Genomic DNA, 57,374 nt, shown 5'->3' with positions numbered 1-57,374 from the left:
CGGACCCGCGCCGCGGCGGAACTCGCCGCCTGGCCCTCGCAACGGGACCGACTCGCCGCTCTCCTGGTCCGCCACCGTGCACGCCGGCACGGGGTCGCCGTCGAAGCTCCACAGCATCTGCTCGCCGTCGGAGGCCAGCTCGACCGCGTGCGGTGCGCCGTCGCGGGGCACCTCGACGTCGGTGTGCACGAACGCCGACAGCGTCCACACGAAGATGCCGACGGCGGCGCCCGCCGCCGCCACGAGCAGCCCGATCCCGAGCCCGAACCACCAGGCGCTGGGCCGCGGCTTCGCCGGCGGCGGTGGTCCGTAGGATGGCGACGGCCAGGTCATGGGAGGACTCTGCCCGATTTCCGCCCCGAGGACGCCGTCTGGCAGACTTGGCCGCTGAGTCCTGCGCGCCCGGACCCTCTCATCCGGTCGCTGCAGAGCCCATCGAAGGTCCCGGCCGGTGCTTTCCCCACCTGGTCACGGTGCCCTTCACCCACACACAACTTCCGAGGAGACACCACAGTCGTGGCCGTCAAGATCCGTTTGAAGCGCCTGGGCAAGGTCCGGGTGCCGCAGTACCGCATCGTCGTCGTCGACTCCCGCCGCAAGCGCGACGGCCGGGTGATCGAGGAGATCGGCAAGTACCACCCCAAGGAGGACCCGTCGTACATCGACGTCGTCTCCGACCGGGCGCAGTACTGGCTCGGTGTCGGCGCCCAGCCGACCGAGGCGGTCGCGAAGATCCTCAAGATCACCGGCGACCTGCAGAAGTTCAAGGGCACGTCGGGCCAGGAGGGCACCCTCAAGGTCGCCGAGCCCAAGCGCGACAAGCTGGAGATCTTCAACGAGGCCCTCAAGGAGGCCGCGAGCGAGCCCAAGGGCGACGCCGTGACCAAGAAGGCCGCGCCGAAGAAGAAGGCCGAGACCAAGGCGGAGGAGGCCAAGCCGGAGCAGGCCAAGCCCGAGGAGGCCAAGCCCGAGGAGGCCGCTGCTCCCGCCGAGGCACCGGCTGAGGCCGAGGCCCCCACCGAGGCCCCGGCCCCGGTGCCCGCCGACGAGACCCCCGAGGTCGCGGCCGAGACGGCCGAGGCCGCCGAGGGCACCGGCGACCCGGGCAAGGCGGAGTCCTGAGCGGCATGCTCGCCGAGGCGCTCGAGCACCTGGTGCGCGGCGTCGTCGACCACCCCGACGACGTCAGCGTGCGGGACAAGCAGCTGCGCCGCGGCTCCATCCTCGAGGTCCGGGTGCACCCCGACGACCTCGGGAAGGTGATCGGCCGCAGTGGCCGCACCGCCACGGCCTTCCGCACGGTGATCTCCGCGCTGGCCGGTCGCGGCGGTGCCCGCATCGACTTCGTCGACGTGGACCGTCGTCGGTAGCGACACCCTGAACGAAGCGCGCGCGGGCGCCGTCCCCACCGGGGGCGGCGCCCGCTCCGCGTCCCGGGCCGCGCGATCCCGGTTGCGCCCGGTCCGCAGGGTCGGTTGGGTCGGGGCATGACCCTCACGCTCGCCGACCTGCACCCGGTGCTCGGCCTCCGCATCACCGCCGGGCCGCTGGAGCTGCGCGGGATCGCCGACGAGGACCTGCTCGGCCTGTGCGAGCTGGCCCAGGGCGGCGTCCACCCGCCGACGCAGATGCCGTTCTACGTGCCGTGGACCGACGCCCCGCCCGGCGTCCTCGCCCGCGGCACGGCCAGCTACCACTGGCGCAACCGGGCCGACTACTCGGTCTCGTCCTGGGCCCTCGAGCTCGGCGTGCGGTACGACGGGGTCCTCGTCGGCTGCCAGGGCTTCCGAACCAGGGACTTCCTCGTCACGCGCACCGGCGAGACCGGGTCCTGGCTCGGCCGCGAGCACCAGGGCCGGGGGATCGGCACCCGGATGCGCCAGGCGGTCTGCACGTTCGTGTTCGACCACCTCGGCGCCACCGAGGTGACCTCGGGCGCGTTCCTCGACAACCCGGCCTCCCTCGCCGTCTCCCGCAAGCTCGGCTACCGCGAGAACGGTCGCCGGCGGCTCGAGCGGCGACCCGGCGAGCTCGCGGTCAACCAGCAGCTGGTGCTCTCGCCCGCCGACCTGGTCCGCGGCGCCCCGCTCGAGGTCGAGGGACTGCCCGCGTTCCGACGCCTGGTCGGGTTGGACGGGGCGTACCCCCTACCCTGACCGCGTGGAGACCATCGAGGTCCTGGTGGGACGGATCGGCAAGCCGCACGGCCTCCGGGGCGAGCTGACGATCGACGTGCGCACCGACGAGCCCGAGCGGCGGTTCGCGCCGGGCGCCGCCCTGCGCGCCGAGCCGCCCACGGGATCCGCGTCCCGGCTGCGCGTCGTCACCGTCGGGTCCGCCCGCTGGCACCAGTCGACGCTGCTGGTCGCGTTCGAGGAGATCGGCGACCGTACCGCCGCCGAGGCGGCGCGGGGCATCCTCCTGCACGCCACGGTGCCCGCGGACGCCTCCCCGGAGGACCCCGACGAGTTCTACGACCACCAGCTGGTCGGCCTCACGGCGTACGACGTCTCCGGCGCCGCGCTCGGCGAGGTCACCGGGCTGGTCCACGGTGCCCAGGACCTGCTCACGGTGCGCACCCCCGACGGTCGGGACGCGCTCGTGCCGTTCGTCAAGGCGCTCGTCCCCGAGGTCGACCTCGCCGGCCGGCGGGTCGTCATCGCCGACCGCCCCGGCCTGGTCGCGCCGCTGCCCGAGGACAGCGACGGTGACGACTGATGCGGGTCGACTGATGCGGATCGACATCGTCTCGATCTTCCCGGAGTACCTCGCGCCCCTGGAGCTCTCGCTGGCCGGCAAGGCGCGGGAGCGGGGGCTGATCGACATCCGGGTCCACGACCTGCGCACGTGGGCGCACGACCGGCACCGCACCGTCGACGACACCCCCTACGGCGGCGGCGCCGGCATGGTGATGAAGCCCGAGCCGTGGGGCGAGGCGCTCGACGCGCTCGACGTGGACGGCGCGACGGTGGTGGTCACGACCCCGTCGGGTCAGCCGTTCACCCAGGCGGTCGCGCGCGAGCTCGCGACCCGGGAGCGGGTGGTCTTCGCCTGCGGTCGCTACGAGGGGATCGACCAGCGGGTGCTGGACGAGCTCGCCGAGCGCGCCGAGCTGCGTGAGATCTCGCTGGGCGACTACGTGCTCAACGGGGGAGAGGTGGCCGCGCTGGCGATCACCGAGGCCGTCGTCCGGCTGGTGCCGGGGTTCATGGGCAACGCCGACTCGCTGGTGGAGGAGTCCCACGAGGGGGGCCTGCTGGAGTACCCGGTCTACACGAAGCCCGCGTCGTGGCGCGGACGCGCCGTACCGCCGGTGCTGCTGTCGGGCGACCACGCCGCGATCGCGGCCTGGCGGCACGAGCAGTCGGTACGCCGGACCGCCGAGCGCCGTCCCGACCTCCTGCACGCCTCGGTGCTGCTGGAGGACGTCGAGGTGCGGGTGGCCGAGCCGGCCGACGCGGGGGAGCTCTACGTGCTCCAGCTGGCCTGCTGGGTGCAGGAGCTGCACGCCAACCCGGGCGTGCGGATCCCGGCGCTGCACGAGTCGCTCGACGACCTGCGGGCCTGGCTGGCCCGCGACGCCGTGCTGGTGGCGCGGGCGGGCGGACGGCTGGTCGGCGCGGTGCGGGCGTCGCTGGACGAGCAGACCTGGGAGGTGGGCCGGCTGATGGTCGCGCCCGACGTCGCCGGCCGCGGGCTCGGCCGCACGCTGCTGTCCCGCATCGAGGGGCTGGCGCCGCCCGAGGCCACGACGTACGCGCTGTTCACCGGCGCCGGCAGCGCCCGCAACCAGCGGATGTACAAGAAGGCGGGCTACCGCCTCCACGGCGAGGTCGAGCCCGGTGTGGTCCGGATGACCAAGCGGATTTCCCGGCACTGACGCCGCTGTGGCAGACTGACTCCTCGGCCCAGTCGGCCAAACAAGGACCGCCCGGAGGACTCGTCCACCCGGGGGTCCGCACCGGTTCCTGCCACAGGGGGAACATGGCGCCGCCGGCCAGCACTGGCTGGGTCCACAAGAGAACGCTTCCAATACCGCGGCTGACCTGTGGCACTCGTGAGGAGAGACATGAGCAACGTCATCGTCGAGCTCGGCAACGCCGCCAAGCGCACCGACCTCCCCGACTTCCGTGCCGGCGACACCGTCAAGGTGCACGTGAAGGTCGTCGAGGGCACCCGGTCCCGCGTCCAGGTCTTCCAGGGCGTCGTCATCCGCGTCCAGGGCTCCGGCGTCGGCCGCAGCTTCACCGTCCGCAAGGTCTCCTTCGGCGTCGGCGTCGAGCGGACCTTCCCGCTGCACTCCCCGATCTTCGAGCAGATCGAGATCGTGACCCGCGGTGACGTCCGCCGCGCGAAGCTGTACTACCTGCGCAACCTTCGCGGCAAGAAGGCGAAGATCAAGGAGCGCCGCGAGGGCTGAGGGATTTCTCAGGCAGCCTGACTACGCTCACCGCGTGACCACCGAAGACCGCGACTTCCAGTCCGTCGCCGAACCCGACGAGACAGGAGCGCGGTCTTCGCACGCTCCGGCGCCCGCGTCGAAGCCCGCGAAGAAGAAGCACCTGCCGGTCTGGCAGGAGACGATCCTGCTGCTCGGCATCGCCGTTGTGCTCGCGATCGTCATCAAGGCGCTGTTCGTCCAGGCGTTCTACATCCCGTCGCAGTCGATGGAGCCGGGACTGGTGAAGAACGACCGGATCCTGGTGCAGAAGGTGTCCTACTGGCTCGGCGGCACCCCCGAGCGCGGCGACGTCGTGGTGTTCGAGGACCCGGGCGACTGGCTGACCGCCGAGGAGTCCGCAGGACCCACCAACGGGGTGGCGAAGCTGCTGTCCAAGGTCGGGCTCTACCCCTCCGGCGGGCACCTCGTGAAGCGGGTCGTCGGCGTCGCCGGCGACACCGTCTCCTGCTGCGACGCGCGGGGCCGGATCGAGGTCAACGGCCAGCCGCTGGACGAGAAGGAGTACGCCCGGCTCGACGGGGCGGACTGCTACGGCCCGATGGTCGACGGCTGCGGCAAGGACTGGGAGATCGGCCCGATCCCGGACGGCCACATCTTCGTGATGGGCGACAACCGCAACAACTCCGCCGACTCCTCGTTCCACATGTGCAAACCGAACGAGACCGACTGCACGAAGAACCCGTACGTCGATGTCGGGGGCGTGGTCGGGAAGGTGTTCGTGCTGCTGTGGCCCAGCGACCACTTCAAGTTCCTGCACCGTCCCGGCACCTTCGCGGACGTGCCCGACCCCTCCTAGCGCCATGAGCGACCTGCCGCGTGGATCCACGATCCGGAAGGACGCCGGCCTCTACGGCTACGAGCGCGCACTGCGCCGGCACGGCATCGAGCCGATCGCCGGCGTCGATGAGGCTGGCCGCGGCGCCTGCGCGGGACCGCTGGTCGCGGGTGCCGCGATCCTGCCGCCCGGCAAGGCCGGGATCGTCCCGGGCCTCGCGGACTCCAAGCTGCTCACCGAGCGGGCCCGGGAGCGCTGCTACGAGCAGATCGTGCGGCGCGCCGTCTCCTGGTCGGTGGTCGTGGTCTCGCACGAGGAGTGCGACCGGCTCGGCATGCACGTGGCCAACGTCGAGGCGCTGCGCCGGGCGGTGGCGCTGCTCGACCTGCCGCCGTCGTACGTCCTGACCGACGGGTTCCCCGTCGACGGGCTCGGGGTGCCCGGCCTGGCCGTGTGGAAGGGCGATCGGGTCGCCGCCTGCATCGCGGCCGCCTCGGTGCTCGCCAAGGTCACCCGCGACCGGATCATGACCGAGCTGGACGAGCGCTGGCCGGCGTACGACTTCAAGACCCACAAGGGATACATCACCGACGTCCACGCCGCCGCGCTCACCGCGCACGGGCCGTCGCCGATCCACCGGATGCGCTTCGTCAACGTCCGGCGGGCCGCGGGGCTGGAGCCGCTGGATCCCGTGCAGAATGGTGAGCAAGCGGTCGAGCTGGTCGAGGTCACGGAGGGAACGAGATGAGCGCCGAGGATCTCGAGAAGTACGAGACCGAGATGGAGCTGACGCTCTACCGCGAGTACCGCGACGTGGTCGGCATCTTCAAGTACGTCGTCGAGACCGACCGCCGCTTCTACCTCTGCAACCAGGTCGACGTGAAGGCCCGCACCGAGGCCGGGGACGTGTTCTTCGAGGTGTCGATGAGCGACGCGTGGGTCTGGGACATGTACCGCCCGGCGCGCTTCGCGAAGAACGTCAAGGTGCTCACGTTCAAGGACGTCAACGTCGAGGAGCTCAGCCCCTCCGAGATCGACCCGCCGAAGGCCTGACCGGCTCCGACCGGACCAGACCAGTCGGGCCGAATCGGCCGCCGGCGTGGTCTGCGCCACATAGCCTGTGGGTCGGCGGCCGTGGGGACCGCCGTCTGACACCGAGGTGAGCGATGGCCGGTGGGGTGGCACGCCGACGGCGGGGCCGGGAGCGCGACCGCGGCGCCGCCGCGGTCGAGTTCGCCCTGGTCGCCCCGATCCTGCTGCTGCTCGTGTTCGGGATCATCAGCTACGGCTACATGCTCAGCTTCCGCCAGGCCCTGAGCCAGGGCGCCGCCGAGGGAGCGCGGGCCGCGGCGGTCTCGCCGCTGCCCGCGGCTGCCGACAAGCAGCAGGCCGCCCTCGACGCCGTCAACGATGCGCTCGACTCCTATGGCGTCACGTGCCAGGGCACGGCCGTGGGCTCGAACCTGCTGAAGGGCACCACCGACGTCGGCTCCTGCTCGGTCGCCACGGCGGCGTGCGCCAACGACGGCACCAAGGAATGCGTGACGGCGTCCCTGGACTACGAGTACGCCGACCACCCGCTGCTGCCCAGCGTTCCCGGCCTCGGCGCCGTGCTGCCCGACCACCTGCGCTACGACGCGGTGGCCCAGGTCAGCGAATGAGGCGCCGGCGCGACGAGCGGGGGGCGGTCGTCCCGTTCGTCGCGGTCACGCTCACCCTCCTGATCGCGATGGCGGCCTTCGCCGTCGACCTGGGGATGCAGCGTGTCGTGCGCCGGGACATGCAGGCTCTCGCCGACGTCGTCGCCCTCGACCTGTCCCGCCTGGTGAACGGCCGCACCGCCGCCCAGATCGAGGCCGGCTACAACGGCTTCCCCACGATCGCGACCGAGCTGGCGCGCAGCGTCGCGCGCAACGGGGACACCCTCGGCGACCCGCCGGTCGTCACCTACAAGCTGGTCCACCTCGACGCCGCCACCGGCCTCCTCGAGACGGCGGCCGGCACGATCAAGGCCTACAGCGGGGCCGAGACGCCCGACGCCGTGTGGGTCCAGGCCGAGGGCTCGGTCGACTTCGCGTTCGCCACCGGCTCCGGCGGCGCCGTGCGGGCCGCGGTCGCCCAGCCGAGCCCGTCGGCCTGCTTCCGGCTCGGCTCGTACGCCGCCGGGGTGAGCACCGAGGACGCGACCCTGCTCAACACGCTGCTCACGGGGCTGCTCGGGACCTCGGTCGACCTCAGCCTGGCGTCGTACCAGGCACTCGCCGCCGCCGGGGTAGGCGTCCTGGACCTGGTCGGCGTCGACTCGCTGGCCGTCGGGACCTTCGACGAGCTGATGGCGCTGGACGGGCTGACGGTGGCGAACCTGCTCACCGCGACCGCGACCGCCCTGCAGAACCACGGGGGCGACGCGGTCGCCGTCTCGGCGCTGCAGGCGGTCGCCGTCAACGCCGTCGGGCCGACGACGATCGGGTTCGCCGACCTGCTGAGCATCGCGACCGGCGACTCCGCCGCCCTGGGCGCGTCGCTCAACGTGCTCGACCTCCTCACGGCCGCCGCGTTCGCCGCCAACGGCAGCCACGTGCTGACCATGCCGGGACTCGGGCTGCTGCTGCCCAGCCTCGGGACGGTCTCGAGCAGCACGCTGACCGTCGGCAACCAGCCCACCCTCGCGTGCGGAGCCGAGGGGGTGGCCGAGGCCCAGAGCGCGCAGGCCTCGGCGGCGGTGAGCGGGACCCTCGCGGACATCCCGGTCGAGCTGCTGCTCGCCCAGTTCACCGCCAGGACCACCGTGACCTCCAGCCTGGTCCTCGCCGGCGCCGACGGCCTGCTGACCGACGTCGTCTGCGGCGACGCGACCGCGGTCACGAACGCCGAGGGCATCGACGTCCAGGTCAGCTCCGCGCTCGCCTCGAGCGTCTCGCTGACCGCCAGCGTGCGGGTCACCGCGACCGTGGACGTCGGTCTGGCGACGGTGAAGGTGGACGTGACCACCCCGACGACCACGTCCCGCGGTCCGAGCGCGGTCCCGGCGACCACGGTCCCGTTCCGGCACCCGCCCGACGACTACGACACCGCCAAGTCGTTCGCGTCCGGCGTGGTCCTCGCGAGCCTGGCGACTCCGACCGCGGACCCGGACGCCGACGTCGAGGTCACGCTCGCGGGCGTCACCACGACCGCGAAGCTCTCGGCCTACCCGACGGTCCAGGCCGCGGTGAACTCGGTGCTCGCGACGGCGACGGTCGCCGCCAACGTGACGGTCGGACAGTTCAACACCGCGCTCGCCGGCCCGCTGGCGAAGCTCGCCGGCGCCCGCATCGCCGGCGCCGACCTGTTCGCCGTGCCGCGCCCGTCCTGTGGGGACGTCGCCCTGCGCGGCTGACCGCCTGCTGCCTGGGGGCCTGAGCGACGCCGGTCGGGCCGCCCGGCGTCCACAGCGCGCCTCCGGCCACGGTGGTCCACAGGGCCGGTGCTCGCGTCGCCGTGCCGTCCGTGCGGCCGGGGAGGCTCCTGCGCAGGAGGTCGAGAACATGACGAGTTCGGCTGCAGCCGCGATCAAGCAGGCTCTGGGCGCGTACGGCGAGACCCTCGCCGCGCGGCACCTGGTCGGGCAGGGCATGGTCCTGCTCGACCGCAACTGGCGGTGCGAAGCGGGCGAGATCGACCTGGTCCTGCGCGACGGCGACGTCCTGGTCGTCTGCGAGGTGAAGACCCGCAGCAGCCTGCGCTACGGCACCCCGCACGAGGCGGTCACCGACATCAAGGTCGCCCGGCTGCGCCGGCTGGCCACGCGCTGGGTCCAGGACCGCGGCGTCGCGGTGCGGGACATCCGGATCGACCTGGTCGGCATCGTCCGGCCACGGCGCGGGTCATCGATCGTCGACCACGTCCGGGGGATCGGCTGATGCCCTTCGCGACCGCCCACACCGTCTCCCTGCACGGCGCCGTCGGCCATCTCGTCGACGTCCAGTCCGACGTCTCCCCGGGCCAGGTCGGCGTGACGATGGTGGGCCGGGCGGACACGATGATCAACGAGTCCCGCGACCGGTGCCGGATGGCGATCATCAACAGCGACCTGGACTGGCCCGCCACCCGACGGATCACGATCCTGCTCTCGCCGGCCGACCTGGCCAAGAGCGGGACCCACTTCGACCTGGCCATCGCGATCTCCGTCCTCGCGGCCGCCGGCAGCGTGCCGGCGCCGTCGCTGGCCGGCACGGCGTTCATCGGGGAGCTCACCCTGGACGGCAACCTGCGCTCCGCGGCGGGGGTGCTGCCGATGGCCCTGGCGGCCGCCGCGCGCGGCATCCGGGCCGTGTTCGTGCCCGAGCCGCAGGTCGCCGAGGCCGCCATGGTGCCCGACCTGAGCGTGATCGGCGTGCGCTCGCTGGGCCAGGTGGTCGCGGTGCTGCGCGACGAGGAGGTGCCCGACGCACCGCCGGTGGCCCCGATGTCCGGCGCCCAGCTGCTCGCCTGGCGCGGCCAGGAGCGGCTCGACGAGCTCGACCTGGCCGACCTGATCGGCGTCGACGACGCCCGCTACGCGGTCGAGGTGGCGGCCGCCGGCGGGCACCACCTGCTGATGTCCGGCCCGAAGGGGTGCGGCAAGACCAGCCTCGCCGAGCGGATCCCCGGCATCCTGCCCGACCTGACCCATGCCGAGTCGGTCGAGCTGAGCGCCATCCACTCGCTGGCCGGCATCCTCGACCCGGCCCTCGGCTTCCCGACCAGGCCGCCGTTCTCGGCGCCGCACCACGACGCCAGCAAGGCCAGCCTGATCGGCGGCGGGCTCGGCGTGGTCCGCCCCGGCGAGGTCAGCAAGGCCCACTCCGGGGTGCTGTTCCTGGACGAGTTCCCGCTCTTCCACTCCGACGTGATCGAGGCGCTCCGCCAGCCGCTCGAGAACGGCGACGTCACAGTCGCGCGGCGCGACGAGTCGGTGACGCTGCCGGCGCGCGGCATGGTCGTCCTCGCGGCCAACCCGTGCCCCTGCGGTGACTTCAGCGGGGACGTCCGGATCAACCGCTGCACCTGCCGGGAGGTGCAGCGCCGCACCTACCGCAGCAAGGTCACCGGGCCGGTGACGGACCGGGTCGACATCGTCCGGCACCTGCCGCCGTTGCGGAGGCGCGACGCCCTCGCCGATGTCGTGCCTCCGGAGTCGACCGCCCAGGTGCGCCGGCGGGTGGAGGCGGCCCGCGCCCGCCAGGCCGAGCGGTACGCCGAGGAGAGCTGGCGCCTCAACGGCCACGCACCGGGCCCCGTGCTGCGGGACCGCTGGCCGCTGACCAAGGGCGGCCAGCGGCTGGTCGACGACCAGCTCTACAGCGGTCGGCTGAGCCGCCGCGGCGCCACCCGGGTGCATCGGCTCGCGTGGACGGTCGCCGACCTGCGGCACCTCGATCGGCCGGGGCTCGACGAGGTCGACACCGCGCTGCGCCTGCGCACCGGCGATCCCCTGCTGCTCTCGATGCTGGAGCGGGTCGGATGACCGGGCCCGACGACGACCGGCTGCACCGGGTGGCGTTGTCGGCGCTCGGCGAGCCCGGGGACCCGCGGCTGCTCGACTCCGTCACCCGGCTCGGGGCGGCCGTGGTCCACGAGCTGCTGCTCAGCGGGCACACGATCGAGGAGCTCCAGACCGACCCCGACGCGCGACGGTCCGCAGCGGACCCGGAGCAGACCCTGGCCCGGGCCGCGGACCGGGGGCTGCGCTTCGTGGTCCCGGGCGACCCCGAGTGGCCGGTCCAGCTCGACGACCTGGCCACGGCGGCCCCGCTGCAGAGGCGCGGCGGCGTCCCCATCGGCCTGTGGGTGCGCGGTCCCGCCCGGCTCGACCAGCTCGTGGGCTCGGTCGCGGTCGTGGGCTCCCGGTCCGCAACGACCTACGGCGCCGACGTGGCCGCCGACCTCGCGTCGGCGATCGCCGCAACGGGCCGCCCGATCGTCTCCGGCGCGGCCTTCGGTATCGACCAGGCCGGACACCGCGGGGCCCTCGCCGGCGGCGGCTCGACGGTGGCGGTGCTCGCGTGCGGCGCCGACCGGTTCTACCCGACCGCGCACCGCGAGCTGATCGAGTACATCGCGGCCCACGGTGCGGTCGTGTCCGAGGCGCTGCCGGGGTGGTCGCCGACCCAGCTCCGCTTCCTGGCGCGCAACCGGGTCATCGCCGCCCTGACCGTGGGCACCGTCGTCGTGGAGGCCGCCGCCCGCAGCGGTGCGCTCAACACGGCCAACTGGGCGACGCGGCTCAACCGGCACGTGCTCGGCGTGCCCGGACCCGTGACCAGCGCGCCGTCGGAGGGTGTGCACCACCTGATCCGCTCCCAGGCCGCCGTCCTGGTCACCTCGGGCGCCGACGTGCTCGAGGTCGTCGGCGCCGCGGGCGAGCACCTCGTCGCCGAGCCACGCGGCCCGGTCCGTTCCCGGGACCAGCTCACCACCCGCCAGCGGCAGGTGCTCGACGCGGTCCCGGTGGTCCAGGCCGCGCCCGAGGCCTCGATCGCCCGCACAGCCGGCCTGGGCCTCGCCGAGGCCCGCACGGTGCTGGCCGCGCTCGCCGAGCGGCACCTGGCCGAGCGTGCCCCCGGTGGTGGTTGGCGGCTCGCCGCGCTGGCTCGCGAGTAGTCCTGACCGGAGTTCCTAGACTCGGGACGTGAGCGACGAGGAGACGTCCGCGCAGCTGCCCGAGGCGATGGCTCGGGCGCTCGGCGACTACGAGCGGCACCTCGCGGTCGAGCGGGACCTGACCGCGCACACGGTGCGTGCCTACATCGGTGACGTGGCCGGGCTCCTGGACCACGCGGCCCGGCTCGGCCGGACCGACCCCGGCGACCTCGACCTCCGGACCCTGCGCAGCTGGCTGGCCAAGCAGCAGAGCATGGGTCGCTCGCGAACCACGCTCGCGCGCCGCGCGACCGCGGCGCGCGTCTTCACCGCCTGGCTGGCACGCACCGGCCGGACCGCCCTGGATGCCGGCGCGAGCCTGGGTGCTCCGAAGGCGCACCGGACGCTGCCTCCGGTGCTGCGCACCGACGAGGCGGCCGAGCTGGTCCGCTCGGCGGCCGAGCACGCCGACGACGGGAGCCCGGTCGGGCTGCGCGACGTCGCGATGCTCGAGCTCCTCTACGCGACGGGCATCCGCGTGGGCGAGCTCGTCGGCCTCGACGTCGACGACCTGGACCGCGAGCGCAACGTGGTCCGGGTGCTCGGCAAGGGCCGCAAGGAGCGGACGGTGCCGTTCGGGCGCCCGGCCGCCCGCGCCGTGGACTTCTGGCTCAAGCACGGTCGGCCCCTGCTCGCGCTCGAGGGCAGCGGCGCCGCACTCTTCCTGGGCGCCCGCGGCGGGCGCATCGACCAGCGGGCGGTGCGCACCGTCGTGCACCGACGGATCGCCGACGTCCCGGGTGCGCCCGACATCGGGCCGCACGGACTGCGGCACACCGCTGCCACGCACCTGCTCGAGGGCGGCGCCGACCTGCGGTCGGTGCAGGAGCTGCTCGGTCACGCGTCGTTGGCGACCACCCAGATCTACACACACGTCAGCACCGAGCGGCTCCGGCGGGCCTACCAGCAGGCGCACCCGCGGGCCTGACGGGAGACGCGTCAGCGGAGCCGTTGATGGTGGGTTCAGCGGATCGTCGAACCCCACAGCGCCAGCGGTGCGACCCAGCCGGCGTAGGGCAGCAGGGGTGGCCGCCACACCGCCGGGGCGGCGCCGCGCTCGGCCGGCTCGTCGCGCCAGAGCGGCAACAGCCGCACCGGCCCGGCGCCGACGAGACGCAGCGGGTCGAGGTACGTGTCGCCGCGTAGCCAGCCCCAGTGCAGGCACGCCCGCGGCGGGCAGTGCGACCCCACGAGCGCCAGGCGTCCGATCCGGTCCCCGGCGGCGACGATCGCACCGACGTCGACCGAGGGGTCCACGGGCTCGTAGGTGGTGCGGGTCACGCCGTGGTCCACGACCACGACCCCCCGTCCGGCCAGCATCCCCGCCCAGGTGACCCGACCCGGCAGCGCGGCCCGGACCGGCCGGCCCGGCGAGCCGAGCAGGTCGACCCCGCGGTGTCCGGCAACCCACGGGTCGCTCGGCGGATCGAAGCCCGCGACGACCTCCGGCGTGGGCGCCAGCGGCCAGACGCCGACCGGGTCGGCGCCACCCGCCGCGGCCGGCGGCACGGTGAGCAGGATCAGCAGCAGCCCCAGCACGAGGGCGGGGCCGCGCGGAGCGGGGGGTCGGCTGGCCATGCACCGACCCTGCGCGTCCGAACGACCTCGCCGCGACACACCGGTGGCATCCTGGGGACGACCCGGTCGGAGGCCGTCCTGTGCACGCTCGCTGGGCCCGTTCCGGGCCGGCCCCAGGATTGGCGGCTCCGACCCGGCGTCGACTACTCTGGTCGACGCAATCCTTGTGGATTGACTTCGCACGCTCGCAGACCGCGACGGGCCCTGGAACTCCGAGGTCCCGACCACCCGTGGGCGACGACCCTCAGTCCGTCCGGGCGACCGGACGGTCGGGTCGCGCGCGGCGTCAGGGCAGCCGACACCCGTCGGGTGCAGCAACTGAAAACTACGACTGGGTCCGCCCCGGTCCGGCCTGCTCGAAGGCCGGGCGCCAACGACGGTGGGCCCGACACAACAGGAGATACACATGGCAGTCGTGACCATGCGCCAGCTTCTCGAGAGCGGCGTGCACTTCGGACACCAGACCCGTCGCTGGAACCCGAAGATGAAGCGCTTCATCATGACCGAGCGCAACGGCATCTACATCATCGACCTGCAGCAGTCGCTGGCCTACATCGACCGCTCGTACGCCTTCGTCAAGGAGACGGTCGCCAAGGGCGGCACGATCATGTTCGTCGGCACCAAGAAGCAGGCGCAGGAGGCGATCGCCGAGCAGGCGACCCGCGTCGGCATGCCCTACGTCAACCAGCGTTGGCTCGGCGGCATGCTCACCAACTTCCAGACGGTGCACCAGCGGATCAACCGCCTCAAGGAGCTCGACGAGATCGACTTCGAGGACGTGGCCGGCAGCAGCCGCACCAAGAAGGAGCTGCTGCAGATGCGCCGCGAGCGCGACAAGCTGAACAAGTCGCTCGGCGGCATCCGCGAGATGACGCGCACCCCGTCCGCCGTGTGGATCGTCGACACCAACAAGGAGCACCTGGCCGTCGAGGAGGCGCGCAAGCTGCGCATCCCGATCATCGGCATCCTGGACTCCAACTGCGACCCCGACGTGGTCGACTTCCCGATCCCCGGCAACGACGACGCGATCCGCGCCGTGGGCCTGCTGACCCGCGTGGTCGCCGACGCCGTGGCCGAGGGCCTCATCGCCCGCTCGGGCGTGAAGGCCGGCGAGGGCGTCGAGGCCGTGGGCGCCGAGGAGCCGCTGGCCGAGTGGGAGCGCGAGCTGCTGGGCGGCGAGGCCGAGCAGGCCGCCGTCGAGGCCACCGGCGGCGCGGCCGCCGGGGAGACCCCCGCGGCCGAGTCGACCGGTGCGGCCAGCGAGGCCGCCGAGGCCAGCGAGGTCGCAGCGGCCCCCGAGGCCAGCGAGACTGCGACCGAGGCTCCTGAGGCCAGCGAGGCTCCTGAGGCCCCTGAGGCTGCCACCGAGCAGCCGGCCGCCGACGCCGAGGCCTGATCGGCCCCGGCCGACCGCCGTACCCGACAACCTGCCGATACTTCGAGGAAGAAGGACCATGGCGAACATCTCCGCCGCCGACGTCAAGAAGCTGCGTGAGCTCACCGGCGCCGGCATGATGGACTGCAAGAAGGCGCTCGAGGAGGCCGAGGGCGACTTCGAGAAGGCCGCCGAGCTGATCCGCATCAAGCTGGGCAAGAAGATGGCCGAGCGCGGTGCCGAGCGCGAGGCCTCGGCCGGCCTGGTGGTCACCTCCGGTGGCGCCCTGGTCGAGCTCAACTGCGAGACCGACTTCGTCGCGAAGGGCGACGACTTCGTCGCCAGCGCCCAGCAGATCGCGGACGCGGCCAACGAGGCCAAGGCCGGCGACGTGGAGGCGCTCAAGGCCGTGCGGCTCGGCGACAAGACCGTCGGTGAGGTCGTCGAGAACCTCGCGATCACCATCGGTGAGAAGATCGAGCTCGGCCGGGTGGCCTACTTCGACGGTCCGGTCGTGGCCTACATGCACAAGCGTGCGGCCGACCTCCCGCCGGCGGTGGGCGTCCTCGTCGAGTACGACGGCGCCGAGGCCGGTGCCCGCGGCGCCGCGATGCAGATCGCGGCGATGCGCCCCCAGTACCTCACCCGCGAGGAGGTCCCCGCGGACAAGGTCGCCAAGGAGCGCGAGATCGCCGAGGCGACCTCCCGCGAGGAGGGCAAGCCGGAGCAGGCGATCGCCAAGATCACCGAGGGCCGCCTCAACGGGTTCTTCAAGGACGTCGTCCTGCTCGAGCAGCCGTCGGTCACCGAGAGCAAGAAGACCGTCAAGGCCGTCCTGGACGAGGCCGGCACCACCGTGAAGCGGTTCGCCCGTTTCGAGGTCGGCGCCTGAACGGATAGGTTCAAGCCCAGACGTCACCTGAGGAGGCCGGTTCGATGACAGCGACCCTGATCATCGGACCGGCCTTCTCGCATCCCGCGCACCGAAGGAGCCGCCCGTGACCGGATACAAGCGCGTCCTGCTCAAGCTGTCGGGCGAGGTGTTCGGCGGAGGCAAGGTCGGCGTCGACCCCGACGTCGTCCAGACCGTCGCCCGGGAGATCGCCGCCGTCGCGACCGCCGGGGTGCAGATCGCGGTCGTGACCGGTGGTGGCAACTTCTTCCGCGGCGCCGAGCTCCAGCAGCGCGGCATGGACCGGGTCCGAGCGGACTACATGGGCATGCTCGGCATCGTGATGAACTGCCTGGCCCTCCAGGACTTCCTGGAGAAGATGGGTGTCGAGACCCGGGTGCAGACGGCCATCACCATGGGCCAGGTCGCCGAGCCCTACATCCCGCGGCGGGCGATCCGGCACATGGAGAAGGGCCGGGTCGTGATCTTCGGTGCCGGGATGGGCATGCCCTTCTTCTCCACCGACACCGTCGCCGTCCAGCGCGCGCTGGAGAGCCGGTGCGACGTCGTGCTCGTGGCCAAGAACGGCGTCGACGGCGTCTACACCGCCGACCCCCACCAGGATCCGAGCGCGACGAAGTTCGACAACCTCACCTACGACGAGGCCATCGCCCGGGGCCTGCGGATCATGGACCAGACGGCGTTCGCGCTGTGCGGGGAGAACAAGCTTCCGATGGTCGTGTTCGGCATGGAGCCGGAGGGCAACATCCTGCGCGTCGTGCAGGGTGAGAAGATTGGCACGCTCGTGACCGCGGGCTGACCGCCGATCGTGAGCACCTACCAGCGACGCTAGGAGTACCCGTGATCAACGACATCCTCAACGAGGCCGACGGCAAGATGGGCAAGTCGGTCGAGGCGACACGCGAGGAGTTCGCGGCGATCCGCGCCGGCCGGGTCAACCCGAGCATGTTCAACAAGGTCGTCGTCGACTACTATGGCTCGCCCACGCCGCTCCAGCAGCTCGCCTCGTTCACCGCGCCCGAGGCGCGGATCATCCTGATCGCCCCCTACGACCAGGGCGCGATGCACAACATCTTGAAGGCCATCCGCGACTCCGACCTCGGCGTGAACCCGGCCGACGACGGCAAGGTGATCCGCTGCGTGTTCCCGGAGCTCACCGAGGAGCGCCGCAAGGAGTACATCAAGGTCACTCGGCACAAGGCCGAGGAGGGCCGCGTGGCGGTCCGCAACCTGCGGCGCACGGCCAAGCAGCACCTCGAGCGCCTCGAGAAGGACGGCGAGGTCGGTGAGGACGACCTGACCGGCGCCGAGAAGCGCCTGGACGGCCTGACCAAGAAGCACACCGAGGCCATCGACGAGATGCTCAAGCACAAGGAGGCCGAGCTGCTCGAGGTCTGAGCACTCGGATAACCATGTCCGACGCTCCGTCCGCGATGCCGCCGGCCAGCCCGCCCCCCGTCCCCTCGTCGGTGCCGTCCGACCCGAGTCCGCCCGCGAAGGACCACGGCCGCGCGGGCCGTGACCTGCGTGCGGCGTTCGCGTCCGGGATCGTCCTGCTGGGCGCCATCGCGCTCTCGCTGCTGTTCTGGAAGACCGCCTTCATGGTGATCGTCGCCGTGGCGATCGTGGTCGCGATCTGGGAGCTGCACCGGGGCTTCCACGCCAAGGGCATCGACCTCCCCGAGCAGCCGCTGATGGTCGGCGGCGTCGTCATGGTCGCGGTCGCGTACTTCTGGGGCGCGCCGGCGCTGGTCACCGCGACCGCCGTGACGGCGCTGGTGATCATGCTCTGGCTGCTGCAGCGAGGGGTCGAAGGCTACGTCCAGAACGCCACGGCCTCGGTGTTCAGCCTCGTCTACGTACCGTTCCTCGGAGCGTTCGTCGCGCTGCTGCTCGCGGAGGGCGGCGGCGTCAACGCCGCCGGCTTCGACGACGCGGGCGTGCAGGGGATCGTGGCGTTCGTGGTGGTCACCATCGCCTCCGACATCGGGGGGTACGTCGCCGGGGTGCTCTTCGGGCGACACCCGATGGCGCCGGTGATCTCGCCGAAGAAGTCCTGGGAGGGCTTCGCGGGGTCGGTGGTCTTCTGCCTGGTGGCCGGCTGGGCGCTGGTCGTCTACCTGCTCGACGGCGACTGGTGGGTCGGGCTGCTGCTCGGCCTGATCGCCGTGGTGATGGCCACGCTCGGCGACCTGTGCGAGTCGGTGATCAAGCGCGACCTCGGCATCAAGGACATGAGCCAGGTGATCCCGGGCCACGGCGGCCTGATGGACCGCCTCGACTCGCTGCTCGCCACGATCGCCCCGATCTGGCTGCTGCTCCACTACCTGGTCTACTGATGGCCGCCCTCGGCATGCCGGACGTGACCGAGGTCGATCCGGTCGTAGAGTCGGCGTGATGTCCACCGACGAACAGGCCCCCGCCGGCGAGCGCCAGCCCGACTGGTGGCACCGCGACCACCCGACGTTCCTGTCGCTGGCCGGCTTCTTCACCGGCCTGGCGTTCGTGATCGTCGTACCGGGCCTGTTCGCGGCGATCCTGGGCTGGATCTTCGAGTACCACACGGCCGAGGACCTGTTCCCGCTGGTCCTGGTGACCCTGGCGGTGCCGATCGGCCTGGTGATCGCGCCGCGCACCCGCCGCTTCGGCAAGTACATGCTGATCGGGATGGGCGTGACCGCGCTCGTCGTCGGCGGCGTCAGCGCCGTCGTCCTCTGGTTCATGGTCACCTACCAGAGCTGAGGTCGACCGGCCCGCCGGCCCCGCGCCGGCCGACGCAGCGGCTCCGGCGAATCGTGCCGCTGCCCGCCCGGGTGGGATGATCGACCCCTGATGTCCGACTCCGAGCGCACCCCCCTGCCCCTGGTCTTCGACGAGCCGCGCGGCCGCAGGAAGCCGCCGCGGCACCTGGCCGACCTCGCGCCGGACGAGCGCACGGCGCACGCGAAGGAGCTCGGGCTGCCGGGCTTCCGGGCCAAGCAGCTCTCCACCCACTACTTCTCCAGGCTCGTCGACGACCCCGACCAGATGACCGACCTGCCGGCCGGCCAGCGCGCCGAGCTGGTGGCCGGGCTGCTGCCCGAGCTGATGACGCCGCTGCGCACGATGGAGGCCGACCGCGGCACCACCCGCAAGACCCTGTGGCGGCTCTTCGACGGTGCGCTCGTGGAGTCGGTGCTGATGCGCTACCCCGACCGGGTCACGATGTGCGTCTCGAGCCAGGCCGGCTGCGGGATGGCCTGTCCGTTCTGCGCGACCGGCCAGGGCGGCCTGCAGCGCAACATGTCGACCGCCGAGATCGTCGAGCAGGTCGTGGCCGGCGCCCGGGCGCTCGCCCGCGACGAGGTGCCCGGCGGCCCGGGACGGGTGTCCAACGTCGTGTTCATGGGCATGGGCGAGCCACTGGCCAACTACAAGGCCGTGCTCGGCGCCGTCCGCCGGCTCACCGACCCGGCACCGGACGGGCTCGGGATGAGCGCCCGTGGCATCACGGTCTCCACCGTCGGCCTGGTGCCGCGGATGCGCCAGCTCGCGGACGAGGGCATCCCGGTCACGCTGGCGCTGTCGCTGCACGCCCCCGACGACGAGCTGCGCAACGAGCTGGTGCCGATCAACACCCGGTTCTCGGTCGCGGAGACCGTCGAGGCCGCGTGGAACTACGCCAAGGTCACCAGGCGTCGGGTCTCGATCGAGTACGCCATGATGCGCGGCATCAACGACCAGGCCTGGCGCGCCGACCTGCTCGGCGACGTGCTCCGCTCCTACGGCGACTGGGGGTGGGTGCACGCGAACCTGATCCCGCTGAACCCGACGCCCGGCTCCAAGTGGACCGCGTCCGACCCCGCCGACGAGCGCGAGTTCGTACGCCGGCTCGAGGCCAAGGGGATCCCCACCACCGTGCGCGACACCCGCGGCCGCGAGATCGACGGGGCCTGCGGGCAGCTGGCAGCCACCGAGGCCTGACCGCCAGCATTCACGTGGCGTTCGCGTCGCCATCGGCGCGCGTTCGGTGACGATCGGCATCGTCCGAGACGGATGGACACCGTCTCGGAAGGATCCACCACGCGGCCCCGCGTACGTCGCCGGGCCGGTTGCACCGCCGCGCGGCCTGAGTCCGTGCTAGTCGCGCATGAACCGGGGGGCCCGGACGATCAGCTCGACGTTGCGGGCGCCGCGGGCGCCGCGCCGGTCGTTGCTGCGCTCCTGCCAGTCGTTGGCCGCGAGCTCGCGGGACAGGGCGGCCAGCTGGAGCGGCTCGTCCAGCCGGCTCTCGTCCCAGGTGACCGGCGCCGCGTGGTCGAGCATCGTCGAGAAGATCGACAGGGTGCCGTCGAGGTTGTTCGCGATCTCCACGATCCGACCCTGCTGGGGCCAGTCGATGTGCGAGGCGGTGTTGATCTCCCAGAAGCCGTTGCGGATCTTCCCGTCCTTCTTCCGGACGTGCGGCTTGATGTTGTTCGTGTGCGTGTGGCCGTTGACCCACGCGATCACGTTGTCGTGCTTCAGCAGCTCGTTGACCAGCGCCGTCCCGAGGACGCGCGGCCCGGGGTCGACGTCACCGGTCAGCGAGTTGACCATGCTCCACGACGGGTGGTGGCTGGAGAATACCAACAGCTTGCGTCGCGAGGTCGCGATCAGGTCCTTGATCCAGGCGAACTGGGCCCGGCTGAGCGAGCCCTCGTCGCCGCCGTTCGCGTTGACCGTGTCCATCACCACGAACCGGAACCGGCCGCGGTCGAAGGTGTAGTAGGCGGTGCCGTCGCTGCGGTTCTGCTCGGTGAAGCCGTGTCCGACCGGCAGGCCGGTGGTCGAGAAGTGCTCCTCGACGATCTCGGCGGTGCTGAGCTGGCGGCGGTCCGGGTCGGGCGTGACGGTGCGGCTCTTGACGCCGACGGTCTTCTTGTCGCCGGTCGCCCGGGCGAGGTCGCTCGCCGTCGGGTGGTTGTTGCCCTGCACGAGCTTGTCGTGGTTGCCCATCACGCTGAACCACGGCAGGTCCAGGCCGGTGGCCTCGAACGGTGCACGGGCCCGGTCCAGCAGGCCCGGGATCGTGGGGAAGCCGTACTTCGCGCGTGCGTCGTCGTCGGTCTTCCCCTCGGGGGTGCCCTCCGGGTGCCAGAACATCACGTCGTAGAGCGCCGGGTCGAGCGAGTCGGCGACGCTCTCGGTCTTGGTGTGGTCGCCCGAGTCGGGCTGGATGGTGCCGCCGTCGAGGACGTCGATGTTCCAGCGCACCTCGTTGTACTGCGCGTTGTCGGCGTTGTCGCCGGTCTGCAGGGTGAACGCGATCGGCCGGCCGGTCGCCGGGCCGGTCTGCACGGCGTTGATGCCCTGGACCATGGCCTCGGCGACGTGCAGGGTCAGGAACTCCTGCGGTCGGTACGCCGACTTGCTGAACGCCTCGGCGTTCTCGACCCGCATCGGTGACTCGGTGTCGACGATGTGCACGTCGCTGATCTGGGTGAACGCCACCATCGGCCGGCGCCGCGAGGCACGCCCCGCCTTCGCCGTGGTCCCGAGCTGGGTGCGGACCTGCCAGGCCTCGCCGGCCGCGGTGACGACGGGTCGGTAGCCGCCGGGACCCTCCGGGCCGCGCACGAGCACGGTGGAGCGGGTGGCGACACGGGCGGCCCGGGCCGCGGGCCCGGTGCCGGCGACGGCCTCGGCGGACAGGCCACCGAGCCCGCCGAGAGCGGCGGCGCCACCGACTGCGGCGGCGGAACGGAAGAGGTCGCGACGGGAGATCTGCACCGCGTCAATCTAGGCTTCGCCGGCCGGTCACGTCCCCGAAACGAACAGGTTCGCCGCCTCCTGCCAGGAGTCGACGAGATGGACGTGGCCCTGCATCGGTCGACCGCGGGCGAGCCGGCTCAGCAGCGGCCAGGCCGGGAGCTCCTCGGTCCAGTAGCGCGCCCCGACCAGGACCATCGGCGCGATCGAGGACTCATCCGCGTAGTAGTTCTCACAGGCGTCCTGGAAGACCTCCTGCACGGTCCCGCCGGCGCCGGGAAGGAACACGATCCCGGCGTCGCAGACCTCCAGCAGCGTGGCCTCGCGGGTCGAGTTGCGGAAGTACTTCGCGATGGCGGTCGCGAACACGTTGGGCGGCTCGTGCCCGTAGTGCCAGGTCGGGATGCCGAGCGACTCGACGCCGTCCGGGAACCGGGCCCGGACCGCGAAGGCGCGGTCGGCCCACGCTCCGACCGAGGGGCGGTACGACGGCACCGCGGCCAGCATCGACAGGGCGTCGTCGAGGGCATCGGGCCGCTGCGCCAGCCAGGCTCCGAGGTTCGCGGCCTCCATCGCTCCCGGGCCGCCGCCGGTCGCGACGGTGTGGCCGGCCCCGAGCGCCGCCCCGAGGCGGGCGGCGTCCGCGAACCACGGGTCGTCGCGCTGGGCCGTGTGGCCGCCCATCACACCGACCAGGTGTCGTCCCTCGACCCACGACTCGAGGGCCAGGTCGACCGCATGGTCGTGCAGGGCCCGCGTCAGCGCCTTGTCGCGGGTCGTGGGCCGCTGCGACCAGGCGTAGGCCCGCGCGTCGAGTGAGTCGGCGTAGTCGGGGACGTCGTACAGCTCCTCGGCCGTGTAGAGCGTGGTGCGCGCGGTGTCGACCGGCGTCTCCGGGGTGGCCGGCAGCACCAGGGCGCCCGCCGCGCGCACCATCGCCTCGTCGCCCGCGGCGAACGTGCACCCCAGGAAGGTCGCGCCGGAGACCTGGACCCGGGCCAGCGCGTCGTGCCGCCGGGACAGGTCGACTCCGCGGATCCGCCAGCCGCGCAGCGTGGTCGCGCCCGCGGCCAGGCGCCGGTCGAGATCCGCCAGGGTCTCGACGTGGACGACGCGGCCGCGGGTGCGCTTCACACGGTCAACCTAGGGCCCCCGCTAGAACGCGTGGGCCATCAGCTCGGCGAAGAGGTCCTGCTCGTCCACCGCGAGCCCGCGGGAGCGGAACCAGCCGCACACGTTCGCGCAGTCGCGCAGCAGGAAGTCCAGGCCGTTGGGGTTGCCGGCCAGGTCGACGATCTGCGGCAGGTCGATGACGACCAGCCGCTCCCCGGCGGCCAGCAGGTTGTACGCCGACAGGTCGCCGTGGACGATCCCGTCGCCGACCATCGTCGCGAGCACGTCGCGCAGCTGGTCGAAGTACGACGCCAGCAGGTCGCGCTCGGGCCGGGTCTGCGCGAGGCGCGGCGCGCTCTCCCCGTCGTCGTCGGTGATCCACTCCATCAGGATCTCCGTGCCGTCGATCTGCACCGGGTAGGGGACGGGCAGCCCGAGCGACCAGCATCGCTTGAGCGCGTCCCACTCCGAGACGGCCCACTCGCTGCTGGCGACGACCTTGCCCCACGTGCTCTTGCGCTTGAGGGCCCGCTGGTCGCGCGACCGCTTGACGCTGCGGCCCTCCGTGTAGGCCGCCGCTCGGTGGAAGGTGCGGTGGTCGTTGCTGCGGTAGCGCTTCGCGACCATGACGACCGACTGCCCCAGGCCCCCTCGGTCCGGGGGAGGGCTGCCGGGGACGGCGCGCTCGAGCAGGAACGCGTCCGCCTCCTTGCCGGTCTTGAGGATGCCGAGCTCGGTGTCGACCGCGGCCTGCGAGGTCACCACCCAGTCGGGGCGGGGCTCCGGGCCCCGGCAGAGCGGCTCGACGTCGAGCCACGTCGACCAGCGCTGGGTGTCGTCGTCGGGGTCGTCGTACGCCGTGAAGTCGAAGACGAAGGCGGGGTCGGGATCAGGGTCGTCGGTGCCGGAGGTGTCGTGCGTGTACTGCGTGAAGTCGTGAGACATCGCTGTAGGTGCTCCAGGAGATCGAGGGGGCGTGGTCTGCGGACAGGCCAAGGACAGTCGTGGACATGTCACGCTCCTCTCGATCGGGCACCCGGCGGGCGCCGGACGGCTGCGTCGAGTGTGGTGCGGCGCCGGTGGCGACGCAACCGAATATGCCCCGGTCGTCGGATGCGCCTTCGGATAGGTTGCAGGCGTGCTCGCTCGCCGCATCGCCGCCCTGACCGCTGCGGCCGCCCTCGTGGGGTCGTCGGCCGCCTCGGCCCCGGCGCTGGGGCGCGCGGAGGCGCCGCCCGGGGCCGCAGGCATCGGGGACCCCTATTTCCCGCTGGACGGCAACGGCGGCATCGACGTGCTGCGCTACGACATCCACGACCGCTACCGCTTCGGCGACCGGCACCTGTCCGGGTGGACGGTGGTGACCCTGCGCGCCACCGAGTCGCTGTCGAGCTTCAACCTCGACCTCCTGCTGCCGGTCCGGTCGGTGAGCGTCGACGGGCGCGACGCCGGCTTCGAGAAGTCCCCCCACGAGCTGGTCGTGAAGCACCCGGTCGACACGGGCGAGACGGTCCGTGTGGTGGTGCGGTACGCCGGCCGGCCCTCGGCGTACTCCTACGCCGGGGAGAGCAACTGGCTGGCCAGCGACCACGAGGTCGTCGCGATGAACCAGCCGCACATGGCGCCGTGGTGGTTCCCGTCCAACGACCACCCGCTCGACCGGGCGCACGTGCGGATGTCGATCACGGTCCCGAAGGAGAGCCAGGTGATCGGCAACGGTCGCCGGGTCGACCGGGAGGTCCGGGGCGGTCTCGCCACCACCACCTGGGAGGCCCGGGAGCCGATGGTCCCGTACCTCGCGTTCTTCGCGGCCGGCCGGTTCGAGATCGCCCGGGGCCGCCTGGACGGCCGGCCGTGGTACGCCGCGGTCTCGAAGCTGCTCAGCCCCGCCCAGCGACAGGTGGCGATGGGCCTGATGGAGCGGACGCCGCGGCTGCTGCGGTGGCTCGAGCGTCAGGTCGGCGACTACCCGTTCTCCACGACCGGAGGTCTCACCACGGCGCTGCCGGTCGGCTTCGCGCTCGAGAACCAGACCCGCCCGACGTACCCGTGGATGGGCGACGGGCCGGGCGCGGTATCCATCGTCGTCCACGAGCTGGCCCACCAGTGGTTCGGGGACTCGGTCGCGGTCGAGGGCTGGACCGACATCTGGCTCAACGAGGGCTGGGCGACCTACTTCGAGCAGTACTACGCCGAGACCCACGGCGGGCCCACGACGGACGCCTGGCTGCGCGAGGAGTACGGGACCAGCAGCGCCGACGACCCGTTCTGGGGCCACCAGGTCGCCGACCCGTGCCCGGGCCACGAGGACTGTGTGAGCTGGATCTTCGCCCCGTTCGTCTACGAGCGCGGCGGCCTGGCGCTGGCCGCGCTGCGCAACCGGGTCGGCGACGCCGACTTCGCCACCCTGACCGGTCGGTGGGTCTCCGAGCACGCCGGCGGCACCGGCAGCACCGCGCAGTTCCAGGCGCTCGCCGAGCAGGTCAGCGGCCAGGACCTCGGCGGGCTCTTCGACGCGTGGGTGCGCTCGACGACCAAGCCCGAGGACACGGCGGCCAACGGGCTCGGGTAGCCGCGTCGGCCGGGCCGACCCGGGTCAGCCGAGCAGCGGCGAGACGGCCCGGGCGACCAGGCTCGGCAGTCGGGTGACGGACTCCTCCGCGTCGGCGAGGGTCATCGCCCGCAGGCCGACGTTGATGCCCAGCCAGCGCAGCGGCTCGCGCTCCCAGTCCGGCGAGCGGTGACCCACCCACGGCAGCCGGGTGAGCTCGGTGTCCCGATCGAGCACCAGGTCGCGCAGGGTGCGGCCGGCGAGGTTGGTGGTGCTGACCCCGTCCCCGACGTACCCGCCGGCCCAGGCGAGTCCGGTGTCCCGGTCCAGCCCGACCGAGGCGCACCAGTCCCGGGGGATGCCGAGCGCGCCGCCCCACGCGTGCGTGACCCGGGTGCCGGCGAGCACCGGGAACAGGTCGACCAGGGTGGCGTAGAGGCGGGCGAAGACCGCCTCGTCGCGGTCGTACTCCGGGCGGATCCGCGACCCGAGGTGGTACGGCGCGCCGCGGCCACCGAACACCAGCCGGTCGTCCGCCGTCCGCTGGCCGTAGACGATCAGGTGCCGGTGGTCGGTGAACGTCTCGCGCCGGGCCAGCCCGATCTCCTCCCACGTCGAGGGCGGCAGCGGCTCGGTCGCGATGATCAGCGAGTAGACCGGGACCAGGGTGCGCTCCTCGCCGCGCAAGGAGGCGGTGTAGCCCTCGGTCGCCCGGACCACGGTCGACGCGCGCACGTCGCCGTCCGCGGTGTGCGCCCGGCCCGGACCGATGGAGCGGACCCGGGTGCGCTCGTGGATGGTCACGCCGCGCCGCTCGACCGCCTCCGCCAGGCCGCGCACCAGGCGCGCCGGGTGGATGGCCGCGCAGTCGGGGGTGTACGTCGCGCCCACGGTCCGGCTGCCCCGGAGCACCGCGGTCGCCTCGGCCCGGTCGAGCAGCCGCAGGTCGTCCTCGTCGCGGTCCCAGCGCCGCGCCTCGGCGACCTCGGCCCGGGCCCGGCGCCACTGGGCGCGGCTGCGGGCCAGCGCGATCGTGCCGCCCTTGGCGACGTGCGCGTCGATCCCCTCGGCCGCGGCGACCTTGACGACCTCGTCGACGGTCTCGCGCATGGCGCGGTGCTGGGCGAGCGCGCCGTCGCGGTCCGCGAGCCCGGCGAGGGTCGTCAGGGATGCGGGGAACAGCCGAGCACCAGCCGCCGTTGCGCCCCGACGCACCGAAGCCCGCGGTCTCGGCCTCGAGCACCACGATCCGCAGCGTCGGGTCGGCCTCGGCGAGGTAGTACGCCGTCCACAGCCCGGTGAAGCCCGCGCCCACGATCGCGACGTCCGCCTCGACGTCGCCGGCGAGGGCGGGACGGGGCGTCCAGTCGCCGTCGACACTGTCGTGCCACAGCGACAGGCGCTCCCAGTGCGGGTCGGTCGAACGGTTCAGCGCACACCCCACGAGTAGGTCTGCTTGCGCAGGCTCAGGTACATGAACGTCTCGGTCATCGACACGCCCTCGATCGCGCGGATCCGCCCGGAGATCAGCTCGAGCAGGTGCTCGTCGCTCTCGCAGACGACCTCCACCAGCAGGTCGTAGGAGCCGGCCGTGACCACGACGTAGTCGACCTCCTCGAGCGTTCCGATGGCCTCGGCCACCGGCTCGAGCGGCCCGGTGACCCGGATGCCGACCATCGCCTGGCGCGCGAAGCCGAGCTCGAGCGGGTCGGTGACGGCGACGACCTGCATCACGCCGCCCTCGATCAGGCGCTGCACGCGCTGCCGGACCGCGGCCTCGGACAGGCCGACCACCTTGCCGATCGCGGCGTAGGAGCGTCGACCGTCCTGCTGGAGCTGCTCGATGATCGCCTTCGATACCTCGTCGAGGTGGACCGTCGGCCGGGCTGTTCTGGGTGTTCTCGCCACGGGACGCATCCTGTCAGCCGACTCGGATGTTCGCCACCGGGCGCTTCTAAGGTTTTCGTTGCAGGAATGTTTCAACTCAACGGTTTCACTTGTCCGGAGGCGGTCCCTCTGCAACTATCCACACTCACAAGCGCGTTCAACTTCCGGGAGGTAGAGGATGTCCGACTCTGTCAGGTTGGCGGCCTTGGCGCGAGTCGCCCGCGGGGCCGGACCGGGGGCGGTACCGGGGGTGGGGAGGAGGTCCTTCCTCCGCGGAGCCTCGCTCGCCGCGCTGGCGGTGGGTGCGCCGGGACTGCTCTCGGCGTGCGGGACCGAGGGCGCGAAGGTCGACGCGGGCTCCTGCACGAGCACCGACCTCAGTGCCGACCAGAAGACGATCACGTTCGCCAACTGGATCGGCTACATCGACCCCGTGAAGAAGCCGGACTCCACGCTCTCGAAGTTCCAGGAGCAGACGGGCATCACCGTCGACTACAAGAACGGCGACGTCAACGACAACGAGCAGTTCTTCGCCAAGGTGTCGCCCCAGCTGCAGGACTGCCGGCCCACGAGCCGTGACCTCTTCGTCGTGACCGACTACATGGCGGCGCGGATGATCGACCTCGGCTGGATCCAGAAGCTCGACCACGCCAACCTGCCCAACGTCGACGCGAACCTGATCGACTCCTTGAAGTCGCCCAGCTGGGACCCGAACCGCGACTACAGCGTCCCGTGGCAGAGCGGCATGACCGGCATCTGCTACAACGCCGAGCTCACCGACCCGGTCACGAGCTTCGAGGAGCTGCTCACCCGCCCCGACCTCAAGGGCAAGATCGACGTACTCAGCGAGATGCGGGACACGATGCTGTTCATGCTGCTCCTGAACGGGAGCGACCCCGAGGACTTCACCGACGACGAGTTCTCGGCCGCGATCGACAGCCTCCAGGGCTACGTCGACAGCGGTCAGGTGCGCAGGTTCACGGGCAACGACTACGTCGACGACATGAAGTCCGGCGACATCGTCGCCTGCGAGGCGTGGAGCGGCGACGTCATCAACCTGCTCGGCGGCGGGAAGTTCAAGTACGTCCCGCCCAGCGAGGGCTTCGCGATCTGGACCGACAACATGCTGGTGCCGAACAAGGCGGAGCACAAGTCGAACGTCGAGGAGCTGATGAACTTCTACTACGACCCGGTCAACGCCGCGAAGCTCGCCGCGTGGAACTACTACCTGTGCCCGGTCAAGGGCGCTCAACAGGAGATCGCGCAGTTCGACAAGTCCGCGGCGAACAGCGACTTCATCTTCCCCGACGCCAAGACCATGGAGTCGGGCTACCAGTTCATGCCGCTGACCGACACCCAGGAGCGCGACTACCAGCGCCAGTTCAACGAGGTGATGGGTGGCTGACCGCAACGCGGACCTGAGGCTGGAGAACCTGACCAAGCGCTTCGGGGACTTCGTCGCGGTCGACGACCTGTCGCTGACGGTGCCGAACGGCTCGTTCTTCGCCCTCCTGGGCCCCTCGGGGTGCGGCAAGACCACCACGCTGCGGATGGTGGCCGGGCTGGAGGACCCGACGGACGGGCGGGTGCTGATCGGCGAGGACGACATCACGCACCTGCGTCCCTACAAGCGTCCGGTCAACACGGTCTTCCAGTCCTACGCCCTGTTCCCGCACCTGACGATCTTCGAGAACGTCGCGTTCGGGCTGCGGCGCCGGGGCGTGAAGGACTACCAGCAGAAGACCCGCGACATGCTCGAGCTCGTCGAGCTCGGCGGGTACGGCGACCGCAAGCCGGGTCAGCTCTCGGGCGGTCAGCAGCAGCGGGTGGCCCTCGGCCGCGCGCTGATCAACGAGCCGGGCGTGCTGCTGCTCGACGAGCCCCTGGGTGCGCTCGACCTCAAGCTGCGCCGGCAGATGCAGATCGAGCTCAAGCGGATCCAGACCGAGATCGAGGTCACCTTCGTGCACGTCACGCACGACCAGGAAGAGGCCATGACGATGGCCGACACCATCGCTGTGATGAACAACGGCGTGATCGAGCAGATGGGTGCGCCCGCCGACCTGTACGAGAACCCGGTGACGACGTTCGTCGCCAACTTCCTCGGCCAGTCGAACCTGGTCCGGGCCGACGTCATCGACACAGCGGGTGGCGACGTGGTCGTCGACTGCCACGGCCAGAAGCTCCGGCTGGCTGCGTCGCGCTCGCACGCCGCCGGCCGGAGCGCCTGGCTCGGCGTCCGGCCGGAGAAGGTGTTCGTCGCGGCGTCCGAGGCCGAGGACCACACAGGTGTCAACGTCCTGACCGGCGGCCGGGTCACCGATGTCAGCTTCGTGGGTGTCAGCACGCAGTACCTCGTCGCGACGCCCTGGGGACAGGAGCTGATGGTGTTCGAGCAGAACACCGGACGGCGCCCGGCCTTCCGGAACGGCGACGAGGTGGACCTGATGTGGGCCCCCGAGCACACCTTCCTGCTCGACGCCGACCAGGACGCGCACGCCGGCCTGATGACGCCGGAGGACATCGAGTGAGCGCAGCGCCGGTGCCCGCGGGCCCGCAGCCCGGCAGCGAGACGGCCAGGCGCCGCGGGTGGGGCTGGCTGCTGCTGGTCCCCGGCATGCTCTGGCTGGCCGTGTTCTTCCTGTTCCCGACGGTCCAGCTCGTCTTCACCTCGCTGTACGACCCGAGCGGCTCCTACGAGCAGGGCTACGCGATGACGTGGCACGTCGCCAACTACGTCGACGCCGTCCGGGACACCTGGAACCTGTTCGCGCGTTCCTTCCTGTACGCCGGCATCGCCACCGGCGTCTGCCTGGCCCTCGGCTACCCGCTGGCCTACGCGATCGCGTTCAAGGCGGGGCGGTGGCGCAACGTCATGCTGGTGCTGGTGATCGCGCCGTTCTTCACCAGCTTCCTGCTGCGCACCCTGTCGTGGCGCACGATCCTGTCCGACCAGGGCCCCGTCACCAGCTTCCTGCAGACCATCTCCGTGCTGCCCGACGACGGCCGGCTGCTGGCGACGCCGGTGGCGGTGATCGCGGGGCTGATCTACAACTTCATGCCGTTCATGACGCTGCCGCTCTACGCCTCGCTGAGCAAGGTGGACTACCGGTTGATCGAGGCGGCCGGCGACCTGTACTCGAGCCCGTTCACGGGCTTCCGCAAGGTGACGTTCCCGCTGTCGCTGCCGGGAGTCGTGTCCGGGACCCTGCTCACGTTCATCCCGGCCTGCGGTGACTACATCAACGCCGAGCTGCTGGGCACGCCGAAGCAGTACATGGTCGGCAACCGGATCCAGGCGGCGTTCCTCACCGAGCACAACTACCCGCTCGCGGCCAGCCTGTCGCTGATCCTGATGGCGCTCGTGGTGCTGATGGTCGTCGTCTACGTGCGGCGGGCCGGCACCGAGGAGCTGGTCTGATGGCCACCGACACGCGCCTGCCCGTCGCCGGCCGGTCCCGGCCCCGCAGATCCGGGCGAACCCGGACGCCGGTCGGGCGCTGGCTGGCCGACCACCTGGTCCTGTTCATCGGGATCCTGGTGCTGGTCTACATGTTCGTGCCGATCGGCTACATCTTCGCGCTCTCGTTCAACCAGCCGTCCGGCCGCTCCGCGACCGCGGAGTTCGAGTCGTTCACCTGGAGCAACTGGACCTCGATCTGCGAGCCCGAGGGCTTGTGCGACTCGCTGCGGCTCAGCGTTGCCGTGAGCCTGACGGCCACCGTGCTGGCGACCGTGCTCGGCACGCTGATGGCGTTCGCCCTGGTGCGCCACTCCTTCCGGGGGCGGGCGGCCTCGAACCTGCTGATCTTCCTGCCGATGGCGACCCCCGAGGTGGTCATGGGGTCCTCGCTGCTGGCGATGTTCGTCTCCGTGGGGCTGGACGGCGCGCTCGGCTTCGTCACGATCGTGATCGCCCACGTGCTGTTCTGCCTGTCGTTCGTGGTCGTGACCGTGAAGGCGAGGCTGGCCGGCATGGACGCGCGCCTGGAGCAGGCCGCGATGGACCTCTACGCGAACGAGTGGCAGACCTTCCGCCTGGTCACCCTGCCGCTGGCGATGCCGGGGATCGTCGCGGCGGCGCTGCTGGCCTTCTCGCTGTCCTTCGACGACTTCATCGTCACGAACTTCACGGCCGGCCAGTCGGTCACGTTCCCGATCTTCGTCTACGGCAGCAAGCTGAAGGACTTCCCGGCCCAGCTGTTCGTCGTCGGGTCGATCATGTTCCTGGTGTCGTTCGTGTTCGTGGTGGCCGGCGAGCTCTGGCGCCGCCGCCGGTCGATCGGCCTGGGCTGACCGCCGGCGGCAGCGAAAGCGGTCAGACCAGCGTGCCGGCCTTGTCGAGGACGACGCGCAGGATCTGCTCCATCTCGTCGAAGTGCTGCTGGTCGCAGATCAGCGGCGGGGAGAGCTGGATGACCGGGTCGCCACGGTCGTCGGCCCGGCAGTAGAGGCCCTCCGCGAACAGCTGCTTGGAGACGAAGCCGAACAGGATCCGCTCGCACTCCTCGGCCGTGAAGGACTCCCGGGTGGCCTTGTCCTTGACCAGCTCGATCCCGTAGAAGTACCCGTCCCCCCGGACGTCGCCGACGATCGGCAGGTCGAGCAGCCGCTCGAGCGTCGCGCGGAACGCCCCCTCGTTGGCACGGACATGGCCGAGGACGTCCTCGGACTCGAAGACGTCGAGGTTGGCCATCGCGACCGCGGTGGAGACCGGGTGGCCGCCGAACGTGTATCCGTGCGCGAACATCTCGCCGTCGGCGAGGAACGGCTCCATCAGCCGGTCCGAGGCGATCATCGCGCCGAGCGGGGCGTAGCCCGACGTGATGCCCTTGGCACAGGTGATGATGTCCGGCTCGTAGCCGTAGCGCTCGGCCCCGAACATGTGACCGAGCCGGCCGAAGGCGCAGATGACCTCGTCGGAGACCATCAGCACGTCGTACTCGTCGCAGATCTCGCGGACCCGCTGGAAGTAGCCCGGCGGGGGCGGGAAGCAACCGCCGGAGTTCTGCACCGGTTCGAGGAAGATCGCCGCCACCGTCTCGGGGCCCTCGTTCTCGATGGCGACCGCGATCTGGTCGGCGGCCCACCGGCCGAACGCCTCGGCGTCGGTGCCGTCGGGGCCCGCCGTGCCGGCCGGAGCGCGGTAGAGGTTGGTGTTCGGGACCCGGAACGTCGAGGGCACCAGCGGCTCGAACTGCTGCTTCAGCGGCGGCAGGCCGGTGATCGAGAGCGCACCCTGCGTGGTCCCGTGGTAGGCGATGGCGCGGCTGAGCACCTTGTGCTTCATCGGCTTGCCGACGAGCTTGAAGTAGTTCTTCGCCAGCTTCCAGGCGGACTCGACGGACTCGCCGCCGCCGCTGCTGAAGAACACCCGGTTCAGCGAGCCCGGTGCGTACCCGGCGATCCGCTCGGCGAGCAGGATGGCGTTCGGGTGGGCGTAGGACCACAGCGGGTGGAACGCGAGCTCCTTGGCTTGAGCGGCGGCGGCCTCCGCGAGCTCGGTCCGACCGTGCCCGAGCTGGGAGACGAACAGGCCGGCCAGGCCGTCGAGGTAGCGCTTGCCGCGCGCGTCCCAGATGTAGGCGCCCTCGCCGCGAACGATCACCGGCACGTCCTCGTCGCGGTAGGACGAATGCCGAGTGAAGTGCATCCACAGGTGGTCCTTGGCGGCCTGCTGGAGGTGGTCGTAGTCCGGGTGCATGACCCCATGATGCGCTGTGGAACCTTCGCAATGCAAGTGAATCCGTCGTGCAGACACGCGAATGACGCGAAATCCGAAGCGATCTTCCGGGTGGCCCGCGTGATAGGAACACCCCATGACCCGGTACGGCGCGCAGTTCGGTCCCGACCTCACCTTCCTCGGCGTCGACCCGGTCGACCTCGACGACGCCGACGCATTGGCCGCGGCGGACGTCGTGGTCGTGGGGGCCCCGTTCGACGGGGGGACCTCGCACCGACCGGGGACCCGCTTCGGGCCGAGCGCGATCCGGCAGACCGACTACCTGCCTCACGACGGCTCGCGCCCGCACCTCGCGCTGCGGGTCGACGCCCTCCGCGACCTGCGGGTGGTCGACGCCGGCGACGTCGAGATGCCACCCGGCGAGATCGAGCGCGCCCTCGGTGCCCTCGAGGAGGCGGTCTACCGGGTCGCCGCGGCCGGTGCGGTCCCGCTGGTGCTCGGCGGCGACCACTCGATCGCGCTGCCCGACGCGACCGGTGTCGCGCGCCACCACGGCTTCGGCCGGGTCTCGATGATCCACTTCGACGCGCACGCCGACACCGGCCACATCGAGTTCGGGTCGCTCTACGGCCACGGCCAGCCGATGCGCCGCCTGATCGAGTCCGGCGCCCTGCGCGGCGACCGGTTCCTCCAGATGGGGCTGCGCGGCTACTGGCCCGGCCCCGAGACCCTCGACTGGATGGCGGAGCAGAGCATGCGCTCGTTCGAGATGACCGAGATCGGCAAGCGGGGGCTCGAGGCCTGCCTGGACGAGGCGTTCGAGATCGCCCTCGACGAGTGCGACGCGGTCTTCCTGTCCGTCGACATCGACGTGTGCGACCCGGGCCACGCACCGGGCACGGGCACGCCGGAGCCGGGTGGCCTCTCGAGCCGCCAGCTCCTCGACGCGGTCCGGCGCATCTGCTCCGAGCTGCCGGTCGCCGGCATCGACGTGGTCGAGGTGTCGCCGCCGTACGACCACGCCGAGATCACGGCGTACCTCGCCAACCGGGTCTGTCTCGAGGCCCTCTCCGGGCTGGCGGTCCGCAGGCACGGCATCTCGCACGACCCGGCCGGCCCGCTGCTCGAAGGACGCTGAGTGGCGACGCTCTTCCGCGCCGGCGCCGTCTTCGACGGACACCGGTACGCCGGTCGCGCGGACGTGCTCGTCGAGGACGGGCGGATCGTCGAGGTCGCCCCGGGTGGCTCGGAGGCTCGCTCCGCTCGCACCTCGACCACCGTGGTCGACGCCGCGTTCCTCGCGCCCGGCTTCGTCGACGCGCACGTGCACCCGGTCCAAGGCGGCCTGGAGCGGCTGCGCTGCGACCTCACCGAGCTCTCGACCCGGGAGGAGTACCTCGCCGCGGTCGCGTCGTACGCCGCGGACCACCCGGCGGCCGAGTGGATCCTCGGCGGCGGGTGGTCGATGCCCGCGTTCCCGGGCGGCACCCCGACCGCTGCCGACCTCGACCGCGTAGTGCCGGACCGGCCGGTCTACCTGCCCAACCGCGACCACCACGGCGCATGGGTCAACTCCCGCGCCCTCGAGCTCGCCGGCGTGGACGAGCGCACGCCGGACCCGCCCGACGGGCGGATCGAGCGTGGCCCGGACGGTCGTCCCAGCGGCACCCTCCACGAGGGCGCCACCACGCTCGTCACCCGGCACCTGCCCCCGGCGAGCGAGGCGGACCACCACGCCGCGCTGATGGCCGGCCAGGGCTACCTCCACTCCCTGGGCGTCACCTCCTGGCAGGACGCGATCGTCGGCGCCTACTCGGGCATGGACGACGCGGCCGCGACGTACACGGCCGCCGCGGCCAGCGGCGACCTGCGCTCGCACGTGGTCGGCGCGCTGTGGTGGGAGCGCCGCCGGGGCGTCGAGCAGGTCGCCGACCTGGTCGCGCGCCGCGCTGCGATGACCACCGGTCGGTTCCGGGCGACGACGGTCAAGATCATGCAGGACGGCGTGGCGGAGAACGGCACGGCGGCGATGCTCACGCCATACCTGGACCGGTGCGGCCACCCGACCGGCAACGCCGGCCACTCGTTCGTCGACCCGACCGCGCTCCGCGAGGCCGTCGCCGCGCTCGACGCGGCCGGCTTCCAGGTGCACGTGCACGCCATCGGCGACCGGGGTGTGCGCGAGGCGCTCGACGCGTTCGAGGGGACCGACCCGGCACGGCGGCACCAGATCGCGCACCTCCAGGTCGTCCACCCCGACGACGTACGCCGCTTCGCCGGGCTCGGCGTGGCCGCGAACCTGCAGATGCTCTGGGCCTGCCTCGACGACCAGATGGTCGACCTGACGCTGCCGGTGCTCGGGGCCGAGCGGGCCGCCTGGCAGTACCCGTTCGCCGACCTTCACCGCGCGGGGGCCAGGCTGGTCGCCGGCAGCGACTGGCCGGTGAGCACCCCCGACCCGCTCCAGGCGATCCAGGTCGCCGTGACGCGCGTCGAGCCAGGGAGCGACCGCGAGCCGTTCCTCCCCGCACAGGCGCTGTCGCTCGAGACCGCGTACGCGGCGTACACCTCGGGCAGCGCCTGGGCCAACCACCGCGGCGTCGGCGACGAGCCGGCCGCGGGCGTGCTGCGGCCCGGTGCGGTCGCCGACCTGGTTGTCCTCGACCACGACCCGTTCACGGGCCCGCCCGAGGAGGTCGGCGCCGCGCGGGTGGTGTCGACGTGGGTCGAGGGAGCCGCTGTCCACACCGCCTGAGGGCGACTCGGCGACTGATTCCGTGTCGATTCGGGGCCAAGGCCTACAGATTCCGTAGCCGGGTCACTAGGCTCCCCGCATGAGCGACCGAAGCTTCAAGAACGTCATCAACGGAGAGCTCGTCGACGGTGCGTCCGGGGAGACCTACGACATCATCGACCCGACGACCGGCGAGGTGTACGCCCAGGCACCCAGGTCGGGCGCCGAGGACGTCGACCGGGCGTACGCCGCGGCCGCCGCCGCGTTCGAGTCCTGGGGTGGCACGACGCCCAGGGAGCGCTCGGAGGCGCTGCTCAAGATCGCGGACGCGATCGAGGCGCGGGCCGAGGAGATCAACGCCGTCGAGTGCAAGGACACCGGCAAGCCGCTCGGCCTGACGATGTCCGAGGAGATGCCGTACGCCTCCGACCACTTCCGGTTCTTCGCCGGGGCCGCCCGAGTGCTCGAGGGCCGCTCCGCGGGGGAGTACCTGGCCGACCACACCTCGTGGGTCCGGCGGGAGCCGGTGGGCGTCGTCGGCCAGGTGACGCCGTGGAACTACCCGCTGCTGATGATGATCTGGAAGATCGCGCCTGCGCTGGCCGGTGGCAACACGATCGTGCTGAAGCCCAGCGACACCACGCCGGCGAGCTCCACCCTGCTCGCCGAGCTCGCCCAGGAGTTCCTGCCGCCGGGGGTGCTCAACGTCGTCACCGGCGACCGGGACACCGGCCGGGCGCTGGTCGCGCACTCCACGCCGCAGATGGTCGCCATCACCGGCTCGGTGCGGGCCGGGATGGAGGTCGCGGAGTCGGCCTCCCGCGACCTCAAGCGCGTGCACCTCGAGCTCGGCGGCAAGGCACCGGTGATCGTCTTCGACGACGCCGACATCGAGAAGGCCGCCGAGGGCATCGCCGGCGCCGGCCTGTTCAACGCCGGCCAGGACTGCACCGCCGCCACCCGGGTGCTGGCCGGGGCCGGTGTCCACGACGAGTTCGTGGCGGCGCTGGCCGAGGCCGCGAAGGGCATGCCGACCGGCGACCCGGCCCACGAGGACACCTACTACGGCCCGCTCAACAACCAGAGCCAGTTCGATCGGGTCTCGGGCATGGTGGACCGGCTGCCCGACCACGCGAACCTCGAGACCGGCGGCACCCGCCACGGCAGCGTCGGCTACTTCTACGAGCCGACCGTGCTCTCGGGCCTCCGGCAGGACGACGAGCAGATCCAGACCGAGATCTTCGGCCCCGTGATGACGGTCCAGCGGTTCACCGACGAGGCCGAGGCGCTGCGCTGGGCCAACGGAGTGGAGTACGGCCTGTCCTCCAGCGTCTGGACCAAGGACCATGCGCGCGCCATGCGGATGTCGCGCGGCCTCGACTTCGGGGTCGTCTGGATCAACACCCACATCCCGTTCATCAGCGAGATGCCGCACGGCGGGTTCAAGCACTCCGGCTACGGCAAGGACCTGTCGATGTACGGGCTCGAGGACTACACGCGCATCAAGCACGTGATGTCTTACATCGGATCGTGACTGGGGGATGTCTTTCTGCACTCGTCGCTTCGCTCCTCGCACGCCCCGCTCCTGGGCTCGACGGTCGAGAGGTGAGGACGTACGGGGTGTGAGCGTTCGTATCGCTGTCGGCGGGAGGGCTTGAGGTCATGAGGATCCTTCTGGTCGGGGCCGGTGGGGTGGGGGCGGCGTTGTGCGCCATCGCGGCACGCCGCGGCTTCTTCGAGACGATCGTGGTGTCCGACTACTCCCTCGAGCGGGCGGAGCGGGCCGCCGCCACCGACGAGCGGTACGTCGCCGCGCAGGTGGACGCGTCCTCGGCGTCCGCCGTGGCCGACCTGTGCCGCGAGCACCGCATCACGCACGTGATGAACGCGGTCGACCCGGTGTTCGACATGTCGGTCTTCGGCGGCGCGTTCGAGGCGGGTGCCGACTACCTCGACATGGCGATGTCGCTGTCGAGGCCGCACCCGACCGCGCCGTACGAGCAGACCGGCGTGAAGCTCGGCGACGAGCAGTTCGCCGTCGCCGGGGAGTGGGAGTCGGCCGGCCGCCTGGCGCTCGTCGGCATCGGCGTCGAGCCCGGGCTGTCCGACGTGTTCGCGCGGTACGCCGCCGACCACCTGTTCTCCGAGATCGACGAGCTGGCCACAAGGGACGGGGCGAACCTCGTCGTCACCGATGACGAGGGCAACGAGATCTTCGCGCCGTCGTTCTCGATGTGGACCACGATCGAGGAGTGCCTCAACCCCCCGGTGATCTGGCAGGACGGTGCGTGGCACACCACCGCCCCGTTCAGCGAGCCGGAGGTCTTCGACTTCCCCGAGGGCATCGGACCGGTCGAGTGCGTGAACGTCGAGCACGAGGAGGTCCTGCTCATGCCGCGCTGGATCGACTGCAAGCGCGCGACGTTCAAGTACGGGCTCGGCGACGACTTCATCAACATCCTCAAGGTGCTGCACACCCTGGGCCTCGACAGCACGGAGAAGGTGCGGGTCAAGGCCGCTTCTGGTGGGCACTGTGAGGTCTCGCCGCGCGACGTGGTCGCGGCGGTGCTGCCGGACCCGGCGACGGTGGGCCCGCGGATGACCGGCAAGACCTGCGCCGGGGTGTGGGTGACGGGTCGCGGCAAGGACGGGGCCGAACGCTCGACGTACCTCTACCACGTGGTCGACAACGAGTGGACGATGCGCGAGTACGGCCACCAGTGCGTGGTCTGGCAGACCGCCATCAACCCGGTGATCGCCCTCGAGCTGCTGTCCCGGGGGACGTGGCAGGGCGCGGGCGTGCTCGGCCCGGAGGCCTTCGACGCGGTCCCGTTCCTCGACCTGCTGACCGAGTACGGCAGCCCCTGGGGGATCAAGGAGCTCTGAGCGGACATCCCGGCGGCGGCGGCCGGTGACCCGGGAGTGGGCCGGGACCCGACGTCTGCCGCCCCCGCGACGGTGCGGGCTGCTCCGCGACCGAACCCCGCCCTAGAACACGCCGGCGAGCGTGACCACCGGCCAGCGGACGGCGGCCACGGCCGCTGCGGTGGCCTCAGCGGGGCTCTGGCGGGGCGGGCGCACCGTGAGCACCGCGTCCTCGGCCGCTCTCGCGTGGGTGACTCCCACGATCCGCATCGGCAGGTCGCGGACCCCGTCGCGCGGGGCTCCGGGCGGGACGGTGAGAGCCAGGGTCGCGGTCCGGCTGCCGGCCGCGACGACGGCGCTCGCGGGACCGAGCGGCGAGCGCACCCGAACCCGCACCGGGCGGTCGCTGGGCCGGTCGAGGCGAACGCCCACCCTGGCCTGGGTCGCGAGCAACGGTGCGGCGGTCACCGTGGCGGCCGTGAGGCGTACGACCGGCGGCGGGTCGTCGTCGAGGATGGACACCGCGGCCTGCCAGACCAGCCCCGGCTGGACGCCGCGGCCGCCGGAGACCTTGAGATCGACCTGCTCGCGCACCTCGTCGACGTCGTCCTGCCGGGTCCGCAGCCACAGGTGGGCGACCTGGTCGCCGGCGGGGAAGCGCACCCGGCGCAGCGGCCTCGCGAAGTCCTCGCCGCCGGTCGCCGAGCCGCCCGGCGTGACGAGCGCCGTCGTCGCCCGGCTGGTCGGCCGGTCGAGACGGACGGTCAGCCGCACCCGGTCACCCTCGGCGACCCGGCGCCGGTCCGTGGACACGGTGGCGACCGGCACCGGCGGCGTCGGACGACCGTCGCGACCGAGGGCGGCGAAGCAGTAGCCGCGCTCGCGCAGCGTCCTGACCTCCCGGGGGATCGCGCGGAGCGTGGCGGGGGAGTGCGTGACGCCGTCGTGCTGGAGCACGACGTTCGGCCGGTGCGGCTGCACGCCCGACACCACCCGCCGGGCGATCTGCCGCGGGGTGCCGCCGTTCCAGTCGCGCGAGTCGATGGTCCAGAGCACCGGCACGTAGCCCGTCGCCTCGAGCACCCGCCGGACCCGGTCGTCGACGGCGCCGTACGGCGGCCGGGCGAGCGTCGGCGCCGGCACCCCGGCCTCGACCAGGGCGTGCCGGGTCCGCTGCAGCGCGTGGCGGATCTCGGCGCCGGTCTGCCCGGTGAGGTCGGCGTGCTCCCACGTGTGGTTGCCGATCGCGAAGCCGGCGTCCGAGACGATCCGGGCCAGCTCCGGGTCGGCGTCCACCCGGGTCCCGACCATGAAGAAGGTCGCCGGCACGCCCCGCCGGTCGAGCAGCCGGACCAGCCGGGGGGTCACGGTCGGCGAGGGTCCGTCGTCGAAGGTGAGGGCCACCAGGCCGCGCGAGCAGGGTGTGACCGGACGGTCCCTGCCCGGCGCGGCGACGGCCGGCGCGCCACCGAGCAGCAGCACCGCCACGACCAGCACCACGATCCGGCGCACCCCGATCACCTCCCGTCCGTGGGACGCCGAAGCCCAGCCCGAGGTTGCCCCGGGGGCGACCGATCGCCGTAAACCGAAGTCACAAGGCGGTAACGGTGTACTAAATCGTTGCCGATCGGCTCTGAGACGATGGAAATGCGCGCACCTGCACCGCTACCTTGCCACCTATGGCGACGGCGATCTCCGTGCGGGGGCTGAGCAAGCACTTCGGCGAGGTGCGCGCGGTGGACGGTCTGGACCTCGACATCGCCGACGGCGAGTTCTTCTCGATGCTCGGCCCGTCGGGCTCGGGGAAGACCACGGTGCTGCGCCTGATCGCCGGCTTCGAGGAGCCGACCGCGGGCAGGATCATGCTCGGCGGCGAGGACGTGACCCGGCGCCCGCCGTTCGCCCGCGACGTCAACACGGTCTTCCAGGACTACGCGATCTTCCCGCACCTGAGCGTCCGGCAGAACGTCGAGTACGGCCTGCGCGTGAAGAAGGTGCCAGGCGCGGAGCGCCGCCGCCGCGCCGACGAGGCGCTCGCGACCGTCCGGCTCGAGGGGTACGCCGAGCGCCGGCCGCACCAGCTCTCCGGCGGCCAGCGGCAGCGGGTCGCGCTGGCGCGGGCCCTGGTGAACCGGCCGCAGGTGCTGCTGCTCGACGAGCCGCTCGGCGCGCTGGATCTCAAGCTGCGCCGCGAGATGCAGATCGAGTTGAAGGAGATCCAGCGCGACGTCGGGATCACGTTCGTGTTCGTCACCCACGACCAGGAGGAGGCGCTCACGATGAGCGACCGCATCGCGGTCTTCAACGAGGGGCGCATCGAGCAGCTCGCCAGCCCGGTCGAGCTCTACGAGCGGCCCGCGAGCGCGTTCGTCGCCGGGTTCGTCGGCAGCTCCAACCTGCTCGAGGGCGACGTCGCCCGCGACCTGGTCGGCGACCCCGGGCCGTTCGTGATCCGGCCCGAGAAGCTGCAGCTGCTGGCCGAGGACCCGCACCTGCCCGGCGGCATCGCGGCCGCGGGCGTCGTACGTGAGGTGGTCTACCTCGGCGCCTCGACGATGTCGGTGGTCGAGCTCGACGCCGGCCCCACCGTGACGGTGTCGCACCAGAACTCCGACACCTCCATCGACGCCGCCGTCGAGCGGCGCGACCAGCGCGTCGTCGTCAGCTGGCGCCGCGACCACCTGGTGTCCCTGGGTTCCCCCGACCCAGCGGCGTCCCCTGAGGAGGAGACAGCATGAGACGGATCGGATCCAAGCGGCTGGCCGCCGTGGCCTGCGTGGGCGTGCTCGCGCTCGCGACGGCCTGCGGCACCAGCTCGGGTGACGGTGGTGGCGGCGGCGAGAAGGCCGGCGAGGAGCAGGGCGGCTTCACCGCCCCGGACGTGCCGATGGCCGAGGAGGTCGGTGACCCCGAGGGCCAGGTGAACGTCCTCGCCTGGCCGGGCTACGCCGAGGACGGGTCGACCGACAAGTCGATCGACTGGGTGACGCCCTTCGAGAAGGAGAGCGGCTGCCAGGCCAACGTGAAGTACTTCGGCACCTCCGACGAGGCGGTGCAGCTGATGAAGACCGGCGAGTACGACGTGGTCTCGGCCTCGGGCGACGCCACGCTGCGGATGATCGCGGCCGGTGACGTGGCTCCGGTCAACACCGACCTGCTCACGAACTACGCGGACATCGCCGACTTCCTCAAGGACCAGGCGTTCAACTCCGTCGGTGGCCAGATGTACGGCGTCCCGCACGGCTGGGGCGCGAACCTGCTGATGTACAACACCGAGGCGGTGAGCCCGGCGCCGACCAGCTGGGGCTCGGTCTTCGACGACGCCTCGGCCTACGCAGGCAAGGTGACGGCGTACGACTCGCCGATCTACATCGCCGACGCCGCGCTCTACCTGATGAACAGCCAGCCGGACCTGGGGATCAAGGACCCCTACGCCCTCGACGAGGACCAGCTCGCGGCGGCGGTCGACCTGCTCAAGGAGCAGCGGGCCAACGTCTCGGAGTACTGGTCGGACTACCTCAAGGAGGTCCAGGCCTTCAAGACCGGCGACTCGGTCATCGGCACCACCTGGCAGGTGATCGCCTCGGTCGCCCAGGGCGAGGGCGCGCCGGTCGAAGCGGTGCTGCCCGAGGAGGGAGCCACCGGCTGGTCGGACACCTGGATGATCAGCGCGAAGGCGCCGAACCCGAACTGCGGCTACCTGTGGATGGACTACATCACCAGCCCGAAGGCGCAGGCCGCGGTCGCGGAGTACTTCGGCGAGGCGCCGGCCAACACCAAGGCCTGCGACCTCACCTCGGACAAGTCGTTCTGCGACACCTATCACGCGACGGATGCCGACTTCGCCGCCCAGATCCACTACTGGACCACGCCGATCGAGCAGTGCCTGGACGGTCGCACGGATGTGACGTGCACCAACTACGGCGACTGGACGACCGCGTGGACCGAGGTGAAGGGCTAGGGGGCGGAGCTTGTCCCTGATCGACCGTCGCCCGGGCCTCCGGGTGGGCCTGCTCCTGACGCCGCCGATGCTGTGGCTGGGAGTGGCCTACCTGGGGGCGCTGGCGGCCCTCCTCATCGCCTCGCTGTGGACCCAGAACGACTTCACGGGGACCATCGAGCGCTCCTGGACGCTGGAGAACTTCAAGACCCTCTTCACCGTCGAGGTCTACCGCACCATCACGCTGCGCACGATCGGCATCGCGGCGCTGGTGACCGTGGTGGACGCGGTGCTGGCGTTCCCGATCGCGCTGTACATGGCCAAGGTGGCCTCCCCGCGGATGCAGCGGATCCTGGTGATCTCGGTGCTGACGCCGCTGTGGGCGTCGTACCTGGTCAAGGCCTACGCGTGGCGCGGCATGCTTTCGGCGGACGGCCCGATCGCCTGGGTCGCCGCGCCGTTCGGGCTGCACACGCCGGGCTACGGACTGCCGGCGGTGACCATCACCCTCGCCTACCTGTGGCTGCCCTACATGATCCTGCCGGTGTACGCCGGGCTCGAGCGGCTGCCCGACTCGCTCTTCGAGGCGTCCGCGGACCTCGGCGCCGGCGCCTGGACGACGCTGCGCCGGGTGGTGGTCCCGATGGCCTTCCCCGCGATCGTGGCCGGCTCGATCTTCACGTTCTCGCTGTCGATGGGCGACTACATCGCGGTCAAGATCGTCGGCGGCACCAGCCAGCTGCTCGGCAACGTCGTGTACGACAACCAGGGCGCGGCCAATAACCTGCCGTTCGCCGCCGCGGTGGCGACGGTGCCGATCGTCGTGATGCTCGCCTACCTCGCCGCCGTCCGCCGTACCGGCGCGCTGGAGAACCTCTGATGGGCCGGCCCTCGAGCACGTCGATGGCGATGTCCCGTGGCCTGCGCCGCTCGCTCGCGGGCTTCACCGCCGTGGTGCTGGCGGTCGTCTACATCCCGCTGCTGCTGGTGCTGGTCAACTCGTTCAACAGCGACAACACCTTCGGCTGGCCGCCGCCGAGGTTCACGCTGCACTGGTGGAAGGTGGCCGCCGAGAGCACCGGCGCCCGCGAGGCCCTGTTCACCAGCATCCAGGTGGCGCTGGTTGCGACCGCGATCGCGCTGGTTCTCGGGACGCTCGCTGCGATGGGACTGCGGCGGACCCGGTTCTTCGGGCGCAACGTCGTGTCGCTGCTGATCATCCTGCCGATCGCGCTGCCCGGCATCGTGACCGGCCTGGCGTTCCAGAACGGCTTCCGCACGATCCTCGGGATCCAGCTGAGCATCTGGACGATCGTGATCGCGCACGCGACGTTCTGCATCGTCACGGTCTTCAACAACGTGCAGGCCCGCTTCCAGCGGCTCGGCACGAACCTCGAGCAGGCCTCGATGGACCTGGGCGCCGGCCGGTGGACGACGTTCCGGCTGGTCACCTTCCCGATGCTGCGCTCGGCGCTGCTCGCCGGCGGGCTGCTGTCCTTCGGGCTGTCCTTCGACGAGATCGTGGTGACGACGTTCACCGCGAGCCCGCAGGACCAGACGCTGCCGATCTGGATCCTCCAGAACCTGTTCCGGCCCAACCAGGCGCCGATCGTGAACGTCGTGGCCGCCGTGCTCGTGCTCGCCTCGGCGGTCCCGATCTACCTCGCCCAGCGGCTCTCCGGCTCGACCGCGGAGGGGCTGACCGGCGCGCGGTGACCGCCGGGAGTGGCCGCCGCGGATGTTCCCCGTCAGGGGGTTCAGCGCGACGTCTCGGGACCGCGGGCGTATGCGGCGTGCAATCGAGCGCTGACCTCCTCGTAGGTGGGGATCGACGGCACCGCGCCGATCCGCTCGACCGCCACGGCACCCGCAGCCACGCCGCGCTCGACGGCGAGGCGGGTCGATCCGCCCGCGGCTAGGGTCGCCGCCAGCACTCCTACGAAGGTGTCCCCGGCGCCGGTGGTGTCGACCGCATTGGCCGGGAGCCCCGGGTGCCGCTCGACGCTGCCATCGCGACTGACCACCGCGGCACCCTCGGACCCCAGGGTGACGACGGTCAGCCCCACCGACCGCCCCAGCGCCACAGCGGCCCGGATCGGGTCGCCGTGGCCGCCCAGCAGAGCGGCCTCGTGCTCGTTGACCACGAGGACGTCGACCGATTCCAGGAGCGAGTCGTCCAACGGAGCGGCAGGCGCGGCGTTCAGGATCGTCCGCACGCCAGCTGCCCGTGCCACGTGCAGCGCGTCGTTCACAGCCGAGATAGGGACCTCCAGCTGGGCGACCATCACGGTGCTGCCGGCGATCAGCCCTCGACCCGCCTCGTCGACCTCCAGATGCGCGTTCGCGCCCGGCAGCACGAAGATGCTGTTGTCCCCGTCGCGGTGGAGTGCGATCACTGCCATGCCAGTGGCCGTTGTCGATCGCCCGAGCGCCGTGATGTCGATGCCCTCAACCGCCAGGACACCGGCCAGCATCCGGCCGTGCTCGTCGTCTCCGACCGTGCCGACGAAGGAGGTCCGCGCGCCAGCCCGCGCCGCAGCGACCGCCTGGTTCAGGCCTTTTCCGCCGGGGAGCTCCCCGACCCGCTCTGCGGTGACGGTCTCTCCGGCGCCGGGGTAGCGGGCCACCCTCATCACCAGATCGACGTTGGCGCTGCCCAGGACGACGACATCCGACATGTCCGCAGTGTGGCACTACGCGGCGCGGAAATGCCCGTTTCGTGTGGCGATCATCCCTCTCGCGTGGGAGGTTTCTCTCGCATAGGCCCTAGGTATGTGAAAATATCCCCATCAGGCGCCCGCCTGTGTGAGAGGGACTGACGTGAAACTACCTGTGTGGATCGGTACCAGCTGGAAGATGACCAAGACCATCGCCGAGGCCAGGGCGTACATCGAGCACATCGCCACCGCGGAGCTTCCCGCCGGGATCCAGCCCTTCGTGATACCGGCACACACGAGTCTCGCCGCCGCGCGCGACGCCCTCCCGGCCGAGTCCCCGGTGTTGCTCGGCGCGCAGAACGCGCACTGGGGGCCGGAGGGGGCCGGCACCGGCGAGGTGTCCATGAGGATGGTGGGCGATGCCGGCGCCCGCTTGGTCGAGATAGGCCACTCAGAGCGACGGCAGCACCACGCCGAGACCGACGAGACGGTTGCGCTCAAGGCGCGGGCCGCTGTGGACGCGGGCCTGATGCCGCTGATCTGCGTCGGCGAGCCGGTCGACGTGCACGAGGCAGGGGAGGCGATCGAGTTTGTATCGTCCCAGGTCAGAGCCGCATTGGGTCGACTCTCGTCAACCGAGGTGAGCGGTGTGCTGATCGCCTACGAGCCGATCTGGGCCATTGGTGAGCATGGGCGGCCCGCAACGCCGACAGAGGTCGCGCCGGTGGTGTCGGAGCTGGCTCGGGTCGCCCGGGAGGTCAGTGGGGGAGTCGGGTGCCGAGCTCTGCTGTACGGAGGCAGCGTCGACGAGGCCAACGCCGCCGACCTCCTGCTCGACGCGAACACCGACGGGCTCTTCGTCGGCCGGGCCGCCTGGACGCCGGAGGGCTTCCTGCGGCTCGCGGCCATCGCTGCTGAGGCAGCAGGGGTCCCGTGACCTGGCGCCGTCACCGCGGTCGAGACGCGCCGGGCGGGGCCCCGACCGCGACCCGCCCCCGCGGGTCAGGCGCAGGGGTGCCGGCGGTTCGCGCAGATGAACGTACCGTTACCAAAACGTAAGTTATAACTTTCCCATTCTGATTGCGGGGCGTTAGATCTCTAACGTAGGTTCGCTGCTCACAAGCCCTCGGACGTCCACCCCGCCGGCCCTCCGGCTTCGGCGTCGAACCGAGCAAAGGAGACAGCATGAGCAGTCCCAGGCGATCTTCGCCGCGGACCCGCCGCAGCATCGCTGCCGTCGCCCTCGCCGTCCTGGTCGCAGCGATGGGATTCAGCACGACCTGGTTGAGCCCCGAAGAAGAGGAGGCCATCAATCCGCCGGCCTTCGTCGCAGCCGACTTCGTCGAGGAGAACTTCTCGGGCTGGCAGCAGACGATCACCGAGTCGGCCGTGGACATCGCTGTCCTCGCCCCCGCCGTCGACGAGAACCTGGCAGCCGCGGGAGCTGAGTACGGCCAGGACCTCGGCAGCAACGCCTACGCGTTCCCCGTTACGGCGACCGGCACGATCAAGGAGGTCGACGCGAACTTCGCGCTCCTCGAGGTAGCCGGTGTCCCCCAGGACGTCGAGGTGCGGATCGCACTCGGCAACGTCCTGCAGGGCACCGCAGTGCGAGACGCCATCGGCGACGTGAAGTTCGGCGACTTCCAGGACCAGACCGCGTTCCAGTCGGTCGCCAACGAGATCAAGATCAAGATCCAGTCCGACGTGCTCACCTCGGTCCAGCCGGATCTGGCTGCGGGGGTGCAGGTCACCGTGGTCGGCGGCTGGGCGACCGGGGGGCCGCCGAAGTCGTTCATCATCCATCCCGTATCGATCGAGGTCGGGCAGTGACCGACGAGCCGGGCACCGACGGCGACGTCATCCTGCGAGCTGTCGACATCGTCCAGACCTACGGCGTGACACGAGCGCTCAAGGGCGTGAACTTCGAGGTTCGCCGCGGCAAGGTGACAGTCCTCTTCGGTGAGAACGGGGCCGGCAAGTCGACGCTGATGAAGATCATGTCCGGCGTCGAACAGCCGACCAGCGGGCACCTCGAGCTCGACGGCGAGGTGGTCGAGCTGGAGTCGACGACCCACGCGGTCGACCTGGGCATCTCGATCATCCACCAGGAGCTGAATCTCTGCCCCAACCTGAACGTCCGCGACAACATGTTCGTCGGGCGTGAGCTGCGCACCGTGAGGGGCAGCGTCGACTTCGCCGCCGAGCGCGCGGTCGCCCGTGAGGTGATGGAGCGCCTCGAGGGAGCCATCGACCCGCTCACGCTCGTGGCGAACCTCCGCCTGGGCCAGCAGCAGGTCGTCGAGATCGCGCGGGCCCTCTCCACCAAGGCGCGGATCCTGATCATGGACGAGCCCACGTCGGCGCTCAGCGCCGCCGAGGTCGCGGTGCTGTTCCGAGTGATCCGGGAGCTCACTGCCCAGGGCGTGGCGATCGTCTATATCTCCCATCACCTCGAGGAGGCGATCGAGATCGCCGACTACGCCGTCGTCTTCCGAGATGGCGAGCTGGTGGCGTCGGAGGATGCCGCCAACATCAGCCCCTCCTGGGTGATCTCCAAGATGGTGGGCAAGGAGGCGGAGCACGACTTCAGCGGTCACCCTCGCGAGCACGGTGACGTCATCCTCGAGCTGGAGAATCTCCGAGTGGTCGATCCGAACTCCGGGCGGGTCGCTGTGCAGGACATGAACCTCCAGCTGAAGACCGGCGAGATCGTCTGCCTGTACGGCCCCATGGGAGCCGGCCGCACGGAGCTGCTCGAGGCGCTTGCCGGACGCCAGCCGATCGCCTCCGGCAAGGTGCTGCTCAACGGCACCGACATCACCGGCCGCTCCATCAAGGACCGGATCGCCACCGGCATCGGGCTTGTGCCCGAGGACCGTCAGCGCGACGGGCTGGTCCAGATGATGACCGTGGGCAAGAACCTGTCGCTGCCGAGCCTGTTGAGCTTCGTGAAGAGGGCGTTCGTGTCCCGCTCGAGCGAGGCGAAGGACATCGACTGGGCGATCAAGGAGGTCCGTGTGAAGACCTCCGGACCCGGCGCGCCGATCACGTCGCTGAGCGGCGGAAACCAGCAGAAGGTCGTCATCGGCAAGATGTTGATGACCAAGCCGCAGGTGCTCCTGCTCGACGAGCCCACTCGTGGCATCGACGTCGGCGCCAAGGCCGAGGTCTTCTCCCTCCTGTTCAAGGCAGCGGAGAGTGGATTGGCGGTGCTCTACGCGACCTCGGAGATCGGCGAGGCGATGACGTCGTCGCACCGCGTCATCGTCATGAACCGTGGCCGGGTCATGCGTGAGTTCGACCCCCTGCACGCCGAACGCGACGAGGTGACCGCCGCCTCCGACCAGCTCGATCCCCAAGCCCTAGACAGCGGAGTCGTCCAATGAGCCCTACCGAGACCACTGCGGCGCCCAGAGGCCGCAAGCTGAACCTGAACGCCCTGATGGTCGAAGGCCGAGCCCTTGTGGCGCTGGTCATCATCGTCGCGGTGTTCTCCGCGCTCTCCCCGAACTTCCTGAATCCGGACAACCTCATCCTGATGACCCGTCACGTCGCACTCAACGCGATCCTGGCGATCGGGATGCTGCTCGTCATCCTGAACGGCGGCATCGACCTCTCGGTCGGCTCGAGCGTGGGGCTCTCGGGAGTCGTGGCCGGATATCTCCTCCAGGGCGCGAACGTGCCGGGCACCGACCAGGTGGCCTATCCGCCGGTCTGGGTGGTGATCATCATCGCCCTCATGGTCGGCTGCCTCGTGGGGTGGCTCAACGGCGTTCTCGTCGCGTATCTCAATGTCGCCCCGTTCATCGCGACCCTCGGCATGCTGTACGTCGCACGCGGTCTCGCGTTGCTGATCACGAACGGCGAGACGTTCACCCGGCTGAGCGGTGACAAGGAGCTGGGCAACACCGGCTTCCTGACCGTGCTGGCCAGCGACCCGTTCGGTATCCCCTTCCCGGTGTGGGTCATGGTCGTCTTCGCCCTGATCTTCTCGGTGATCCTCAACAAGACGCCGTTCGGGCGCTGGCTCTATGCCACTGGCGGTAACGAGCGCGCCGCCGAGCTCTCCGGGGTGCCGATCAAGAGGATCAAGGTCACCATCTACCTGCTCGCCGGCATGTGTGCCGCCACGGTCGGTCTGCTCCTCACCGCAGACCTCCCGGCAGCGACGCCGAAGGGCGGCGAGCTCTACGAGCTGAACGCCATCGCGGCCGTGGTCATCGGCGGGGCCGCCCTCTCCGGCGGTCGCGGCACGATCCGCGGCACCATGATCGGCGCCTTCGTCATCGGGTTCCTCGTAGACGGACTGGTTCTCGTGGGTGTGTCCGTCTTCTGGCAGCAGGTCGTCAAGGGCGCGGTCATCATCCTCGCCGTCGCAGTCGACCAGATCCAGCAGTCCATCCAGAAGAGCAGGGCGATCCGGACGGCGGCAGCGCTGCCACCGACGACGGACGCGCCGACAGAGGAGATGGTCGGCGTCTGATCTCTCGCACATCAGTACCACCGGCACAACGTGATCCGACCAGTCCTGAAAGGACGACTATGAAGCGCAAGTTCGCACTACTTCTCATCGGCGCACTGACCGCATTCGGGCTCGCCGCCTGTGGCGGCAGTGACTCGGACTCCGACCAGGCCGCCGACGGCGACGCCGCCAAGGGCGGCGGCACGATCGCCATCATCACCGTCGACCCGTCCAACCCCTACTGGAAGGCCGAGGTGGACACCGCGGTCGCCGAAGCCGAGAAGCTCGGCTACGACACGACGGTCGACGCGCACGGCAACGACCCGGACAAGCAGAACCAGTTCATCGACGGCGCCATCAGCAAGAAGGTCGTCGCGATCATCCTCGACCCGGCTGGTGCCGACGAGAGCATCGGCGCCGTGAAGAAGGCCACCGACGCCGGGATCCCGGTCTTCCTGGTGAACGCCGAGATCAGCGAGCAGGGCATCGCCAAGGCGCAGATCGTGTCCAACAACGCGCAGGGCGCCACGCTCGGTGCCCAGGCCTGGGCCGAGGCCGTCGGCGGGAAGGGCGAGTACGTCGAGCTCTTCGGCAACCCGACCGACAACAACGCCCAGGTGCGGTCCGACGGCTACGCCGGCGTCCTCTCGCAGTTCCCGGACCTGAAGCTGGTCCAGACGGAGACGGCGAACTGGGACCGCGCGCAGGGCAAGGAGAAGATGGAGATCCTGCTCTCGGCCCACCCCAACATCGTCGGTGTGGTCTCCGGCAACGACGAGATGGCCCTCGGAGCGATCCAGGCACTCAAGGACGCCGGCAAGCTCGACCAGGTGAAGGTCCTCGGGTTCGACGGCAACGACGACGCTGTCGCCGCGGTCAAGGCCGGCGAGATGGTGGCCACCGTCCTCCAGCCGATCGTGACGGGCACGACGCTCGCGGTGCAGTACGCCGACGACTACATCAAGAACGGTACGGAGCCGGAGACCGAGAAGCAGGCCATCGACTGCGTGCTCATCAACGCCGACAACGCAGACAAGCTCAACGGCTTCGTGCTGTCTGAGTGACCCGGCTGTAGTGAGACGGGTGGGCCGCCGACCTCGGCGGCGGCCCACCTCGATCACCATGCCCTCACGACGGGAAGGAAGGGTGGCGCATGACTGAATCACCGGCAGCCGAACGAGGCCGGACCGTCCGCGGGCGCAAGGCGGACGTGAGGCAGACGCAGATCGCCGATCTCGTCATGACGAGGGGGTCATGCTCGCCACAGGAGCTCGCCACCGAGTTCGGGGTGAGCCTGATGACCGTCCACCGCGACCTGGAGGTGCTCGAGCGGCGCGGCATCGTTCGGCGGTTCCACGGAGGCGTCACGGCTCAGGCGTCCGGGGTCTTCGAGGCCCAGCTGTCGCACCGGCTACAGGCGAAGGTCGACGAGAAGACCGCGATCGCGCGGGCCGCACTCGACCTGGTCGATCCGGGGATGTCACTGCTGCTGGACGACTCGACGACGGTGCGGCAGATGATCCCGGGTCTCCAGGACAAGGCGCCGTTGCACGTCGCGACCATGTTCCTCGAGGGCCTGCGCATGCTCAGCCAGATCGCCACCCGCGCGGAGCTCACGATCATCGGGCTCGGCGGTGTCTACAACGCATCGCACGACTGCTTCGTCGGCCTTCAGTGCATCGAGCAGATCCGCAGCATCCGGGCGGACGCGGTGTTCTTGTCGACCTCGGCCGTCTCCAGCGGTGACGCGTTCCACCAGGAGGAGCGGATCGTGGAGCTGAAGCGCCAGATGCTCGACGTGGCCACGTTCAGGTGCCTCCTCGTCGACTCCAGCAAGCTGGGACGAGTCGCCCTGCACCGCGTCGTCCCCCTCGATGCCTTCGATCTCATCATCACCGACGCGGGAGCCAACCCCGCCGTCCTCCAGGCCTGGGACACAGCCGGCATCGCCTACCAGATCGCCACCTGAACCAACACCACCGATACCAGGAGAGAACCGTGACCCACATCTACGACAAGCCTGAGGACTTCAAGGAGCAGGTGCTCGACGGCTTCGCGAGGGCTTACTCGCGCTACGTCGAGCGCGTGCCCCACGCCGCCGGGTTCGTCCGGCGCGGCGGGCCCCGCGCGGGCAAGGTGAGCGTCGTGGTCGGTGGCGGCTCCGGGCACTTCCCCTCCTACTCCGGCACGCTGGGCCCCGGCTTCGTCGACGGGGCGGTCCTCGGCGATGTGTTCGCCTCGCCCTCGGCCGAGCAGGTCTACCGCGTCGGCCGCGCCGCGAGCGGCGGCGCCGGGGTCGTCCTGGCCTACGGCAACTACGCGGGTGACCGGTTGAACTTCGGCGCGGCACAGGAGCGCCTCCAGGCGGAGGGCATCGACTGCCGGAACGTGTACGTCACCGACGACATCGCGTCCGCCGTACCGTCGGAGGCGGACAAGCGTCGCGGGATCGCCGGCACCTTCCTCGTCTACAAGGTGGGCGGCGCCGCCGCGGACCAAGGCCTCGACGTGGACGGGGTGGAGCGCGTGATGCGCAAGGCGAACGCGAACACCTTCTCCTATGGCGTGGCCTTCGCAGGCTGCACCATGCCGGGCAAGCACGAGCCGCTCTTCGTCGTCCCGCCCGGCCAGATGGAGTTCGGTCTCGGCATCCACGGCGAGCCCGGCATCAGCTCGGAGAGCTGGTTGCCGGCGGCGACCTTGGCGGAGCGTCTGGTGCACGCGGTCCTCGCCGAGCGTCCCGCCGACGCGGACGGGCGCGCTGCCGTCATTGTGAACGGGCTCGGTGCCACCAAGTACGAAGAGCTGTTCGTCCTCAACGGCTGGGTCGACCGGCTGCTGCGCGAGGCGGGGGTGGTGTCGGTCCTCCCGGAGGTGGGCGAGCTGGTGACCAGCCTCGACATGGCGGGCTGCTCGCTCAGCATCTTGTGGCTCGACGACGAGCTGGAGGCCCTGTGGAGCGCGCCGGCCGACACCGCTGCCTTCCGTCGCGGTGAGACGTCCGCCCTCCCGACGTTCGAGCAGCACCGGACTGACAGTGCCGAGACCGAGCACCACGAGGCGATACGGTCCGCGACCCCGGCGTCGCGCGCCGCGGCGGTCACCGCCCGCGCCTGCATCGGCGCCATGGCAGACGTCGTGCTGGAGAACGAGGACCGGCTCGGCGAGATCGATGCCGTCGCGGGCGACGGCGACCACGGGACCGGCATGGCGCGAGGCGTCCGGGCCGCCCGGGAGACGGCGGACGCCACCGACGGAGGCGTGGGGTCGGTTCTGCGCGCGGCGGGCGACGCCTTCGCCGACAAGGCGGGCGGCACCAGCGGCATGCTCTGGGGCCTCGCCCTCGGCAGCATGGGCGACTCCCTCGGCGACAGCGAGGCCGTCACCCCCGAGCGCGCCCTCGTCGCGGTGCGCGCCGGCGCGGACGCGATCAAGCGAGTGGGCAAGGCCGAGCTCGGTGACAAGACCATGCTCGATGCGCTGTTCCCGTTCGTCGACTCCCTGGGTGGGCAGCTCGACCAGGGTGTGAGCCTCGCCGAGGCGTGGGCGACCGCGGCGGCCGTAGCGGTCGAGGCCGCTGAGGCGACCGCAGCGCTCAAGGCTCGCGTCGGCCGCGCCCGTCCGTTGGCGGAGCGCAGCATCGGCACGCCGGACCCCGGCGCCGTCTCCATGGGACTGATCGTCACCAGGGTCGGCGACGTACTCGCCACCGCGAGCTGCGCGGACCGCGGCTGACCACCAGACAGACAACCAAGCATCTTCAAGAGAGGAACAGCCATGACTACACCGACGAACGGCATCCCCGAGACCATGAGGGCTGTTGTCGTCCACGGGCCTGGGAACTACGTGCTCGAAGAGGTCGCAGTGCCGCGGCCGGGACCGGGCGAGGCCCTCGTCCGTGTCGAGGCCGTCGGCATCTGCGCCAGCGACCTCAAGGCCTACCACGGCGCGGCCAAGTTCTGGGGAGACGAGAACCGTCCCGCATGGACCGAGTCCGAGGTCATTCCCGGGCACGAGTTCGTCGGCGAGGTCGTCGAGATCGACGCCGAGGCGACTGCGCGTTGGGGAGTCGCGGTCGGCGACCGGGTCGTCTCCGAGCAGATCGTGCCCTGTTGGGAGTGCCGCTACTGCAAGCGCGGCCAGTACTGGATGTGTGGGCCGCACGACATGTACGGGTTCAAGCGCCGCAACCCGGGCGGGATGGCGTCGTACATGGTCTACCCGGCCGAGGCGCTCGTCTACAAGATCAGCAAGGACATCCCGGCGCAGCACGCCGCGTTCACCGAGCCGCTGTCGTGCGCGCTGCACGCCGTGGAGCGCGCCAGCATCCAGTTCGAGGACGTCGTCGTCGTGGCCGGCTGCGGCCCGATCGGCCTCGGCATGATCGCCGGGGCAGCAGCGAAGAGCCCGGCCGCCGTCGTCGCGCTCGACATGTCCGCGAAGAAGCTCGAGATCGCCAAGAAGTGCGGAGCCACGCACGTGGTCAACATCTCCGAGCAGGACCCGGTGCAGTTCGTCCGGGACATGACCGAGGGCTACGGTGCCGACGTCTACCTCGAGGGCAGCGGCCACCCGTCCGCGGTGAAGACCGGTCTGAACCTGCTGCGCAAGCTCGGCAGGTACGTCGAGTACAGCGTCTTCGGCTCCGAGGTCACCGTCGACTGGAGCATCATCAGCGACGACAAGGAGCTCGACGTCCTCGGTGCCCACCTCGGGCCCCACTGCTGGCCCGCGGCGATCCGCATGCTCGAGTCCGGCATCTTGCCGATGGACGAGATCTGCACCCACCAGTTGCCGCTGGAGAAGTTCCAAGACGGCCTCGACCTGGTGGCGGAGGGCACCCAGTCGATCAAGGTCTCGCTCATTCCCTGATCATCCGCAGGCAACCGGCTCCACAGACCATTTCCACGACCGAGAGGACAGTTCGGTGCTCGACACGGCCACCCCAGGCATCGCCCCCGAGGAGAGGCCGGCCGCCTACACGGCCGCACCTCGCACCACCCCAGAGGCAGCGCTGGCCATCGACACGCTCCGGACGCTGTCCATGGATGCGGTCCAAGCGGCCAACTCCGGTCACCCTGGGACCGCGATGGCGCTCGCTCCCGTGGCCTACACCCTCTGGAGCCGGTTCCTGCGCTACGACCCGGAGCGGCCCACCTGGGCCAACCGGGACCGGTTCGTGCTCTCGATCGGGCACGCGTCGGCGCTGCTCTACTCCCTGCTCCACCTGGCCGGCGTCAGGTCCGTCGACTCCAGCTACGAGACCAGCGAAAGCCCGGCGGTCTCGTTGGACGACCTGCGCCGGTTCAGGCAGCTGGACTCCAGGTGTCCGGGGCACCCGGAGTACCGCTGGACCTCGGGCGTGGAGTGCACCACCGGTCCGCTCGGGACCGGGATCGCGGCCTCGGTCGGCATGGCGATCGCCGCCGAGTGGAAGGCCGCGACCTACAACCGGCCCGGCTACCGGCTGTTCGATCACCGCGTCTTCGCGCTCTGCGGCGACGGGGACCTGATGGAGGGCATCGGCGCCGAGGCCGCCTCGCTGGCCGGCCACCTCGCTCTGTCCAACCTGTGCTGGATCTACGACCGCAACCAGATCACGATCGAGGGCAGCACCGGCCTGGCCTTCACCGAGGACGTGCCCGCTCGGTTCCGCAGCTACGGCTGGGCGGTGATCGAGGTCTCTGACGCCAACGACGTCGCGGCACTGGACGCGGCCTTCGAGCAGGTCGACCAGGAGACCGAACGGCCCACCCTGGTCGTCGTCGACTCGGTGATCGGGTACGGCGCACCGACCAAGCAGGGCACCCACAGCGCGCACGGTGAGCCCCTGGGCATCGACGAGGTGCGCGGCGCCAAGGAGTTCTACGGATGGCCCGCCGAGGAGACCTTCCTGGTTCCCGACGGCGTGTACGACCACTTCGCCACCGTGGTGGCCGCTCGCGGCGCCCGGATCCGCCGGGAGTGGGAGCAGCTCATCGCCGGCTACCGCGAGGCGTATCCCGACCTCGCCGACCAGCTCGCCCAGATGGAGCGGCGCCAGCTTCCCGACGGCTGGGACGCGGACCTGCCGGAGTTCGCCCCGGACCCACACGGGTTGGCCGGCCGCGAGGCGAGCAGCAAGGTGCTCGATGCGATCGCTCGCCAGGTGCCGTGGCTGCTCGGCGGATCCGCCGACCTCGCCCCGTCGAACAAGTCACGACTGACGTTCGACGGCGCGGGCGACTTCAGCGCGTCGGAGCGGTCTGGCCGCAACCTCCACTTCGGTGTGCGCGAGCACGCGGCCGCGGCGGTTGCCAACGGTCTCGCGTTGTCGAAGGTGCGCGCCTACCAGGCGGGGTTCTTGATCTTCTCCGACTTCCAGCGCGGCGCGCTCCGGCTCTCCGCCCTGATGGAGCTGCCGGTGATCCACCTCTTCACCCACGACTCGATCGGCGTAGGAGAGGACGGGCCCACGCACCAGCCGGTCGAGCACCTGGCCAGCCTGCGGGCGATGCCGGGGCTCATCGACCTCCGCCCAGCCGACGCCAACGAGGTCGTCGAGGCGTGGCGGACGATCATGCCGCTGCGACACGACCCGGTCGCGCTGATCCTCTCCCGGCAGGCACTGCCGACTCTCGACCGCAGTCGCTACGCGTCGGCGGCCGGGGTGCGCAAGGGCGCCTACGTCCTGGCCGGAGACCCGGAGACGGTCCCGGAGGTCATCTTGATCGGGACCGGGAGCGAGGTCGCCCTCGCAGTGAGCGCCTACGAGCAGCTGACCGCCGACGGCGTCCGGGCCCGTGTGGTCAGCATGCCCTCGGTCGAGCTGTTCACCAGGCAGTCGCCGGAGTACCGCGACCACGTGCTCCCGCCGCAGGTGACCGCGCGGGTCGCCGTCGAGCAGGCGAGCGCGTTCGGGTGGCACCGCTGGGTCGGGTCGACCGGCGCGGTCATCGGGATGGAGACCTTCGGGGCCTCGGCGCCTTTGAAGGCCCTTCAGACGAAGTTCGGATTCACCGCCGAAGCGGTGCTCGCGGCCGCGCGCGACCAGCTCGCGGGCTCGCGATCGGATCGGTCCGCCTGAGCGCGGACCCCACGGACAGATCATCGAGTGAGGAGACATGAGGGTATGACTGAGCACCAGCAGCTGCGCATCGTCGTGGGAAGCGACTCCGCCGGCCTGAGCTACAAGGACAAGATCGCCGCTGACTTCCGCAATGACCCGCGGGTCGTCGAGGTCATCGACGTCGGAGTCCACGAGGGCGAGGACACGCACTACCCCCACGTCGCCGTCGCCGCCGCGCGTCTCGTCGCCGAAGGGGCGGCCGACCGGGCACTGCTGCTGTGCGGCACCGGGCTCGGCGTCGCGATCAGCGCGAACAAGGTCGGTGGGATCCGGGCAGTGACCGCGCACGACAGCTACTCGGTCGAGCGGTCCGTGCTCAGCAACAACGCGCAGGTGCTGTGCTTCGGCGAGCGTGTCATCGGGCTGGCGTTGGCGCGCCGCTTGGCCCGGGAGTGGCTGGGGTACCGGTTCGACCCCACTTCGCGGTCGGCAGCGAAGGTCGAGGCGATCAACGACTACGAGGCGGGCTGCGCCGACATCGACTGAGCGCGGGAGTCGGCCGGGCCGCGGTGGTGCGGTTCGTGGCAACCGTGACGCGCTGCTGACCAGCATCCAGATGGCGCTGTGCGCGACCGCGGTCGCGCTGGTGCTCGGGACGCTCGCTGCGATGGGACTGCGGCGGACCCGGTTCTTCGGGCGCAACGTCGTGTCGCTGCTGATCATCCTGCCGATCGCGCTGCCCGGCATCGTGACCGGCCTGGCGTTCCAGAACGGCTTCCGCACGATCCTCGGGATCCAGCTGAGCATCTGGACGATCGTGATCGCGCACGCGACGTTCTGCATCGTCACGGTCTTCAACAACGTGCAGGCCCGCTTCCAGCGGCTCGGCACGAACCTCGAGCAGGCCTCGATGGACCTGGGCGCCGGCCGGTGGA

At 71.1% G+C, this 57,374-nt stretch carries 55 protein-coding genes and 1 pseudogene (2 of these 56 cut by a window edge); 46 read left to right on the top strand and 10 right to left on the bottom strand.

Features of this window, described 5'->3' with window-relative positions:
- Window positions 1-333 carry the 5' portion of a hypothetical protein gene (locus QMC84_RS04600; RefSeq protein ID WP_300372243.1) on the bottom strand. 243 nt of this gene lie to the left of the window's left edge, so the window shows 333 of its 576 coding nt (coding positions 1-333); it begins with the start codon at window positions 331-333; its stop codon lies off the left edge, out of view.
- Window positions 334-516: 183 nt separating this feature from the next.
- Between QMC84_RS04600 and rpsP the strand changes: the two genes are divergently transcribed.
- The 15 genes from rpsP (at window position 517) to QMC84_RS04525 (ending at window position 12,828) form a co-directional block, all read left to right on the top strand.
- Window positions 517-1,122, top strand: coding sequence for a 30S ribosomal protein S16 (gene rpsP, locus QMC84_RS04595; RefSeq protein ID WP_300372241.1), 606 nt, complete (start codon window positions 517-519; stop codon window positions 1,120-1,122).
- Between the two features lie 5 nt (window positions 1,123-1,127).
- Window positions 1,128-1,370: an RNA-binding protein gene (locus tag QMC84_RS04590; protein WP_011756695.1), complete on the top strand. Its 243-nt coding sequence runs from the start codon at window positions 1,128-1,130 to the stop codon at window positions 1,368-1,370.
- 117 nt (window positions 1,371-1,487) lie between these two features.
- Entirely contained in the window at window positions 1,488-2,156 is a 669-nt protein-coding gene (locus QMC84_RS04585; protein WP_300372238.1) for a GNAT family protein, read from the top strand.
- A 4-nt stretch (window positions 2,157-2,160) separates the two neighbouring features.
- Window positions 2,161-2,718 carry a ribosome maturation factor RimM gene (gene rimM, locus QMC84_RS04580; RefSeq protein WP_300372236.1) on the top strand — a complete coding sequence of 186 codons (558 nt, stop codon included), beginning with the start codon at window positions 2,161-2,163 and terminating at the stop codon, window positions 2,716-2,718.
- Window positions 2,708-3,880 (top strand): tRNA (guanosine(37)-N1)-methyltransferase TrmD, encoded by a 1,173-nt coding sequence (trmD, locus tag QMC84_RS04575; RefSeq protein ID WP_300372234.1) that lies wholly within the window; start codon window positions 2,708-2,710, stop codon window positions 3,878-3,880. The genes rimM and trmD overlap by 11 nt, the downstream gene beginning before the upstream one ends.
- Before the next feature lie 189 nt (window positions 3,881-4,069).
- Window positions 4,070-4,420, top strand: coding sequence for a 50S ribosomal protein L19 (gene rplS / locus QMC84_RS04570; RefSeq protein WP_300372233.1), 351 nt, complete (start codon window positions 4,070-4,072; stop codon window positions 4,418-4,420).
- 34 nt (window positions 4,421-4,454) lie between these two features.
- Window positions 4,455-5,258, top strand: a complete 804-nt coding sequence (gene lepB, locus QMC84_RS04565; protein ID WP_300372231.1) for a signal peptidase I — start codon at window positions 4,455-4,457, stop codon at window positions 5,256-5,258.
- 4 nt (window positions 5,259-5,262) lie between these two features.
- Window positions 5,263-5,985, top strand: coding sequence for a ribonuclease HII (locus tag QMC84_RS04560; protein ID WP_300372229.1), 723 nt, complete (start codon window positions 5,263-5,265; stop codon window positions 5,983-5,985).
- Window positions 5,982-6,290, top strand: a complete 309-nt coding sequence (locus QMC84_RS04555; protein WP_011756688.1) for a DUF2469 domain-containing protein — start codon at window positions 5,982-5,984, stop codon at window positions 6,288-6,290. Before QMC84_RS04560 ends, QMC84_RS04555 begins: the two co-directional genes overlap by 4 nt.
- Window positions 6,291-6,403: 113 nt before the next feature.
- Window positions 6,404-6,898 (top strand): TadE/TadG family type IV pilus assembly protein, encoded by a 495-nt coding sequence (locus QMC84_RS04550; protein WP_300372224.1) that lies wholly within the window; start codon window positions 6,404-6,406, stop codon window positions 6,896-6,898.
- Window positions 6,895-8,616, top strand: a complete 1,722-nt coding sequence (locus QMC84_RS04545; RefSeq protein WP_300372222.1) for a pilus assembly protein TadG-related protein — start codon at window positions 6,895-6,897, stop codon at window positions 8,614-8,616. Before QMC84_RS04550 ends, QMC84_RS04545 begins: the two co-directional genes overlap by 4 nt.
- Window positions 8,617-8,764: 148 nt before the next feature.
- Entirely contained in the window at window positions 8,765-9,139 is a 375-nt protein-coding gene (locus tag QMC84_RS04540; protein ID WP_300372220.1) for a YraN family protein, read from the top strand.
- Complete coding sequence (locus QMC84_RS04535) at window positions 9,139-10,725, top strand: YifB family Mg chelatase-like AAA ATPase (RefSeq protein ID WP_300372218.1); 1,587 nt, start codon at window positions 9,139-9,141, stop codon at window positions 10,723-10,725. Before QMC84_RS04540 ends, QMC84_RS04535 begins: the two co-directional genes overlap by 1 nt.
- Entirely contained in the window at window positions 10,722-11,861 is a 1,140-nt protein-coding gene (gene dprA, locus QMC84_RS04530) for a DNA-processing protein DprA (protein ID WP_300372216.1), read from the top strand. The genes QMC84_RS04535 and dprA overlap by 4 nt, the downstream gene beginning before the upstream one ends.
- Window positions 11,862-11,889: 28 nt before the next feature.
- Entirely contained in the window at window positions 11,890-12,828 is a 939-nt protein-coding gene (locus tag QMC84_RS04525; RefSeq protein ID WP_300372214.1) for a tyrosine recombinase XerC, read from the top strand.
- 35 nt (window positions 12,829-12,863) lie between these two features.
- Here QMC84_RS04525 and QMC84_RS04520 read toward each other — a convergent pair whose 3' ends face one another.
- On the bottom strand, window positions 12,864-13,478 hold the full coding sequence (locus QMC84_RS04520; protein ID WP_300372212.1) for a M23 family metallopeptidase: 615 nt from the start codon (window positions 13,476-13,478) through the stop codon (window positions 12,864-12,866).
- Window positions 13,479-13,884: 406 nt separating this feature from the next.
- Between QMC84_RS04520 and rpsB the strand changes: the two genes are divergently transcribed.
- The 7 genes from rpsB (at window position 13,885) to rlmN (ending at window position 19,729) form a co-directional block, all read left to right on the top strand.
- Window positions 13,885-14,874, top strand: a complete 990-nt coding sequence (rpsB, locus tag QMC84_RS04515; protein ID WP_300372210.1) for a 30S ribosomal protein S2 — start codon at window positions 13,885-13,887, stop codon at window positions 14,872-14,874.
- 58 nt (window positions 14,875-14,932) lie between these two features.
- Window positions 14,933-15,745, top strand: a complete 813-nt coding sequence (gene tsf / locus QMC84_RS04510) for a translation elongation factor Ts (protein WP_300372208.1) — start codon at window positions 14,933-14,935, stop codon at window positions 15,743-15,745.
- 106 nt (window positions 15,746-15,851) lie between these two features.
- Window positions 15,852-16,565, top strand: a complete 714-nt coding sequence (gene pyrH / locus QMC84_RS04505; RefSeq protein WP_300372207.1) for a UMP kinase — start codon at window positions 15,852-15,854, stop codon at window positions 16,563-16,565.
- A gap of 44 nt (window positions 16,566-16,609) precedes the next feature.
- Entirely contained in the window at window positions 16,610-17,164 is a 555-nt protein-coding gene (frr, locus tag QMC84_RS04500; RefSeq protein ID WP_300372335.1) for a ribosome recycling factor, read from the top strand.
- Window positions 17,165-17,178: 14 nt separating this feature from the next.
- Window positions 17,179-18,105, top strand: coding sequence for a phosphatidate cytidylyltransferase (locus tag QMC84_RS04495; protein WP_300372205.1), 927 nt, complete (start codon window positions 17,179-17,181; stop codon window positions 18,103-18,105).
- 58 nt (window positions 18,106-18,163) lie between these two features.
- Complete coding sequence (locus QMC84_RS04490; RefSeq protein ID WP_300372203.1) at window positions 18,164-18,508, top strand: hypothetical protein; 345 nt, start codon at window positions 18,164-18,166, stop codon at window positions 18,506-18,508.
- A gap of 90 nt (window positions 18,509-18,598) precedes the next feature.
- Window positions 18,599-19,729, top strand: a complete 1,131-nt coding sequence (rlmN, locus tag QMC84_RS04485) for a 23S rRNA (adenine(2503)-C(2))-methyltransferase RlmN (RefSeq protein WP_300372200.1) — start codon at window positions 18,599-18,601, stop codon at window positions 19,727-19,729.
- A gap of 156 nt (window positions 19,730-19,885) precedes the next feature.
- On the opposite strand, the gene QMC84_RS04480 is transcribed toward rlmN, so the two are convergent.
- Genes QMC84_RS04480 through QMC84_RS04470 form a run of 3 tightly spaced genes read right to left on the bottom strand, consistent with a single transcriptional unit; the run spans window position 19,886 to window position 23,554 of the window.
- Entirely contained in the window at window positions 19,886-21,517 is a 1,632-nt protein-coding gene (locus QMC84_RS04480; protein ID WP_300372198.1) for a TIGR03767 family metallophosphoesterase, read from the bottom strand.
- A 27-nt stretch (window positions 21,518-21,544) separates the two neighbouring features.
- The gene (locus QMC84_RS04475) at window positions 21,545-22,630 is read right to left on the bottom strand and encodes a Rossmann fold nucleotide-binding protein (RefSeq protein WP_300372196.1); all 1,086 of its coding nucleotides are present in this window, start codon (window positions 22,628-22,630) and stop codon (window positions 21,545-21,547) included.
- A 21-nt stretch (window positions 22,631-22,651) separates the two neighbouring features.
- On the bottom strand, window positions 22,652-23,554 hold the full coding sequence (locus QMC84_RS04470; RefSeq protein WP_300372194.1) for an RIO1 family regulatory kinase/ATPase: 903 nt from the start codon (window positions 23,552-23,554) through the stop codon (window positions 22,652-22,654).
- A gap of 193 nt (window positions 23,555-23,747) precedes the next feature.
- Between QMC84_RS04470 and QMC84_RS04465 the strand changes: the two genes are divergently transcribed.
- Entirely contained in the window at window positions 23,748-25,181 is a 1,434-nt protein-coding gene (locus tag QMC84_RS04465; protein ID WP_300372192.1) for a M1 family metallopeptidase, read from the top strand.
- 24 nt (window positions 25,182-25,205) lie between these two features.
- Here the strand turns inward: QMC84_RS04465 and QMC84_RS04460 are convergent.
- A pseudogene (locus tag QMC84_RS04460) lies at window positions 25,206-26,475 on the bottom strand (FAD-binding oxidoreductase).
- 113 nt (window positions 26,476-26,588) lie between these two features.
- Window positions 26,589-27,077, bottom strand: a complete 489-nt coding sequence (locus QMC84_RS04450; RefSeq protein ID WP_300372188.1) for an Lrp/AsnC family transcriptional regulator — start codon at window positions 27,075-27,077, stop codon at window positions 26,589-26,591.
- Window positions 27,078-27,297: 220 nt separating this feature from the next.
- Between QMC84_RS04450 and QMC84_RS04445 the strand changes: the two genes are divergently transcribed.
- The 4 genes from QMC84_RS04445 to QMC84_RS04430 are packed head-to-tail and all read left to right on the top strand — an operon-like array spanning window position 27,298 to window position 31,343.
- Complete coding sequence (locus QMC84_RS04445; protein ID WP_300372186.1) at window positions 27,298-28,452, top strand: spermidine/putrescine ABC transporter substrate-binding protein; 1,155 nt, start codon at window positions 27,298-27,300, stop codon at window positions 28,450-28,452.
- Window positions 28,445-29,578 carry an ABC transporter ATP-binding protein gene (locus tag QMC84_RS04440; protein WP_300372184.1) on the top strand — a complete coding sequence of 378 codons (1,134 nt, stop codon included), beginning with the start codon at window positions 28,445-28,447 and terminating at the stop codon, window positions 29,576-29,578. Before QMC84_RS04445 ends, QMC84_RS04440 begins: the two co-directional genes overlap by 8 nt.
- Entirely contained in the window at window positions 29,575-30,468 is an 894-nt protein-coding gene (locus QMC84_RS04435; protein ID WP_300372182.1) for an ABC transporter permease, read from the top strand. Before QMC84_RS04440 ends, QMC84_RS04435 begins: the two co-directional genes overlap by 4 nt.
- Window positions 30,468-31,343 (top strand): ABC transporter permease, encoded by an 876-nt coding sequence (locus QMC84_RS04430; protein ID WP_300372181.1) that lies wholly within the window; start codon window positions 30,468-30,470, stop codon window positions 31,341-31,343. The genes QMC84_RS04435 and QMC84_RS04430 overlap by 1 nt, the downstream gene beginning before the upstream one ends.
- Before the next feature lie 22 nt (window positions 31,344-31,365).
- Here QMC84_RS04430 and QMC84_RS04425 read toward each other — a convergent pair whose 3' ends face one another.
- Window positions 31,366-32,751 carry an aspartate aminotransferase family protein gene (locus tag QMC84_RS04425; RefSeq protein WP_300372179.1) on the bottom strand — a complete coding sequence of 462 codons (1,386 nt, stop codon included), beginning with the start codon at window positions 32,749-32,751 and terminating at the stop codon, window positions 31,366-31,368.
- Window positions 32,752-32,866: 115 nt separating this feature from the next.
- Between QMC84_RS04425 and speB the strand changes: the two genes are divergently transcribed.
- The 4 genes from speB (at window position 32,867) to QMC84_RS04405 (ending at window position 38,350) form a co-directional block, all read left to right on the top strand.
- Window positions 32,867-33,868, top strand: a complete 1,002-nt coding sequence (gene speB / locus QMC84_RS04420; protein ID WP_300372177.1) for an agmatinase — start codon at window positions 32,867-32,869, stop codon at window positions 33,866-33,868.
- Window positions 33,869-35,485 (top strand): amidohydrolase, encoded by a 1,617-nt coding sequence (locus tag QMC84_RS04415; protein ID WP_300372175.1) that lies wholly within the window; start codon window positions 33,869-33,871, stop codon window positions 35,483-35,485. It begins immediately after the preceding gene.
- A 79-nt stretch (window positions 35,486-35,564) separates the two neighbouring features.
- Window positions 35,565-36,998, top strand: coding sequence for a gamma-aminobutyraldehyde dehydrogenase (locus QMC84_RS04410; protein WP_300372173.1), 1,434 nt, complete (start codon window positions 35,565-35,567; stop codon window positions 36,996-36,998).
- Between the two features lie 128 nt (window positions 36,999-37,126).
- Window positions 37,127-38,350, top strand: a complete 1,224-nt coding sequence (locus QMC84_RS04405) for a saccharopine dehydrogenase C-terminal domain-containing protein (RefSeq protein ID WP_300372171.1) — start codon at window positions 37,127-37,129, stop codon at window positions 38,348-38,350.
- Window positions 38,351-38,452: 102 nt separating this feature from the next.
- Here QMC84_RS04405 and QMC84_RS04400 read toward each other — a convergent pair whose 3' ends face one another.
- A complete protein-coding gene (locus QMC84_RS04400; protein WP_300372169.1) occupies window positions 38,453-39,841 on the bottom strand; it encodes a polysaccharide deacetylase family protein in 1,389 nt (462 codons plus the stop codon).
- 167 nt (window positions 39,842-40,008) lie between these two features.
- On the opposite strand from QMC84_RS04400, the gene QMC84_RS04395 reads away from it, so the two are divergent.
- The 4 genes from QMC84_RS04395 to QMC84_RS04380 are packed head-to-tail and all read left to right on the top strand — an operon-like array spanning window position 40,009 to window position 43,985.
- Window positions 40,009-41,067 (top strand): ABC transporter ATP-binding protein, encoded by a 1,059-nt coding sequence (locus tag QMC84_RS04395; protein WP_300372167.1) that lies wholly within the window; start codon window positions 40,009-40,011, stop codon window positions 41,065-41,067.
- Window positions 41,064-42,290, top strand: a complete 1,227-nt coding sequence (locus QMC84_RS04390) for an ABC transporter substrate-binding protein (protein ID WP_300372165.1) — start codon at window positions 41,064-41,066, stop codon at window positions 42,288-42,290. Before QMC84_RS04395 ends, QMC84_RS04390 begins: the two co-directional genes overlap by 4 nt.
- A gap of 10 nt (window positions 42,291-42,300) precedes the next feature.
- Entirely contained in the window at window positions 42,301-43,149 is an 849-nt protein-coding gene (locus tag QMC84_RS04385; protein ID WP_300372163.1) for an ABC transporter permease, read from the top strand.
- The gene (locus tag QMC84_RS04380) at window positions 43,149-43,985 is read left to right on the top strand and encodes an ABC transporter permease (protein ID WP_300372161.1); all 837 of its coding nucleotides are present in this window, start codon (window positions 43,149-43,151) and stop codon (window positions 43,983-43,985) included. The genes QMC84_RS04385 and QMC84_RS04380 overlap by 1 nt, the downstream gene beginning before the upstream one ends.
- Before the next feature lie 41 nt (window positions 43,986-44,026).
- Here the strand turns inward: QMC84_RS04380 and QMC84_RS04375 are convergent, their stop codons facing one another.
- Complete coding sequence (locus QMC84_RS04375) at window positions 44,027-44,947, bottom strand: ribokinase (RefSeq protein WP_300372159.1); 921 nt, start codon at window positions 44,945-44,947, stop codon at window positions 44,027-44,029.
- Between the two features lie 127 nt (window positions 44,948-45,074).
- Between QMC84_RS04375 and QMC84_RS04370 the strand changes: the two genes are divergently transcribed.
- The 11 genes from QMC84_RS04370 to QMC84_RS04320 form a co-directional block, all read left to right on the top strand.
- Complete coding sequence (locus QMC84_RS04370) at window positions 45,075-45,863, top strand: triose-phosphate isomerase (protein WP_300372157.1); 789 nt, start codon at window positions 45,075-45,077, stop codon at window positions 45,861-45,863.
- 248 nt (window positions 45,864-46,111) lie between these two features.
- Complete coding sequence (locus QMC84_RS04365) at window positions 46,112-46,759, top strand: DUF2291 family protein (protein WP_300372155.1); 648 nt, start codon at window positions 46,112-46,114, stop codon at window positions 46,757-46,759.
- Window positions 46,756-48,315: a sugar ABC transporter ATP-binding protein gene (locus QMC84_RS04360; RefSeq protein WP_300372153.1), complete on the top strand. Its 1,560-nt coding sequence runs from the start codon at window positions 46,756-46,758 to the stop codon at window positions 48,313-48,315. The genes QMC84_RS04365 and QMC84_RS04360 overlap by 4 nt, the downstream gene beginning before the upstream one ends.
- A complete protein-coding gene (locus tag QMC84_RS04355; RefSeq protein WP_300372151.1) occupies window positions 48,312-49,412 on the top strand; it encodes an ABC transporter permease in 1,101 nt (366 codons plus the stop codon). The genes QMC84_RS04360 and QMC84_RS04355 overlap by 4 nt, the downstream gene beginning before the upstream one ends.
- Window positions 49,413-49,471: 59 nt before the next feature.
- Window positions 49,472-50,455 (top strand): D-ribose ABC transporter substrate-binding protein, encoded by a 984-nt coding sequence (locus tag QMC84_RS04350; protein ID WP_300372149.1) that lies wholly within the window; start codon window positions 49,472-49,474, stop codon window positions 50,453-50,455.
- An 89-nt stretch (window positions 50,456-50,544) separates the two neighbouring features.
- The gene (locus QMC84_RS04345) at window positions 50,545-51,360 is read left to right on the top strand and encodes a DeoR/GlpR family DNA-binding transcription regulator (RefSeq protein ID WP_300372147.1); all 816 of its coding nucleotides are present in this window, start codon (window positions 50,545-50,547) and stop codon (window positions 51,358-51,360) included.
- A 29-nt stretch (window positions 51,361-51,389) separates the two neighbouring features.
- Window positions 51,390-53,126, top strand: a complete 1,737-nt coding sequence (gene dhaL / locus QMC84_RS04340) for a dihydroxyacetone kinase subunit DhaL (protein WP_300372145.1) — start codon at window positions 51,390-51,392, stop codon at window positions 53,124-53,126.
- 42 nt (window positions 53,127-53,168) lie between these two features.
- Window positions 53,169-54,263, top strand: a complete 1,095-nt coding sequence (locus QMC84_RS04335) for an alcohol dehydrogenase catalytic domain-containing protein (protein WP_300372143.1) — start codon at window positions 53,169-53,171, stop codon at window positions 54,261-54,263.
- A gap of 55 nt (window positions 54,264-54,318) precedes the next feature.
- On the top strand, window positions 54,319-56,457 hold the full coding sequence (gene tkt, locus QMC84_RS04330) for a transketolase (protein WP_300372141.1): 2,139 nt from the start codon (window positions 54,319-54,321) through the stop codon (window positions 56,455-56,457).
- A gap of 45 nt (window positions 56,458-56,502) precedes the next feature.
- Window positions 56,503-56,985, top strand: a complete 483-nt coding sequence (locus QMC84_RS04325) for a ribose-5-phosphate isomerase (RefSeq protein WP_300372139.1) — start codon at window positions 56,503-56,505, stop codon at window positions 56,983-56,985.
- 70 nt (window positions 56,986-57,055) lie between these two features.
- Window positions 57,056-57,374, top strand: partial view of an ABC transporter permease gene (locus QMC84_RS04320; RefSeq protein WP_300372137.1) — the 5' portion only. It continues 284 nt past the right edge of the window; 319 of the gene's 603 nt are visible here — the first part of the coding sequence; the start codon lies at window positions 57,056-57,058; the stop codon falls past the right edge of the window.

It is taken from the genome of Nocardioides sp., assembly GCF_030019515.1.
Classification (GTDB): domain Bacteria; phylum Actinomycetota; class Actinomycetes; order Propionibacteriales; family Nocardioidaceae; genus Nocardioides.
The sequence above is the reverse complement of the archived record's forward strand: the minus strand, read 5'-3'. Positions and strand labels throughout refer to the sequence as shown.

Bases quoted from the DNA above. Each gene is read 5' to 3' on its own strand.
- QMC84_RS04590 (WP_011756695.1), top strand. From the start codon at position 1,128: ATGCTCGCCGAGGCGCTCGAGCACCTGGTGCGCGGCGTCGTCGACCAC.
- QMC84_RS04585 (WP_300372238.1), top strand. From the start codon at position 1,488: ATGACCCTCACGCTCGCCGACCTGCACCCGGTGCTCGGCCTCCGCATC.
- rplS (WP_300372233.1), top strand. From the start codon at position 4,070: ATGAGCAACGTCATCGTCGAGCTCGGCAACGCCGCCAAGCGCACCGAC.
- QMC84_RS04560 (WP_300372229.1), top strand. From the start codon at position 5,263: ATGAGCGACCTGCCGCGTGGATCCACGATCCGGAAGGACGCCGGCCTC.
- QMC84_RS04555 (WP_011756688.1), top strand. From the start codon at position 5,982: ATGAGCGCCGAGGATCTCGAGAAGTACGAGACCGAGATGGAGCTGACG.
- QMC84_RS04550 (WP_300372224.1), top strand. From the start codon at position 6,404: ATGGCCGGTGGGGTGGCACGCCGACGGCGGGGCCGGGAGCGCGACCGC.
- QMC84_RS04545 (WP_300372222.1), top strand. From the start codon at position 6,895: ATGAGGCGCCGGCGCGACGAGCGGGGGGCGGTCGTCCCGTTCGTCGCG.
- QMC84_RS04540 (WP_300372220.1), top strand. From the start codon at position 8,765: ATGACGAGTTCGGCTGCAGCCGCGATCAAGCAGGCTCTGGGCGCGTAC.
- QMC84_RS04535 (WP_300372218.1), top strand. From the start codon at position 9,139: ATGCCCTTCGCGACCGCCCACACCGTCTCCCTGCACGGCGCCGTCGGC.
- dprA (WP_300372216.1), top strand. From the start codon at position 10,722: ATGACCGGGCCCGACGACGACCGGCTGCACCGGGTGGCGTTGTCGGCG.
- QMC84_RS04520 (WP_300372212.1), bottom strand. From the start codon at position 13,478: ATGGCCAGCCGACCCCCCGCTCCGCGCGGCCCCGCCCTCGTGCTGGGG.
- rpsB (WP_300372210.1), top strand. From the start codon at position 13,885: ATGGCAGTCGTGACCATGCGCCAGCTTCTCGAGAGCGGCGTGCACTTC.
- tsf (WP_300372208.1), top strand. From the start codon at position 14,933: ATGGCGAACATCTCCGCCGCCGACGTCAAGAAGCTGCGTGAGCTCACC.
- QMC84_RS04495 (WP_300372205.1), top strand. From the start codon at position 17,179: ATGTCCGACGCTCCGTCCGCGATGCCGCCGGCCAGCCCGCCCCCCGTC.
- QMC84_RS04490 (WP_300372203.1), top strand. From the start codon at position 18,164: ATGTCCACCGACGAACAGGCCCCCGCCGGCGAGCGCCAGCCCGACTGG.
- rlmN (WP_300372200.1), top strand. From the start codon at position 18,599: ATGTCCGACTCCGAGCGCACCCCCCTGCCCCTGGTCTTCGACGAGCCG.
- QMC84_RS04470 (WP_300372194.1), bottom strand. From the start codon at position 23,554: ATGTCTCACGACTTCACGCAGTACACGCACGACACCTCCGGCACCGAC.
- QMC84_RS04450 (WP_300372188.1), bottom strand. From the start codon at position 27,077: ATGCGTCCCGTGGCGAGAACACCCAGAACAGCCCGGCCGACGGTCCAC.
- QMC84_RS04430 (WP_300372181.1), top strand. From the start codon at position 30,468: ATGGCCACCGACACGCGCCTGCCCGTCGCCGGCCGGTCCCGGCCCCGC.
- QMC84_RS04425 (WP_300372179.1), bottom strand. From the start codon at position 32,751: ATGCACCCGGACTACGACCACCTCCAGCAGGCCGCCAAGGACCACCTG.
- speB (WP_300372177.1), top strand. From the start codon at position 32,867: ATGACCCGGTACGGCGCGCAGTTCGGTCCCGACCTCACCTTCCTCGGC.
- QMC84_RS04410 (WP_300372173.1), top strand. From the start codon at position 35,565: ATGAGCGACCGAAGCTTCAAGAACGTCATCAACGGAGAGCTCGTCGAC.
- QMC84_RS04405 (WP_300372171.1), top strand. From the start codon at position 37,127: ATGAGGATCCTTCTGGTCGGGGCCGGTGGGGTGGGGGCGGCGTTGTGC.
- QMC84_RS04395 (WP_300372167.1), top strand. From the start codon at position 40,009: ATGGCGACGGCGATCTCCGTGCGGGGGCTGAGCAAGCACTTCGGCGAG.
- QMC84_RS04390 (WP_300372165.1), top strand. From the start codon at position 41,064: ATGAGACGGATCGGATCCAAGCGGCTGGCCGCCGTGGCCTGCGTGGGC.
- QMC84_RS04380 (WP_300372161.1), top strand. From the start codon at position 43,149: ATGGGCCGGCCCTCGAGCACGTCGATGGCGATGTCCCGTGGCCTGCGC.
- QMC84_RS04375 (WP_300372159.1), bottom strand. From the start codon at position 44,947: ATGTCGGATGTCGTCGTCCTGGGCAGCGCCAACGTCGATCTGGTGATG.
- QMC84_RS04365 (WP_300372155.1), top strand. From the start codon at position 46,112: ATGAGCAGTCCCAGGCGATCTTCGCCGCGGACCCGCCGCAGCATCGCT.
- QMC84_RS04355 (WP_300372151.1), top strand. From the start codon at position 48,312: ATGAGCCCTACCGAGACCACTGCGGCGCCCAGAGGCCGCAAGCTGAAC.
- QMC84_RS04350 (WP_300372149.1), top strand. From the start codon at position 49,472: ATGAAGCGCAAGTTCGCACTACTTCTCATCGGCGCACTGACCGCATTC.
- QMC84_RS04345 (WP_300372147.1), top strand. From the start codon at position 50,545: ATGACTGAATCACCGGCAGCCGAACGAGGCCGGACCGTCCGCGGGCGC.
- QMC84_RS04335 (WP_300372143.1), top strand. From the start codon at position 53,169: ATGACTACACCGACGAACGGCATCCCCGAGACCATGAGGGCTGTTGTC.
- QMC84_RS04325 (WP_300372139.1), top strand. From the start codon at position 56,503: ATGACTGAGCACCAGCAGCTGCGCATCGTCGTGGGAAGCGACTCCGCC.